At 57.3% G+C, this 50,092-nt stretch carries 38 protein-coding genes and 2 tRNA genes; 13 read left to right on the top strand and 27 right to left on the bottom strand.

Translation table 11 applies throughout. The features are described 5' to 3' along the window. Window positions 1-51: 51 nt before the first annotated feature. Window positions 52-1,050 carry a homoserine kinase gene (thrB, locus tag D2E25_RS09755; RefSeq protein ID WP_125982309.1) on the bottom strand — a complete coding sequence of 333 codons (999 nt, stop codon included), beginning with the start codon at window positions 1,048-1,050 and terminating at the stop codon, window positions 52-54. 125 nt (window positions 1,051-1,175) lie between these two features. Beyond that, entirely contained in the window at window positions 1,176-2,489 is a 1,314-nt protein-coding gene (locus D2E25_RS09750) for a homoserine dehydrogenase (RefSeq protein WP_125982306.1), read from the bottom strand. A gap of 442 nt (window positions 2,490-2,931) precedes the next feature. On the opposite strand from D2E25_RS09750, the gene nagE reads away from it, so the two are divergent. After that, window positions 2,932-4,449, top strand: coding sequence for an N-acetylglucosamine-specific PTS transporter subunit IIBC (gene nagE, locus D2E25_RS09745; RefSeq protein ID WP_125982304.1), 1,518 nt, complete (start codon window positions 2,932-2,934; stop codon window positions 4,447-4,449). A gap of 32 nt (window positions 4,450-4,481) precedes the next feature. After that, window positions 4,482-4,958: a PTS sugar transporter subunit IIA gene (locus tag D2E25_RS09740; protein WP_125982301.1), complete on the top strand. Its 477-nt coding sequence runs from the start codon at window positions 4,482-4,484 to the stop codon at window positions 4,956-4,958. A gap of 115 nt (window positions 4,959-5,073) precedes the next feature. On the opposite strand, the gene D2E25_RS09735 is transcribed toward D2E25_RS09740, so the two are convergent. From D2E25_RS09735 to D2E25_RS09715, 5 genes are all read right to left on the bottom strand, one after another. After that, window positions 5,074-6,684 carry a diaminopimelate decarboxylase family protein gene (locus D2E25_RS09735; RefSeq protein ID WP_125982299.1) on the bottom strand — a complete coding sequence of 537 codons (1,611 nt, stop codon included), beginning with the start codon at window positions 6,682-6,684 and terminating at the stop codon, window positions 5,074-5,076. 5 nt (window positions 6,685-6,689) lie between these two features. Continuing rightward, window positions 6,690-8,480: an arginine--tRNA ligase gene (gene argS / locus D2E25_RS09730; RefSeq protein ID WP_125982297.1), complete on the bottom strand. Its 1,791-nt coding sequence runs from the start codon at window positions 8,478-8,480 to the stop codon at window positions 6,690-6,692. A gap of 109 nt (window positions 8,481-8,589) precedes the next feature. Then, complete coding sequence (locus D2E25_RS09725; RefSeq protein ID WP_164514805.1) at window positions 8,590-9,570, bottom strand: glycerophosphodiester phosphodiesterase family protein; 981 nt, start codon at window positions 9,568-9,570, stop codon at window positions 8,590-8,592. A gap of 372 nt (window positions 9,571-9,942) precedes the next feature. Beyond that, window positions 9,943-10,332, bottom strand: a complete 390-nt coding sequence (locus tag D2E25_RS09720) for a Rid family detoxifying hydrolase (RefSeq protein ID WP_125982292.1) — start codon at window positions 10,330-10,332, stop codon at window positions 9,943-9,945. A gap of 227 nt (window positions 10,333-10,559) precedes the next feature. Then, window positions 10,560-10,632, bottom strand: a tRNA-Arg gene (locus tag D2E25_RS09715). Between the two features lie 132 nt (window positions 10,633-10,764). Here D2E25_RS09715 and D2E25_RS09710 point away from each other — a divergent pair. Next, on the top strand, window positions 10,765-11,394 hold the full coding sequence (locus tag D2E25_RS09710; protein WP_125982290.1) for a CYTH domain-containing protein: 630 nt from the start codon (window positions 10,765-10,767) through the stop codon (window positions 11,392-11,394). Window positions 11,395-11,498: 104 nt separating this feature from the next. Here the strand turns inward: D2E25_RS09710 and D2E25_RS09705 are convergent, their stop codons facing one another. The 3 genes from D2E25_RS09705 to D2E25_RS09695 all read right to left on the bottom strand — a co-directional run bounded on the left by D2E25_RS09705 (window position 11,499) and on the right by D2E25_RS09695 (window position 14,843). Next, window positions 11,499-12,458: a tetratricopeptide repeat protein gene (locus tag D2E25_RS09705; protein ID WP_125982288.1), complete on the bottom strand. Its 960-nt coding sequence runs from the start codon at window positions 12,456-12,458 to the stop codon at window positions 11,499-11,501. Between the two features lie 148 nt (window positions 12,459-12,606). Beyond that, on the bottom strand, window positions 12,607-13,614 hold the full coding sequence (locus D2E25_RS09700; RefSeq protein ID WP_125982315.1) for a DUF8094 domain-containing protein: 1,008 nt from the start codon (window positions 13,612-13,614) through the stop codon (window positions 12,607-12,609). An 11-nt stretch (window positions 13,615-13,625) separates the two neighbouring features. Beyond that, complete coding sequence (locus D2E25_RS09695; protein ID WP_125982286.1) at window positions 13,626-14,843, bottom strand: hypothetical protein; 1,218 nt, start codon at window positions 14,841-14,843, stop codon at window positions 13,626-13,628. Between the two features lie 151 nt (window positions 14,844-14,994). Here D2E25_RS09695 and D2E25_RS09690 point away from each other — a divergent pair, with 151 nt between their 5' ends. Next, window positions 14,995-15,981 carry an FKBP-type peptidyl-prolyl cis-trans isomerase gene (locus D2E25_RS09690; protein ID WP_125982284.1) on the top strand — a complete coding sequence of 329 codons (987 nt, stop codon included), beginning with the start codon at window positions 14,995-14,997 and terminating at the stop codon, window positions 15,979-15,981. A gap of 84 nt (window positions 15,982-16,065) precedes the next feature. On the opposite strand, the gene nucS is transcribed toward D2E25_RS09690, so the two are convergent. From nucS to D2E25_RS09640, 10 genes are all read right to left on the bottom strand, one after another. After that, window positions 16,066-16,782, bottom strand: a complete 717-nt coding sequence (nucS, locus tag D2E25_RS09685; protein ID WP_125982282.1) for an endonuclease NucS — start codon at window positions 16,780-16,782, stop codon at window positions 16,066-16,068. A gap of 205 nt (window positions 16,783-16,987) precedes the next feature. Continuing rightward, a complete protein-coding gene (locus D2E25_RS09680; protein ID WP_164514804.1) occupies window positions 16,988-17,296 on the bottom strand; it encodes a F0F1 ATP synthase subunit epsilon in 309 nt (102 codons plus the stop codon). Then, a complete protein-coding gene (gene atpD / locus D2E25_RS09675) occupies window positions 17,296-18,780 on the bottom strand; it encodes a F0F1 ATP synthase subunit beta (protein WP_125982278.1) in 1,485 nt (494 codons plus the stop codon). The genes D2E25_RS09680 and atpD overlap by 1 nt, the downstream gene beginning before the upstream one ends. 5 nt (window positions 18,781-18,785) lie before the next feature. Further along, window positions 18,786-19,709 carry a F0F1 ATP synthase subunit gamma gene (locus D2E25_RS09670; RefSeq protein ID WP_125982276.1) on the bottom strand — a complete coding sequence of 308 codons (924 nt, stop codon included), beginning with the start codon at window positions 19,707-19,709 and terminating at the stop codon, window positions 18,786-18,788. A 3-nt stretch (window positions 19,710-19,712) separates the two neighbouring features. Further along, the gene (gene atpA, locus D2E25_RS09665; RefSeq protein ID WP_125982273.1) at window positions 19,713-21,395 is read right to left on the bottom strand and encodes a F0F1 ATP synthase subunit alpha; all 1,683 of its coding nucleotides are present in this window, start codon (window positions 21,393-21,395) and stop codon (window positions 19,713-19,715) included. A 56-nt stretch (window positions 21,396-21,451) separates the two neighbouring features. Then, on the bottom strand, window positions 21,452-22,279 hold the full coding sequence (locus D2E25_RS09660; RefSeq protein ID WP_125982271.1) for a F0F1 ATP synthase subunit delta: 828 nt from the start codon (window positions 22,277-22,279) through the stop codon (window positions 21,452-21,454). A 29-nt stretch (window positions 22,280-22,308) separates the two neighbouring features. Beyond that, window positions 22,309-22,833 carry a F0F1 ATP synthase subunit B gene (locus tag D2E25_RS09655; protein ID WP_125982269.1) on the bottom strand — a complete coding sequence of 175 codons (525 nt, stop codon included), beginning with the start codon at window positions 22,831-22,833 and terminating at the stop codon, window positions 22,309-22,311. A 53-nt stretch (window positions 22,834-22,886) separates the two neighbouring features. Further along, window positions 22,887-23,117: an ATP synthase F0 subunit C gene (gene atpE / locus D2E25_RS09650; protein ID WP_125982266.1), complete on the bottom strand. Its 231-nt coding sequence runs from the start codon at window positions 23,115-23,117 to the stop codon at window positions 22,887-22,889. 287 nt (window positions 23,118-23,404) lie between these two features. Continuing rightward, window positions 23,405-24,208, bottom strand: coding sequence for a F0F1 ATP synthase subunit A (gene atpB / locus D2E25_RS09645; RefSeq protein ID WP_125982264.1), 804 nt, complete (start codon window positions 24,206-24,208; stop codon window positions 23,405-23,407). A gap of 460 nt (window positions 24,209-24,668) precedes the next feature. Then, entirely contained in the window at window positions 24,669-25,706 is a 1,038-nt protein-coding gene (locus tag D2E25_RS09640) for a homoserine O-succinyltransferase (protein WP_125982262.1), read from the bottom strand. Window positions 25,707-25,873: 167 nt separating this feature from the next. Here D2E25_RS09640 and D2E25_RS09635 point away from each other — a divergent pair. Further along, window positions 25,874-25,950 (top strand) — tRNA-Met (locus D2E25_RS09635). A gap of 52 nt (window positions 25,951-26,002) precedes the next feature. Here the strand turns inward: D2E25_RS09635 and D2E25_RS09630 are convergent. Then, entirely contained in the window at window positions 26,003-28,489 is a 2,487-nt protein-coding gene (locus D2E25_RS09630) for a peptidase (RefSeq protein ID WP_125982260.1), read from the bottom strand. A gap of 250 nt (window positions 28,490-28,739) precedes the next feature. Here D2E25_RS09630 and D2E25_RS09625 point away from each other — a divergent pair, with 250 nt between their 5' ends. From D2E25_RS09625 to D2E25_RS09615, 3 genes are all read left to right on the top strand, one after another. Then, entirely contained in the window at window positions 28,740-30,974 is a 2,235-nt protein-coding gene (locus D2E25_RS09625) for an alpha-1,4-glucan--maltose-1-phosphate maltosyltransferase (RefSeq protein ID WP_164514803.1), read from the top strand. Window positions 30,975-31,112: 138 nt separating this feature from the next. Further along, window positions 31,113-31,607, top strand: coding sequence for an inorganic diphosphatase (locus tag D2E25_RS09620; RefSeq protein ID WP_100496479.1), 495 nt, complete (start codon window positions 31,113-31,115; stop codon window positions 31,605-31,607). A 397-nt stretch (window positions 31,608-32,004) separates the two neighbouring features. Continuing rightward, window positions 32,005-32,568, top strand: coding sequence for a manganese efflux pump MntP (locus D2E25_RS09615; RefSeq protein ID WP_125982255.1), 564 nt, complete (start codon window positions 32,005-32,007; stop codon window positions 32,566-32,568). Window positions 32,569-32,691: 123 nt separating this feature from the next. Here the strand turns inward: D2E25_RS09615 and D2E25_RS09610 are convergent, their stop codons facing one another. Beyond that, complete coding sequence (locus D2E25_RS09610) at window positions 32,692-33,462, bottom strand: hypothetical protein (RefSeq protein ID WP_164514802.1); 771 nt, start codon at window positions 33,460-33,462, stop codon at window positions 32,692-32,694. Between the two features lie 132 nt (window positions 33,463-33,594). Between D2E25_RS09610 and D2E25_RS09605 the strand changes: the two genes are divergently transcribed. From D2E25_RS09605 to D2E25_RS09585, 5 genes are all read left to right on the top strand, one after another. Continuing rightward, window positions 33,595-34,353 (top strand): winged helix-turn-helix transcriptional regulator, encoded by a 759-nt coding sequence (locus tag D2E25_RS09605; protein WP_125982253.1) that lies wholly within the window; start codon window positions 33,595-33,597, stop codon window positions 34,351-34,353. A gap of 12 nt (window positions 34,354-34,365) precedes the next feature. Next, window positions 34,366-35,031, top strand: a complete 666-nt coding sequence (gene nth / locus D2E25_RS09600; RefSeq protein ID WP_164514801.1) for an endonuclease III — start codon at window positions 34,366-34,368, stop codon at window positions 35,029-35,031. Between the two features lie 129 nt (window positions 35,032-35,160). Beyond that, window positions 35,161-36,717, top strand: coding sequence for an ABC transporter substrate-binding protein (locus D2E25_RS09595; RefSeq protein WP_125982251.1), 1,557 nt, complete (start codon window positions 35,161-35,163; stop codon window positions 36,715-36,717). A gap of 65 nt (window positions 36,718-36,782) precedes the next feature. Further along, complete coding sequence (gene valS, locus D2E25_RS09590) at window positions 36,783-39,518, top strand: valine--tRNA ligase (protein ID WP_125982248.1); 2,736 nt, start codon at window positions 36,783-36,785, stop codon at window positions 39,516-39,518. Between the two features lie 318 nt (window positions 39,519-39,836). Then, window positions 39,837-41,747 carry an alpha-amylase family protein gene (locus D2E25_RS09585; RefSeq protein ID WP_125982246.1) on the top strand — a complete coding sequence of 637 codons (1,911 nt, stop codon included), beginning with the start codon at window positions 39,837-39,839 and terminating at the stop codon, window positions 41,745-41,747. Window positions 41,748-41,848: 101 nt separating this feature from the next. Here D2E25_RS09585 and D2E25_RS09580 read toward each other — a convergent pair whose 3' ends face one another. The 5 genes from D2E25_RS09580 to D2E25_RS09560 form a co-directional block, all read right to left on the bottom strand. Beyond that, a complete protein-coding gene (locus tag D2E25_RS09580; RefSeq protein ID WP_125982244.1) occupies window positions 41,849-44,056 on the bottom strand; it encodes a hypothetical protein in 2,208 nt (735 codons plus the stop codon). A gap of 48 nt (window positions 44,057-44,104) precedes the next feature. Continuing rightward, window positions 44,105-44,497 (bottom strand): chorismate mutase, encoded by a 393-nt coding sequence (locus D2E25_RS09575; RefSeq protein WP_125982242.1) that lies wholly within the window; start codon window positions 44,495-44,497, stop codon window positions 44,105-44,107. 147 nt (window positions 44,498-44,644) lie between these two features. Continuing rightward, on the bottom strand, window positions 44,645-45,598 hold the full coding sequence (locus D2E25_RS09570) for an aminodeoxychorismate lyase (RefSeq protein WP_125982240.1): 954 nt from the start codon (window positions 45,596-45,598) through the stop codon (window positions 44,645-44,647). A 175-nt stretch (window positions 45,599-45,773) separates the two neighbouring features. Next, window positions 45,774-47,927 carry a transcription termination factor Rho gene (rho, locus tag D2E25_RS09565; RefSeq protein ID WP_125982238.1) on the bottom strand — a complete coding sequence of 718 codons (2,154 nt, stop codon included), beginning with the start codon at window positions 47,925-47,927 and terminating at the stop codon, window positions 45,774-45,776. Window positions 47,928-48,304: 377 nt separating this feature from the next. Beyond that, window positions 48,305-49,918 (bottom strand): NAD(P)/FAD-dependent oxidoreductase, encoded by a 1,614-nt coding sequence (locus tag D2E25_RS09560; protein ID WP_125982236.1) that lies wholly within the window; start codon window positions 49,916-49,918, stop codon window positions 48,305-48,307. Window positions 49,919-50,092: the final 174 nt, after the last annotated feature.

Raw genomic sequence — 50,092 nt, 5'->3', positions numbered from 1 at the left:
CCGCTCCCGGTCACGCTCCGCGTCACTGGTGATGATGGTTGACTCAGTCGATTAGCGTCGTTCGATTTCGACGCCGGCGGTGTTAATCGGCAGGTGCAGCACCTTCCAATGCCCAGATGCGAGCGCATTCGCGGCGATCTCGTCGATTGCGGTAGAAGCGTCACCATAATGCAACACCAGCACGCACGGGCCAGCGCCGGAAACCATTGCCGCGAATCCGCGAGTGCGGAACATGCGAATCAGTTCCCATGAGGGGGCCATAAGATCCTTGCGGTACGGCTGGTGCAGCTTGTCTTGCGTGGCGGCGAATAGCAGCGCGTTCGCATCAGACGGCGCAGCCAGTGCAGCCGGATTCATTGCGGCAGCCATCAGCGCTACGCGCGACACGTTAAACACTGCGTCGCGGTAGGGCAATTCGCTCGGCAGTGCTTCACGTGCTTTCTCAGTTGAAAGCTCATAATCCGGTACGAACACGGATGCGGTGATCTTCGGGTCGACCGCGTACTTGACGGTATGGAAACCGCCGTGCAGCGGCTCGCCACCAGGAATCGGCACCGAGCCGACACCTTCGGCAGTGTCGAAGTTCCACGAGACGGTCATGCCACCGTACACAGCCGGCGCCACATTGTCCGGGTGGCCTTCGATTGCAGCAGCGAGTTCGAACACGGAATCGCGGTTGAGACGATCATCCTGTGCAAAAGCGGCGGCTGCAGCAATACCGGCCACGATCGCCTCGGCTGACGATCCCATACCGCGTGCTTGCGGAATATTGTTGTGCGCTTCAAGAATGAAACCCACTTTGCCCAGGCCAAAAGTCTGGCATGCTTTGCGGAAGGTTGAGACGACCAGATGCGTCTCATCACGGGGCAGCGTGTCCTCGCCTTCGCCGTAGATCAGTACTTGCGCAGCACGATTTGACGGGTCAGCGGACAGCGTGAACGTGAGCTCGTCGTGATAATCGAGCGCGAGTCCGACGGTGTCGAATCCTGAGCCGAGATTAGCGCTTGTCGCAGGCACGCGTACCTTGACCTGTTTACAGATCGGTTCCATATGTTCTCTCCGAATCTCTTCCGCCCTCGTAACTCACCGGTCGAGGGCTATAAGCCTCATGCACGGGCGAGCCCCGGCTCTCTCCCTCACCGGGAAAAGCCGGGGCCCGTCACACGTGACGTCGTTCAGTCCAGCACGCGCAGGATTGACGGCTCGCCAGTCACGCAATCAAGCTTGCAGACGGCGGCAACGGTTTCGCGCAGTGTCACTTCGTCAGTTTGGTGAGTGACGATGCGCAGCTGCTGGATTTCACCGTCGTAGCCTGGGTCGTTGAGCGTGGGCTTGAGATCCTGGTTCACGCCGTTGATGGAGACGCCATGATCAGCGAATTCCTTAGCGATAGCAGCCAGCACACCTGGCTTGTCGTGAATCAGGAAGCGCACGGCGAACGCAGCCTTAGTAGCGTTGATCGGCGCCTTGGGCAGATTGTTGTACATCGGGATGGTCGGGCCAGTGCAACCGCGTGCAATGTGGCGAGCTTCAGCCACCACATCGCCGACAACAGCGGAAGCGGTCGGCGCACCGCCAGCGCCGCGACCGTAGAACATGAGATCGTCAGCAGCCTCAGCCTTGACGAAAATCGCGTTGAATGAGCCGTGCACGGAGGCCAGCGGATGCGTATCAGGCAGCAATGCCGGGTAGACGCGCGCGGAAACGCCGGCGTCGCCGTTCTCGACGACTGCGAGCAGCTTGATGACCTTGTGCTCAGCAGTTGCAGCGGCAATATCGTCGGCGGTGATCTTGGTGATGCCTTCAACAGAGACATCGTCGATGGTCACGTTGGTGTGGAAACCGAGCGTTGCCATGATCGCAGCCTTGTTCGCTGCATCGTAACCTTCGATGTCACCGGTCGGGTCAGCTTCGGCGTAACCCTTGGCTTGCGCGTCTTTGAGCACATCGTCGAACTGCAGACCCTTGGTGGTCATTTCGTCGAGAATGTAATTGGTGGTGCCATTGACGATGCCCAGCATGCTGATTACCTTGTCGCCGGCGAGCGATTCGCGCAACGGCAGCAGGAATGGGATTGCGCCGCCGACTGCAGCTTCGAAGTACACGTCAACGCCCTTGGCTTCGGCAGCCTGGTAGATTTCAGGGCCGTACTTAGCCAGCAGTGCCTTGTTGGCGGTGACCACAGATGCGCCGGATTCGATGGCAGCGAGCACGAAGGTGCGGGCCACGCCAGTACCGCCGATAAGTTCGATCACGATGTCTGCGCTGGTGGCAACCTTCATCGTGTCGGTTGTCAGCAGCGACTTGTCAATCCACGGGTAGTTCACTTCGTCCGGGTCCAGGCAGGCAACGCCAACCAGTTCGATCGGTCGGCCGATGCGTGCAGCGAGCTCGTCCTTCTGCTCTACAAGCAGACGCGCAGTCTGCGATCCAACAGTTCCCGCGCCCAAAAGTCCTACGCGAATGGGGGTTTCGTTCAGCTGTGCCACGAGCTTCCTTCCTTATGCGCTGTTGCGTATTGTGCGCATCACGCGATGGTTCACTATCCGTGCCGGCGTTGCGTGCGTGCAGATATGCAGTGCATCGCGGTTGTATCACCGTCACGGCGGATGTCATCCTCCACCATCCTACGGAATGAATCCGACACGCCGCCTAAAACGTTTAACACAAAAATATTTGTCAGGATTATTAACAATACAAAGTCGTTTCACGAGTAGCCCTCACACGGATTTTTTACCCCCATAAGGCCACAATTTACGTAAACCTTCTTAACAAAAATGACGTTGTCAGGGGTAAACGTCCCTTACTATTAGATACGAAGCGGCGTTGCTCCGATTACTTGTAAAGAAGGTTTCCAACGGCGGGAACCGCGAATTATGGGCATGAAGACACTGGTGTTGTTGCCGCTCCGTTCCTCAGAGGGAGGTTGGAATGAAAGCATATGTTCAGCGACTTGGTCGTGCGCTTATGCTGCCCGTTGCGTGCTTGCCTGCTGCAGCACTGTTCCTGGGCATTGGTTACTGGATCGACCCGAGCGGCTGGGGTGGAAACAACGTAGTTTCCGCTTACCTGTGCAAGACTGGCTCGGCGATTCTCGACAATCTGGGCCTGCTGTTCGCCGTCGGCGTTGCTATCGGCATGGCTCGCGATAAGGATGGTGCTTCCGCACTGTCTGGTTTGGTTGGCTTCCTGACCGTTACCACGATCATGGGATCCGCTTCGATGTTCCTCGGCTACGATGCCGAGACCATCGCCACCGAGCACCCGGCATTCGCCGCTGGCGCTATCGGCAACAAGAACGTGTTCTTCGGCATCATGGTCGGCTGCGTGGCAGGTGCACTGTACAACAAGTTTGGCAAGACTAAGCTGCCTGACTTCCTGGCGTTCTTCTCCGGCCGCCGTTGTGTGCCGATTCTGACCGCCGCAATTATGTCCGTCATCTCGCTGATCCTGCTGTTCGTGTGGCCTGCAGTCTATGGCGTTCTGGTTGCCTTCGGTGAGGCCATCATGGGCATGGGCGCTGTCGGCGCTGGCATTTACGCCTTCTTCAACCGTCTGCTCATCCCGACCGGTCTGCACCACGCACTGAACAACGTGTTCTGGTTCAACCTGGCTGGCATCGACGACATCACCAAGTTCTGGTCCGGCGAGGGCGCAACCGTCGCCACCGGCGGCTTCCACCCGTACGGCGTGTACGTCACCGGTATTTACCAGGCTGGCTTCTTCCCGATCATGATGTTCGGCCTGCCGGCAGGCGCGTTCGCTATCTACCGTTGCGCTAAGCCTGAGAACAAGAAGCAGGTCGGCTCCCTGATGCTGGCCGGTGCAATCGCCGCCTTCCTGACCGGCGTGACCGAACCGCTCGAGTTCTCCTTCATGTTCGCTGCCTTCCCGCTGTACGTGGTGCACGCACTGCTCACCGCTCTGTCGGTGTTCATCGCCGCATCCTTCCAGTGGATCGCTGGCTTCAACTTCTCCGCAGGCTTCATCGATTGGTTCCTGTCGCTGCGCGTACCGCAGGCACATATGCCATGGATGCTGATCATTCAGGGCCTGGTCTTCGCGGTGATCTACTACTTCGTGTTCACCTTCATGATCAAGAAGTTCAACCTGAAGACCCCGGGCCGCGGTGATGATGACGATGACGCTACCGAATCCTCCGCTATCGAAGCTCCTGCTGGTGGCGACAAGTACGCTCAGCTCGCTGCCAAGCTGTACGCACTGCTCGGCGGCAAGGAGAACGTGGTTGATATTGAGAACTGCGTGACTCGTCTGCGCATGGGTGTGCGTGACACGTCCAAGGTTGATGTTGATGCCATTCGCAAGATTGTGCCGGGCGTGAAGGTGCTCGACGCGAAGAATGTGCAGGTCATCGTCGGCACGCAGGTGCAGGCAGTGGCAGACGCAATGGAAGAAATCCACGGCGGTGGTGCGCTCCCAAAAGCGTAACGGCAGCTCCTGCTGCCGCCCACACGCCCGTCATTCCCGAGATTCCAGTAACCGATGACACAGTGCTGGCTCCCGTGGATGGTGCAATCAAGCCGATCACTGAAGTACCCGACGACACCTTCGCTGCCAAAATCCTCGGTGATGGATTCGCAGTAACGCCTGCAACCGGCCGCATTGTTGCCCCGGTTTCCGGCAAGGTGACCACGGTGGCACAGGCCAAGCACGCGGTGGGTATCACCACCAAGGGCGGGTTGGAAGTGCTGGTGCACATCGGCGTCGATACCGTGCAGTTGGGCGGCGCACCGTTCACGATGCACGTCAAGGAAGGCGATCAGGTGAGCGCTGGCGATCCGATCGTCGACGTGGACTGGGCTACGGTAAAAGCCGCAGGCAAGCCCACTGACGTGATCGTGGTGTTCACTAATCCGGCGATTATCGGCGACCTGTCGATTACGGCTACCGGCGCAGTAGCAACCGGTTCGCCAATCGGCAGCGTCACTACCAAGTGATCGAACCTACGGGAACGGTTACGAATAACTCAATATAAGCGAAGGGCTTGCATCTGTGATGTGATGCAAGCCCTTCGTGCGTTTACGCATACAACTGATGGGTAACGCTTACTCGTCAGCCCAGATCAAGCCCCAGCAAATCATCAATCGTCTGACGGCGCATCAACAAATGCGCACCCGACTCGCATACTGCAGCCACTGCAGGAATCAGCGCCTGATTGTAATTGCTAGCCATCGTACGACCGTAAGCACCTGTTACCGGCACAGCGAGAATATCGCCGCGCTTCAAATCAGCAGGCAGCTGGCATTCATGCACGACAATATCGCCAGATTCGCAGTGCATACCCACCACGCGCGCAAGCATCGTCTCAGTCGAACCGCTCCGGTTTGCGAGCTTCGCCGTATAGTCGGCGCCATACAAAGCCGGGCGAATGTTGTCACTCATACCGCCGTCAACCGAAACGTATACGCGTTCGCTGATGGGATTGCCAGCCTTGTCAGTCGGCTGATGACCATGACCATCACCGCTGAGCAATACATGCTTAATCGTGCCAACGCGGTATAGGGTCACGCCAGCGGGAGCAACAATCCAACGACCTGGCTCGAAAGAGATCGCCGGAGCGGGCATGCCAAGTGCGCGGTTGATTTCGCCAACCGCATCAGCCAAGCGGCCCAGCTCGACATCAATATCCATCGAGTCCTCGCCGTCCGTGTATGCCACGGAGTAGCCGCCGCCCAAATCAACCTCAGGCAGCGTGTAAGCGTCGGTCGCGTAGAAGGTCTTACGCAGCAGCATCATGCGCTTAGCCGCCTGGATGAACGCGTCCGCATCATGGATGTTCGAGCCGATATGCGAATGAATACCAACAAGCTCGAGCACATCCTGATGACGCAGAATCTCCTTAAGCACTGCGAGCGCCGGGCCGTTCGCAACAACGGTCATCGCTTCAGCAAGACGACGGTCCGATTCGGACAGTTCTTCACCGTGCAAGTCGTACGGGTACTTGATGTCGTAGCGCAGTTCGCGCGCTGGCTTGTCGGCCTGTGCACTGTCAGCAGCTCCGCCGTTTGCTTCGCCCACGCGAGCATTGGTGGCAGCCGGGGTCACATCGGCTAGATCGTCAAGAATCGACAGTACCGAGGTGTCTGCGCCGGCTGGCAGCAGCGGCACACCGAACTTTTGATCTTCGTGCGCAGTAGAAATGTATTCGTGACCGCCCGCGTGAATGCCGGCGGTGACGCGCAGCATGACGCGAGCGCGCTTACCCAAACGGCGAGCAATGTCGGCGATGCGCGCTGGCTCGTTGGGCTCGTCGACAACGATCTTTGCGAAGCCCTGTTCGATAGCCAGCTCGATTTCCTCGTCGGACTTGTTGTTGCCATGCAGCACCAGCCTGCGACCGGGAGCGCCCGCAGCGAGTGCGATCTTCATTTCGCCCATCGTGCAAGTGTCAACGTACATGCCGGCTGCGAGCACGATGCGCACGATCTCCTTGGACAGGAACGCCTTACCGGCGAAGCTCACATGCGTGGTGGAGTTGTTGAACGCTTTCGCCGCGGCGTGCACGAAATGCTTGGCGCGCTGGTCAACTTCGTCGGTGTCGATCAGGTACAGCGGCGAGCCGAACTCGTCAAGCAGCGATTCGGCCGTTCGCCCGTGGAATGTGACCGCTTCGGTCGCAGGGTCGATGGCCGTGGCGGCCGGCCAGATCGGGGTGATTGCCATATTGATCACATCTTTTCTGGAGCGGTGACGCCGAGCAGGTCAAGGCCTTCGGCGATCACGGTGCGCACAGCGTCGTTGAGCTTCAAACGAGCAGCAGCACGTGCCGGTTCCGGAGCCTTAGCAATGCGCACGGCCTCAGCATCAGCACCACGCGCCTCCGGGTCAGTCAGTTCCATCGGCACTACGCGCTCGACGTTGTACCACTTGTGGTACGTGCCAGCCAAATCCTCAAGATAGTGTGCAATCTTGTGCGGGGCGCGACCATCGCCGGCAGCGGTCAGAGTTGCTGGCCACTGGGCGAGTGCGGCGAGCACTTCGCCGTCCGCTGTCGTATCCAGCAAGCTCAGGTCAGCGCCGTCAACGGTAATGCCAGCGTCGGCCGCGTTGCGATCCACATTGCAGGAGCGGGCGTGCGCGTACTGCACGTAGTACACCGGGTTTTCATTGCTGTGCGAGGCGAGCAGGTTGAGATCGATGTCAACGCTGGTGTTGTAGTCGGTGCGAGCCAGCGAGTAGCGTGAAGCGTCCACGCCGATTGCTTCAACCAAATCGTCGATGGTGACAACGTTGCCGGCGCGCTTTGACATGCGTACAGCCTTGCCGTCCTTCATCACGTTGACCATCTGGCCGATGAGAATCTGCATGTTTTCGCCCGGCTTATCACCGAAGGCAGCGCACATGGCCATCATGCGGCCGATATAACCGTGATGGTCGGCGCCGAGCATGTAGATTGCCACGTCAGCCGGGTCGGTGGCGCGGTGACGCTTGTTCCAGTAGTACGCAATGTCGGCCGCGAAGTAAGCAAATTCGCCGTTCGATTTGATGATGACGCGGTCCTTGTCGTCGCCGTGCTTGGTGGAGGCGAACCAGGTGGCGCCATCCTTTTCGAAGATATCGCCGCGATCGCGCAGCTCCTTGATCGCCTTGTCAACCTCGCCGTCAGCGTACAGGCTGTTCTCGTGGAACCACACGTCGAAGTTCACGCGGAATTCCTTCATCGACTTGCGAATCTCAGCGAACATCATTGGCACTGCGCGCTTGCGGAACTCTTCGCGCTGCTCGGAATCGCCTTCGCCCAGCGGGTTGCCATCCTTGTCAACACCGCCGTCAATGCGCGGCAGGGCGAGCACATCCACGCCGTCCGCCTTGGCTTCCTCGATCACTCGAGCTGCGATCTCGTCAATATACGCGCCCTTGTAACCGTCGATCGGGGTTTCCTCGCCGTGCGCGGCGGCGACGAGCGACTTGGCAAAACGGTTGATCTGCTCGCCGTGATCGTTGAAGTAGTATTCGCGCACGACTTTAGCGCCGTTTGCTTCGAGCACGCGAGCCATCGAATCACCGACGGCTGCCCAACGCGTGCCACCAATGTGAATCGGGCCAGTCGGGTTTGCAGAAACGAACTCGAGGTTCAGAGTTTTGCCAGTGAGGTGCCCGTTCTTGCCGTAATTCGTGCCCTCGGCGAGCACCTTGTCGACTACGGCTGCGGCGGAAGCAGAATCGAGGGTGATGTTAATAAAGCCAGGGCCGGCCACTTCCACGGACTTCACGCCGTCAGCGTGCTCCAGTTCAGCAGCAAACAGTTCAGCCAAATCGTGGGGCTTCATGCCAGCCTTCTTGGCCAGCTGCATGGCCGCGTTGGAAGCCCAATCACCGTGTGCGCGATCCTTCGGGCGCATTACGGCCAGTTTGGCAACGTCGGGGATGAGATCGTCGGTCAGGTTGCCAGCCTTTCCGTCGGCAACCAGAGCATGGGCAATGTTAGAAATCAGTTCACTAAGCGCTTCAGGACTCATTCTTCCCAGTGTACCGGCGTGGCTGACAGCGCACCCTCTCACCTCATAGTGTGCATATCCGGCCTGCGTGCACACGATGTTCGCCTCTCCATGCGCCGCTTATGCACACTTACGCTAGAGCATAACGGTCGGAGGCTCGACGCAGATTAGCTACATCTTCGCCAAGGAAGCCGCTCGCTCCACGGCGGATCCACGTGCGCGCTTCTCGATAATCGTTCACCGCACCAACAAACATAGGCATATGCTGACGTCTCGCCGCACGCCATAGATTGGCAGTAATGTCATGCGAGCGCATCACCACAAAATCTGCTGGCAGTGTTGTACTGCCTACCACTCCATAACGGTGTACTACGCCCATGTCACCGCGTATTGTGCCGCTCATACCCGTATCGTCACCGCGCTTGCCACCGCGTTTGTTGCCTCGGCGTTCGAACATGCCACGTTCCGCGCGCGCTACGGGCGCCGGCACCCACCCCGTGAGCATCGGATTGCCGCTCGCGCACAGGCCGATCTTCCACTGCGGGCGCAAGCGTTTAAACGTGACTACTGCTTCACGGCTCACAGACATCACCATTAGTTTGGCCGGCATACGATTGCGATCGCGCTCGATTTCGTTGATGACCGCGCGTGCCACGTGATGAGCGTGACGATCGTCAGTTTTAATATCAAGCAGCAAACCGAGTTTGCTAGGCGCATCATGCGCTTCATTCAACGCTTGCCTGAGCGTTGGCACGCGGTAATCAATCCCCTTCTGCCGCATACGCATGCGCTGCAGTTTGCTCAATGGTGTGCGCGATACCAGCAGGTTACGGCCGCCGGCGTCGAGTCTGCCAGTCTGTCGATCGTGGAACACTACGGGCACCCCGTCGGAAGTGAGGCGCACGTCGATTTCCGCGTAGTCTGCACCGATCTCACCAGCATCGTGGATTGCGCGCAGCGAATTCTCAGGGTCGCGCGAATCTCCGCGATGCGCAATAACTAATGGCGTTTCATGTGGAACAGCGGCTTGTACCGCGCCGATAAGACGATGAGCGCCTGCCACGATATCGCACACGAGTACGGCGGCAGCTACGACGGCAGCCAACGTCACGATTACGATTCGACCCGCATCAGACCTGCCAAATCCACGCATCGCAACACCCCCGATTTGTATGACTTCGGATGGCGAAGCACACGGCCGAACTGCCCTGCAACAGCTCTTTTGACCGCCGACTGGTAAACCTCTGCACATCCAAAACCTGTCGTACGTTCACTATGGCACGCATAATCGCGCAAATCTCTCGCCCACAGGGATGATTCAGGGGTTCCTCAGGGAAAAATCAGTATTGAGAATGATCGTGCAACAACACGGTCACATCGGGTATGCAAAAGCGGCCGTCGGAAAGCCCGACGACCGCTCATGATTGCAAGTCAACAGCGCGCAGTATGCGACATGCAGCGCGGCTGCAACGTCAGCGTACAGTTACAGTGCCGCGATGGCATCAATCTCAACAAGCGCACCCTTAGGAATATCGTTACCGCCAAAGGCTACGCGCGCAGGCTTGACGGAGCCGATGAACACCTCAGCATAGCGAGCGTCAATCTCATGGAAGTCTTCAACGTTCTTCATGTAAATCGTGGCGCGTACCACGTGCTCAATGCCCGTGCCAGCCGCATCGAGAATGCACTTGATGTTCTTCAGCGCCTGGGCAGCCTGCTCGCCAGCAGTCTCACCAGCCAGTTCACCAGTGGCCGGGTCAATGCCCAGCTGACCGGAGACGAACACAAAACCGTTAGCCTTCACCGCCTGGCTGTATGCACCCAGTGCAGTGGGCGCCTCGGAGGTAGCAACGCCTTCCATCTTTTCGCTCATATGATCCTTCTTTCCAACCGGTTCGGCCGAACCGACCGGTCACAGGTATCGAATTAGGCGCCCATATTGGCACTTACTGAGCGAATATACCCGAAGTTGCTCGCGCGCGATGCTCGACGAACACACGATGGACAACGCCCGCAACCCCAGCCGTTGCTGCCAGGCGCTGAAAAACACGAAATCCCGCTTCCCAAGCGTGTATCTAAGGAAAGCGGGATTGCTGAAAGTGGGCCCAAAGGGGATCGAACCCTCGACCTTCTGTTCCGGAGACAGACGCTCTATCCACTGAGCTACGGACCCGAACTGTACCCACTAACGCGTATATAACGCGCACTACGGGCAACTGTGCCATTCTATGCCATCCCCGCGGCAAACAACGAACACATAACAAAAAATGGCCGAATATCAACGAGACTCGCCTACAATGGCCGTATGAACATCGCCATGAACGATTTCGAATTCGAGCGTCGATTCTACTGCCGCGCACTGCCGCCGGAGCTGGATGATGGTGACGCTCCGACGCTGATCGTGCAAAGCTACTACGTGCATGATGGCAACTATGCGCTGCGCGTACGGTTGCAAGCGCACGGTATTCGTATTGCGATGGAGTCCAACACCGAGCCGATCGACGTGCTTGACCAGTATCGTGACAAGTTCACGGAAGCGTTTGTGACCGTCAAAGGACCTTCCGTAGGAGGCACGCGCTACGAAGCGGAGCGAGAGATTGATGCGCGTATTGCCGCCGAACTGGTAAAGCGCGGCGGATGCCCGATTATTAAAAACCGTTTCAGTGCGTGGATTGGCGAAGACGGTTGGAGTATTGACGTGTTCGGCGGAGCGAACGCGCCGCTGGTTGTTGCCGAAGCGGAGCGCAGCGGGCCGGTGACTAATTTGCAGATTCCTGCGTTCTGCGTCACTGAGATTACTGATCAGCCGCGCTTTTCGAACGATGGACTTGCCGCGCGCCCCTTCTCGCTGTGGGCTGACGATTTTGCACGCGAGCTAGCGACCGATGGGCCGCAGTTTGAAACTGCGTTTGGGCGCAATCGCAGAGCGGAATAAAGAGACAAGATACAAGTAAGCAATATGAGTAAGGCGCAATACCGCATGTGCGATATTGCGCCTTACTCATATCAGCTTGTATCAGCGGCTCATCGTCTTCCGCATCAGTACATCAGCGTCGCCAAGCGCCGACGTGCACGCTTCACGCGCTCATCGGTCGCATCCGGAATCAGGAAGTACTCCAGCAGACGCTTGCGCACCGTATCCAGCTCATCGCTGTGACCGGCAGCCAAATAATCCAGCAGACGGTCGAACGCATCGGCAATCTGCCCGCCGATCATATCCACATCAGCAACAGCCAACTGCGCTTCCACATCATCCGGATGATCAGCCGCAGCCTGGCGCACTTCGCGCACATCAGCTTTGCCAGAACGAGCAAGCAGCAATGCCTTCGCGCGTTCGCGAGCAGCCAGCGTATCCGACGGATCAGCCTGCAACACCTGCTCATACGCAGCCGCAGCCCCAGCATAATCGCCCTGCTGAGCGAGCTGGTAGGCTTCCTGATGTTCCGGCGGCACTACATTCTTGGACTGCTGATCAGCCTGATCTGCCGCATCAGGGTCGCCCGAATACGGAGCAGTACCGGTCACGCCAGCCTGCTGAGCTGCAGCAATCAGCTTAGGAATCACCTGGTCAACAATCTGATCAAGCTCATCATCGCCCGGCAGTCCCTGCAAAATCGGCATCGGGCGGCCACCAATCAGCGCAAACAGTGCCGGCGCACCCTGCACTTGGAACGCCTGCGCAATCGTCGGATAGCTCGCAATATCAATTCGAGACAACTGAATCTGACCGTTCAGCTTATTCACTGCTTCACCAAGACGGCGAGCCATCGGGAACAAGCGATCGTCAGTCGGTACCCACAGCAGCAACAGAATCGGGAACGTAGCCGACGTGGTCACCATCGCCTGGAAGGTGCTTTCCGTCGTATCAATCACGTATCCGCCGGCCGCTGGCGCGCCACCAGCTTGGCCAGGTTCCGCCTTCACCTGATGCTTCAGCGCCTCCAAATCCACGGCTCCCGCGAGCGACACCCCAGGATGAAACTGCTGATCTGCCATCATGCCTCCGTCTTCATATTCAAGCAATCGTCAACAAAAAAATCGTTGCCGCAACCAACTATAGTTGCGACAACGATTTCGCTAGCCGCCCGCCGCGATCGGCGAACATCATCGTGCATCGTGATCAATCTGATATCGGGCTATTATCAGCTCACTGCGGAATAACCTGAATCACCTGACGTTCGGCAGCTACTGCGGCAGCCTGCTCACCAGAGTCCTTCAACGGCACATAAATCGCCACAACATTCACATACGTGGCTTTAATCGTGCTCGTAGCAGTCGCGTTGCCGAACAGCGCTTTCTCATCGTTTGATGCAGGCAACGATTCACGACCATCGCCAGCAGAACGAATCCACTCAGAATCAATCTGCGCCACCACGAGATCGCCGCCGTCACTGGAACGCATAACCGCAATCTGACCGTCTACCGGCGCGAATGTCTGCTGCTGCGAGCCGTTGTTACCGGCCACGCCTTGCTGCACATTCTGCGACTGCGTGGCCAAAGTCTGGCGCAGCTGATCGTCAGCAAAACTTGACGCATACTTGCTTTGCGAACCGTTCTGCAGCACGTCAGCATACCGCTCCACCGCCTGCTTTGGTGTCATCACCAAATTCGAATCGTTCACATCGCCCATTTCGCTGCCCAAATGCGCAACCGCAAACTTCGGCAATGACACGCCTTCGAACAGTCGAGTCAATCCCCACAGCTTGTAATTTTGCCGTGCGGAATCCTGACGGAACACCAGCAAACGCTTCGACTGCTGATCGTCAGTGGTGGTAGTAATCGAGAAAATAACGCGCGGCCACTCGTTGTCGGTCGGAATAATGACCTGCGCTACTTTGTCAGGGATGGTAGCGTGACCGTCAATCTCACCGCCGGTCGCGTGCGCAATATTCAGCTGGCTCGTGCGCACGGCCAGTTCAGGGCCAGACAGACGCGAACCGATGCCGTCAGCGCTTTTCGCCGCACTTGCCTGATCAAGCAGATCAAGCACCGTTTTGCGAATCTTTTTCTCCTGCGCGACAGTGACATTCGGTATCTCACTGTCTTTAGTAGTAGGCGCAACTGCTTGCGGTACTTGGCCTTCGCAGCCGGCGAGCGCAACGGTCAGGCCGCACGCCAGCACCGCTGCGATCAGTCGCGTTACGCGGTTGTTCATACGGTTACCGTTCATCGTCCCTCCCCCGGCTTGCTGTCATGCTCGTCGTGCTGATCGTCACCGTCAGCTGCGCTTTGCGCGTTCTCCTCATCGACTTCCTGCGATAAGCGCGCGAAGTACGCTTCCAACTCGCTCATGCTGATTACCGATGTGACGGAATCATCGTAGGCGGCTGGCTCCTGAGCACTGGACTGTGCAGCGTCGCTCGTGCTTTGCGATTGCTCAGAAGGCGCAGTGTGCGAACTTGACTGCCCGGATTGTTGATCGGCGACAAGATTGCGCGCAGCTGGGTCGACTACGATCGGCTCCTCGCTGGTCGCGCTCTCATTGCGGCTCATGCGTTCCAAACGCTCCGCATTCGCGGAACCAGTGCCGCCTGCGCGGTGTGCAGCGTGACGGCGGCGCTTCGACTTCGGCCGATAGCTGACTGCCGACTTCAAGCTCGCCATGCTACCGGTCAACGCTTCAGAAATCGTTACTTCTTCAGTTTCGCGCTGTGCTGTGCTGCTCACCACGCGCTTGCGACGCTTATGCGGCGGCATCGCGAACACAGAAGCAGAGAAGACTGCGAGCACTGCGAGCAAACCGCCAGCGAAATAGAATGGCATCGCAAAATCAGGCAGCTTGTGACGCACCCAATGCAAGCGCACGGTCGCCTTGGATGTTCCACCCAAATCGATAATCGCTACCGTACTGGCATTCTCGGAAACCGTAGTCGTCACGGTTGCTTTGCTCGCGCCGCACGTTACTTTAGTCCACATGTCGGAGTTTTTGAACGCTACATCATCGAGGCTTTCTGCTTTCGTACCTCGCGGATTATTTCTCGATGTTGCGAGCGTCTTCCAATCGTTCATACCGGTCACGCGCGTGTACGCGTGCCCCGCCAACCAGCCGTTGGCGTCTTTACTTGATCCGAGTGCAATGCATGTGCCGTCGGAGCTGTTCGCCCCGCCTTCAACCGTGAGCGTTACACGATGATCGACCAGCGGCAGCACACCTGGATCAGTGATGATATATCGCGTTCCACTCACCTGTGCTTGAGCGGTGATCTGCGAACTTGGCTTCCACGTAGTGGCATTCAATACACCCAAGAAAATGCAGGCTACAGCCAGCAGACCGAAGATAGGCGTCACAATACCGCGCATAATGCGGGCATGACGCGTTGGGCCGGCGGCTTTCTTACGTCCGCGGCTTTTGTGTTCCGTTTGTTTCGGTTCTTCAACAGTCATAACGGATACTATTCTACATTGCACGCTGGCTCCTGCCCAGGGCAGCAACAGTGGTACAGCGCACACGTCAACTGCTGACAGTGTGCTGAATGCTTGCAATCATGCAGCAAAACATGCGGGAAAATCAGGGTTTACCGCTACTGTGGTGCGTATGCGTAAGTTGACAATTGCCTCCATGGCATCCCGCGTGCTAGCCGCCGCGGCTGCGATTGGACTGTGCGCAGCACTCACTGCCTGCGGATCTTCCAACACGTCCTCTGATACCAACTCTTCCGATTCATCGTCGAAGTCTTCCTCCTCGTCTTCTAGCTCATCGAGCTCGCTGAAGAATATGAAGCAGATTCCCGGCATCACTGCTTCTGGCGAACTTGGTAAGAAGCCAACGATTTCATTCGCAACGCCGAAAACTGTTGATGATAATAGCTACGCCATTTTGCAGAAGGGCGATGGCGAGACCATTGGCGCGAAGGATCGCGTGTGCGCGCAAGGCATTTACGTCAGTGCGAAGGACGGTTCTGAAATGGGCAGCACGTGGGAGAAGAACACTCCTGACTGCTCACTGGATATGAGCACGCTTGATGACACGAACGTGTACAAGGAGCTGATCGTCGGCCAGAAGATCAATACGACGATTGCTATTGGTATTAACGATTCGAACTCTTCGGGCACGTCGTACATTATGGTGCTTACGCTCGTCTCGAAGACGACGGATGGCACGCATGCTACTGGCGATAAGGTTGCCGATGTGCCTGCTGATCTGCCGAAGGTGACGCTGGCTAAGAACGGTAAGCCGTCGATTGATATGAACGGCTATAAGGGTAGCGATTCGCTGGTTGCGCAGCCATTGATTAAGGGCAAGGGCGCTGAAGTGCAGGAAAGCAACACGGTGAAGGTGCAGTACACCGGCTGGCTGCTTGATGGCACGCAGTTTGATTCGTCGTGGGATAAGGGCACCCCGATTTCCTTCTCCTTAAGCCAAGTGGTGAAGGGTTGGACGCAGGGTCTGACTGGCCAGACGGTCGGCTCGCAGGTGCTGCTGGTTGTGCCGCCGGATCTTGGATATGGCGATAAGGCGACCGGCTCGATTCCCGCGAATTCTACGCTGGTATTCGTGGTAGATATTCTCGCCGCATACTGATCGACAATCGGATTCGTTAACTACAGAAGGGCTCCTACGGGAGCCCTTCGTTGTATTAATTCATATTTCTATGCCCCACTCTGTTCAGAAGAGGCGCAGACTGTCGTCTTCCGCCCCCCTCATCTCGTCATAGTCGAGAATCAAGCATTCAAAACCGCGGTCTTGAGCGAGAACGCGCGCCTGCGGGGTGATGGTTTGCGCGGCAAAAATGCCATGAACGGGAGCGAGTAGCGGGTCACGATTGAGCAGCTCGCAGTAGCGCGTGAGCTGTTCGACGCCGTCAATACCGCCGTGGCGTTTGATTTCAATGGCAACGTGTTCACCATCGGCGTTAATCGCCATAATGTCAACAGGGCCGATGGCAGTAGGGTATTCGCGGCGCACCAGCTTGGCACCTTCACCAATGCGTTCGATTTGCGCGGCGAGATAACGCTGCAGGTGATCTTCGACACCGTCCTTGACGAGGCCAGGATCTTCGCCCAAATCGTATGTCTCATCAGAGTAGATGTGCTGCAACGTGACTTCGAGAATGTCGCTGGACTTGTCGGCACTCACGCGTAGCACTTTCTGCGGCGTATCGTCCACGCTATCCGAGCCGGTTGCGCTGCCCGCGCGTTCAGCGGTCACGTCTTTGAGCGTGCAGGGAGCCGCCATCCAGTTCAGCGGCTTGTATGAGCCAAGTTCGGAAAAAATCAACAAGCTGTTATCAGCTTTGATGAGCAATACGCGCTTGGCCATCGGCAGAGAAGCAGTCAAACGGCCGGAATACTCGGCGGAACAGTCAGCAACAATAATTCGCACGTCGCAACACTGTAGCAACCCGCAACGGACAATCTTCTCCGGGCATACGGCCGTTTGAAGCCGCTAAACCGGCCGTATGCCCGGGAAGGTCTGCGGAAAGGGACCGTATGCCCGGGATGCGACGGGAAAAACAGGAGCAGTGCAATACGCAAAAAGCCTCCCCGCACCAGAAGTGCGGAGAGGCTTAACTGTGGAAGTACGCCTATTATTCGGCGTCGGCGTCAACGCCCTCGGTGCGAACTACATCGCGACCGCGTTCAACAGCGACCGTGAGCTTGTTCGAATCGAAGGAGATGAATCCGTCAGTGACCTCGAACGCGTGGCGTTCGCCTTCGGGATCCACGACCGAAACCGTACCTCCCTCAATCACCGTGAGCACAGGCTCATGGTTCGGCAGAATGCCCATTCCGCCTTCGGAAGCCGGAATGGTGACCGACTTCGCCGTACCGTGCCACACGGGATGGTCGGCGGCGACGATGTTCACCTCGATGGAGGTCTTTGACGATTCAGCCATCACTCACCCAGTTCCTTCTGCATGTCGTGCCACTTCTTCTCGAGGTCATCGATACCACCGATGCCGGAGAATGCCTGCTCCGGGACGTCGTCATACACGCCGTCGCAGATGCGGGTGAAGGCTTCGATAGTCTCGTCGGCCGGCACATAGGAGCCCGGGCGACCAGTGAACTTCTCAGCCACGTAGAAGTTCTGACCGAGGAACTGCTCGATACGGCGGGCGCGGTTGACGATAGTCTTATCTTCTTCCGAAAGCTCGTCGATACCGATCAGGGCGATGATGTCCTGCAGCTCCTTGTTACGCTGCAGAATCGCCTTCACGCGGTTCGCGCACTCGTAGTGAGCCTGGCCAACGTAACGCGGGTCAAGAATACGAGACGTCGACGAAAGCGGGTCCACAGCCGGGTAAATACCCTTCGAAGCAATATCACGAGACAGCTCAGTGGTTGCGTCGAGGTGAGCGAAGGTCGTAGCCGGAGCCGGGTCAGTGTAATCATCAGCCGGCACGTAGATGGCCTGCAGCGAGGTGATCGAGTGGCCACGGGTCGAGGTGATGCGCTCCTGCAGGGAGCCCATCTCATCGGCCAAGTTCGGCTGGTAACCCACAGCGGAAGGCATACGGCCCAGCAGCGTGGACACCTCAGAACCGGCCTGCGTGAAGCGGAAGATGTTATCGATGAACAGCAGCACGTCCTGGTTCTGCACATCACGGAAGTACTCAGCCATCGTCAGTGCAGTCAGCGGCACGCGCAGACGGGTACCCGGCTGCTCATCCATCTGACCGAAGACCAGTGCGGTCTTCTTCAACACGCCAGCTTCACCCATTTCGCCGATCAGATCGTTACCCTCACGGGTACGCTCACCAACGCCAGCGAACACAGACACACCACCGTGGTTCTGTGCCACACGCTGGATCATTTCCTGGATCAGCACGGTCTTGCCAACGCCTGCACCACCAAACAGACCGATCTTGCCGCCCTGCACGTACGGGGTCAGCAAATCGATAACCTTGATGCCGGTTTCGAACATCTGGGTCTTGGATTCCAGCTGGTCGAATGCCGGTGGCTTGCGGTGGATAGGCCAACGCTCAGTCACGGTGATCTGCTCACCCGGCTGCTTGTTGAGCACGTGGCCGGTCACATCGAACACGTGGCCCAAGGTCACGTCGCCGACAGGCACGGAAATGGAGCTGCCGGTGTCATGAACCGTCGCGCCACGCACGAGGCCATCGGTCGGCTTCAGAGCCACGGCGCGCACAGTGGAATCACCAAGGTGCTGTTCGACCTCAAGCGTGATTGTGTGCGCAGTTTCGCCTTCCTCGTGGGCACCGGTGTTGGTCAGGTCCACGGTCAGCGCGTTGTAAATGTCGGGCAGGTGGCCCACCGGGAATTCGACGTCGATAACCGAACCCTGGATACGCGTCACACGTCCATTGATCGGCTCCGCAGCCGTCTCGGGAGCCGCTGTGGTCTGATTCTCAGACATGGTTCCTACTCTTCCTTTGTGTTCAGCGCGTCGGCGCTGCCGATGATTTCGGTAAGTTCCTGGGTGATCGAAGCCTGACGCGAAGCGTTGAGCTTACGCGTGAGCGAGTCGATCAGGTTGCGCGCGTTCTCCGTGGCCGTGTGCATAGCGTTCTGCCGGCACGCGGTTTCAGAGGCCGCTGCCTCCAGCAAGCATTCGTGAATGCGCGACTGGATGTACTTCGGCAGGATCGTGTCCAGCACCTTCTCCAGGCTCGGCTCGAACGTGTAGAGCGGGCGAACTTCGTCGCTGTCGGGCTGATCGGGGATGTCGGGACCGAAATCACGCGGAGCTTCAACGATCTCCACCGGCAGCATGCGCAGCACGCGTACCTTCTGCACCACCATGTTGATGAACTCGGTGTACACGATGTAGAGCTCAGAAACTCCACCTTCGGCAGCCGACTTCATGTAGGCGCTCATCAGCGCGTTGGAGATCGCCTCGGCGACTTCGACGCCAGGCTTGTCGGTATCACCCTCCCACGTATCGGCAATGTCGCGGTTGCGGTACTTGTAGTACGTCACGCCACGACGGCCATACACGTAGAGTTGCGGCTGCTTGCCGTCCGCATCAAGGCGGGCGAGCAGATCCTCGGTCTCACGGATGATCGACGAGGTATATGCGCCCGCCATACCACGATCCGACGTGAGGGCGAGCACGGCAACCTTCGGGTTGTCTTCCTCTTTCCTCACGATCGGATGCGTAATGTGCGAGTGAGCTACCACGGCCTGTACGGCATCGAAAATCGCATCAGCATAGGGCTTCGCGTTCAGCGCCACGGAACGAGCCTTGGCGATATGCGAAGACGCGATCATCTCCTGGGCGTTGAAGATCTTCTCCAACGAACCCGTAGAGGCGATCCTGCTCTTCAATGCGAGTTGCGATCCCATGGGCTACTTCTTTTCTCCTGCCATCGGGTGCTTGTTCGGATCATGCTCAGGCTTGTCAGCCTTGGACACGATCTGTTCCTGCTCCACCGGCGTCGGGTTCTTGCTCGGGGCCTTCTTGTGCTCGACCAGCGGCTTGCCAGCCTTCGTCACGTAGGTCTCACGGAACGCGTCCACAGCCTTATCAAGAGCTGCTTCGGTATCAGCAGTGAAGTTCTCCGTATCGCGGATGGTCTTGAGGATGTCGGTGTTGTGGTCGAGGTAGTCGAGCATAGCGTGCTCGAACGGCAGCACGTCGCCCAGCGGCAGATCATCCATCTTGCCGTGGGTACCGGCCCACACAGAAACGACTTCCTGCTCCATCGAATACGGCGAGAACTGCGGCTGCTTCAAGAGCTCGGTCAGGTGAGAACCGCGGTTGAGCTGAGCCTTGGATGCTGCATCCAGATCGGATGCGAACATCGCGAAGGATTCCAGCGAGCGGTACTGCGCCAGCGAAATCTTCAGCGTACCGGAGACCTTCTTCAAAGCCTTGGTCTGCGCCGCACCACCGACTCGGGACACGGAGATACCCACGTCCACAGCCGGGCGCTGGTTGGCGTTGAACAGATCGGACTGGAGGAAGATCTGGCCGTCGGTGATGGAGATCACGTTCGTCGGAATGTAGGCAGACACATCGTTTGCCTTCGTCTCGACGATTGGCAGACCAGTCATCGAACCACCGCCAAGGTCATCGGAAACCTTTGCGCAGCGTTCGAGCAGACGGGAGTGCAGGTAGAACACATCACCCGGGTACGCTTCACGCCCCGGCGGACGACGCAGCAGCAGCGAGATCGAACGATACGCTTCAGCCTGCTTCGACAGATCATCGAAGACGATGAGCACGTGCTTGCCGTGGTACATCCAGTGCTGTCCGATGGCGGAACCGGTGTACGGTGCGATGTACTTAAAACCAGCGGAATCAGAAGCCGGGGAAGCAACGATGGTGGTGTATTCCATCGCGCCGGATTCCTCAAGGCTCTGACGCACGGAGGCAATGGTGGAACCTTTCTGACCAACGGCCACGTAGATGCAGCGCACCTGCTTCTTCGGGTCTCCAGATTCCCAGTTTGCCTTCTGATTGATGATCGTATCGATTGCGATAGCGGTCTTACCGGTCTGGCGGTCGCCGATGATGAGCTGGCGCTGGCCACGGCCGATCGGCGTCATTGCGTCGATAGCCTTCAGGCCGGTGGACATTGGCTCGTCGACGGGGTGGCGGTGCATCACGTCGGGGGCCTGAGCCTCCAGGATTCGACGGCCTTCGATGCCCTTGATCTCGCCAAGGCCATCGATGGGGTTGCCCAGCGGGTCCACGGTACGGCCGAGATAGCCGTCGCCGACAGGCACGGAGAGCACTTCGCCGGTGCGTCGGACCTCCTGGCCTTCCTCGATGCCGGTGAAATCGCCGAGGATAACCACACCGATCTCACGGGCGTCAAGGTTAAACGCCAGGCCGAGTGTGCCGTCCTCGAAGGTCAGCAGCTCGTTGGCCATGCAACCAGGCAGTCCCGTCACGTGCGCAATGCCGTCGCCAGCCGTAGCCACGTAGCCCACTTCCTGGGTGGGGGTGTCCGACGGCTTGTACGACTCGACGAAATCATCGAGCGCCTTGCGTATCGTGGCGGGATCAATGGTAAGTTCTGCCATGATCACTCCTTATTGTTGTTCAAAATTCTCTTGGGCCGCGGCCGTCAAGCCGTGCCTCAGGCACTTGCCTGCACCGAGCGGTGCAGCTTCTGCAGCTGCGCGATCACCGTGTTGTCGGTAACCTCGTCGCCAACCTGGATGCGCATGCCGCCGATCACTGTCGGATCGACAACAGAGTTGATGTGCACCGGGTGGTTCAGCTTGGCCGTGTACACGGCGGTCAGCTTCTTGATCTGCTCGATGTTCAATGGCGCCGCCGTAGTGACGGTGATCATCGATTCACCCATATGACGGGAGAACTTGTTGATCAGCCATTGGATGGTCTCAAGATAGCGGCGGTTGCGCGGATTGCAGGTGGCGTGCTCAGCCAGACGCATCGTGACCTTGTTGAAGCCCGTGTTGCCGAGCACATTGTGCAGCAGCTGAATGCGGGCCTGGGCAGGGGCGGATTCGTCGTGCAGCTTCGAGCGAACGACTGGCAGGTTGAGCAGCGCCGAATGCAATTCAGCGAGTTCGATGGAGACCTGCAAGGTCGTACCAGTAGCGTCTGCGTAGTACATCATTGCGTCAACGCCGAAATCTTCGACAGCATTGGCGATGTGTTGCGCGCGGCTCCACTTGCGACCGGCCAGATCAGTCATGATCTCCATGGTCATCGGGTGAGCCGTGGAGCCGATCAGCTCCTTGAGCACAGCGACCTTGTCTTCCACGGGGCGCGACGGATCGGTGAGTGCGCGCTCAAGCTGGACGTGATGGTCGAGCACGTTGGTGATCGTGAACAGTTCGTTGCCGATGCGCCAAGCGTCCTCACCAGTGGCACGCAGCTTGGGAGCCAGCGAGTCACGTGAGACGCGGTCCGCTATACGCGATGCTTCTCCTCGCATTGGTCACCTCCCTTTCTTGGAATACGTCGTCACTTCTTGTCGCTGCCGGCCATGTCGTCGATCATCTTGTCGATCATCGAGGACTGGACGTCATCGTTCTCCAGCTTGGAGCCGAGGATCTTGCCTGCCAATGCCGTAGCCAGCACGCCAACTTCGCCCTTCAAGCTGACCAGCGCCTGCTGATGCTGCGACTCGATAGAGCGCTGCGCATTGGCGGTGATCTGAGCGGCGTCGGATTCGGCGCGGGAACGGGCGTCGGCGATGATGTGCGAGGCTTCTGCACGTGCATCGTCGCGGATCTTGGATGCCTCGACGCGAGCAGTGCTCAGCTGCGCCTCGTACTTCTCCTTGGCGGCGTCAGCTTCAGCCTTAGCGGCTTCAGCTTTGGCGATATTGCCTTCGATCTTCGCCGCACGCTCATCAAGGATGGCGTTGAATTTCGGCATGAAGAACTTGTAGAAGAACAACGCAACGATGACAAGGATAATCAGGGACCACACAATGTCATAGGTGTGCGGCAGGAACAGATCGATGCCACCTTCAGCCAACGTCATTATGAAGCCCTCCTTTCAGTGTTGTGTGCGAATCGTTGCTTGTCGATGTGGACTCAGGCGACGACCAGGGCGGCCACGAAGCCGAGCAGGCCGAGCACCTCGACCAGAGCGAGGCCGATGAACATGATCATCTGGATCTTGCCGGAAACCTCAGGCTGACGGGCGGTGGACTCCATCGCCTTGCCGAACAGGATGCCCAGACCGAGGCCAGGGCCGAGGGTCGCGATGCCGTAGCCGATGACGGAGAGGCTGCCGGAGACCTGCGCGAGAGTAATGATGTCCATTTCTTTTCCTTTCTAACGTGACCGTTAAAAAAATTTGAAAATCTGCTGTTGGTTCTGTTCCTCAAGTACCGCGGCTGTTTGCTGTATGTGCACGTATTGTGCGCGGCAGGCAGGATTGCGGATTGTTTTTGCGGAACAGATTTCAGTTGTACGTTTGGTGCGTTACACGCGTTGTGCGGGCGGATTATCGAGCATTACTGCCGGTCCGCGTGGGGAGGATACTGTTTGTCAACTGTGCGATCGTGGGTAATTTGTAGATAACTACGACCGCGGCGTTAAGGCAGGCGTCAGTCCTCCGGGTAGCTCATGCTGATGTACACGGTCGAAAGGATCGCGAACACGTAGGCCTGTAGGAAGGCAACGAATGCCTCAAACAGGGTCAGCACGAAACCGAAAACGAACCACAGTGCTCCGATCGGGATGCCTGCCAGTTTGTTGGTGGCATCAATAACCCAGTACTGTGCGAATGCCAGCGCGGTGGCGACCAGCAAGTGGCCGGAGACCATGTTGGCGAAGAGTCGAATGGTCAGCGATGCAGGGCGGATAAGAATCAGCTCGCACAGCTGAATAGGGGCCAGCAGGATGTATACCGGCCACGGCACGCCCTTCGGGAAGCATTCATCACGAACGAAGCCCCACAGGCCCTTCTCGCGCACGGCGGTCACCCAGTACTGGATGAGCACCCATACGGCGAAGACGAGCGGCATGACCACAGTGGCGTTTGCTGCCATGTTCATGCCCGGGATGATGCCGCACAGATTGAACACGAAGATCGTGAAGAACAGGGTCGAGATCATTGGCACGTAGCGCTTGCCGCGAGTCTCACCCATGACTTGGTACACAACGCTTTCGCGTACGAAGTCGATGCCCGTCTCGACGATGCTCTGCCAACGCCCAGGAATGAGCTTGGCACGCGAGGCGGTAATACCGAGCACGATCAGCAAAATGATCGTAGCCACGATACGGATGAGGATGATGCGGTTGAGCGCGAACGGCGTTCCCTGGAAGAGGATCTCGGGAGGAAGAAAATCGTTGACTGTAGGCAGGTCAGGGCTTTCTGCCGCAAAAAGCATGCCCATAGCTTCTACCATATTGCGCCTCCTGCTCGCGTTTCTCTGCTGTCAGTCTAGTCTAACGGTTGAGGCGAATGTGACGGTTGGGTTACCTTCGTCCAGCCGCTTTCGAAGCATGCCCGAGCTCCTCGAAGTTGGACGAGGTTTTATGCCCTGACATTCAACTCCGAATGGCTGACTGAGTATTTTTATGGCCAGTTTGGACAACACTTGAAACCCTTTGTTTTCCAATGGTCTTACGGCGTTTCTTGACGCCTTTTCCAGTGAAAAACTATATGACCATAATCTCACTATATGAACAGTTTTATAGAATAATGGCCACGCCCCGTGGACATTTTGGCAAATAACTGTAAGCGCTTTCCACAATGCGGACAGTCCAAACAATAAGAATGCTCACCATTCGACTAGCCGATGTCCACCAACCACCCAACGGATGGTTGGTGTTTGTCTGGTTTACCAGTTCATCGCACTACGAATTTCACTTACCGTGAATAACGCCATACCCATCGTTCAAGAAAGGCGCGAAATCATCCTTACGCGGGCTACCTGGCTCGTGACGAATCGAACGATCCGTACCCAGGCGCTTCTCCGCACGCAATTGCGGCACTTCCGTTAAGTCATATGGCGTGGTCTGATACACCCAATTCAACCAGTTGCGCCACAGCAGATTCGCATGTGCACGCCACGCAAACAGCGGCTCAAGTGACGGATCGTCATGCGGGAAGTAATTGATCGGGAATGGAACATTCGTCAAACCCTTGGCCATATCACGCTCATATTCTTCAGCGAGCGTGTATTTGCCATACTCCCAGTGCCCCAGCGCAAACACTTCAGAAAAGTCACGCGTAGCAATCAAGCCCGGACCTGACTGCGGGCCCCAAGTAAGTACCTGCAAATCGGAGTGTGCACGCACATCATCCTCGTTGACGCCAGCGAGACGCGAATGAGGCTGCAATGCAATCTCATCGAAGCCGTTGGTCAGGAAGCAGTATTCATCTTGCAAATACTGCGGAAACACGCCAAAGACTTTCTGCGCGTAGTCGACCTTGCGCACACCATAGCGGTAGTTCAGCGCCCCCATTGCTCCCCAGCACAAATACATGGTGGAGAACACGTGCGTCGATGCCCAGTCAAGAATGGTTTTGAACTCATCCCAGTAGTCAACCTGCTCAAATGGCATGTGCTCAACAGGCGCACCCGTGACTACAAAACCGTCGTAATAGTTGTCTTTGAACGCATCAAGCGTCTCATAGAACTTCACGAGGTGATCAGCGCTGACATGCGTAGCCTCGTGCGTGGAGGTTTTCATGAAGTCAATCTCCACCTGCAACGGGCTTTTCGAGATCAGGCGCAGCAATTGCGTCTCCGTCTCGATTTTCTTCGGCATCAAATTCAAGATCACTAACTTCAGCGGGCGGACGCGCTGACGCTCCGCTTCAGGCTTCTCAAGCGCAAAAATGCGCTCTGAATCGAGGATGGCACGGGCCGGTAGGCCGCTGGGGATCTTGATAGGCATGCTTCTTATTATTGCAACAGTACGGATATTGAACGCCGCCAGCGATATCGGAAACTTTTATAGCGCGCGATCGACATGCGACATCGCGCGGCAATCACGCCGCGACACGCCGATTTGACATATGACAATCGCACTGTATCTTTGATTGAGCTGTTTGAAACAGCCGTCGCGGGGTGGAGCAGCTCGGTAGCTCGCTGGGCTCATAACCCAGAGGTCCATGGTTCAAATCCATGCCCCGCTACCAATCAGAAGGCTTGGAATCGTAGGAATTCCAAGCCTTCTTGCGTTTCCAACACTTACGCTCTGCGAGCGCGCGCGATCAGCAGCGCTGCGATAGCGAACACGCTGATTGCCAGTATCGACTCTACGATCGTGATGATGTCGGCGCCTGTCGGCGGCAGTGCCGGCGGCTCTTCTTCACCAGGCTCATCGATTTCTTCAATAGTGACGATTTCACCTTCCACGCCCAGCTCATGCGAGGCAAGTACGTCGCCGTCCGCACTCATCAGTGAAGCTCTCCAGTACACTAACCCAGCAATGGGCGAGCTCACCTGTGGGCTATATACGGTCTGATCTTGCAGTGTTACGTCGATTTCCACACGAACCTCGTCGAGCAGCGTGCCACTGAAGCCAGGTTCCTCACCTTCTGCGATTGCCTGATACGCGGTAAATGTTACGTAGGCACCTTCGGGCACTGCACCAATAATGCGCGCACTATCGCGGAATACTTCACCGACATTCACCTGTTCAGGATCTACCTGTGTGTTCAACGTTGGTATCGCAGGTTCTTCTTGCTCCTCGGGTGGCTCAGGAGGTTCCGGAGGCCCTGGCGGCTCTTCAGGCTGTTGGATTCTTACGCGTTCCCACGGATCGTCATACGCGCTTGATGCGGCTTGAACTCGATCATCGCCGCGGAAACTCCACACAAATACGTACCATCCATGCGTTCGGGCAGTAATGGTCACCGGATTACCGTGCGCATCAGGAGCCTCACCCCCAACATGGTGCACGCCATTCGTGGCTGGAAAATCCCATGTGCCAATCAGCTGATGATTCGCATCTTCTTGTGGCACTGTTGCACCTTGCGGGCGATATTGATCATCATTCGCTGGATTATCGGGATCGCCCGCCCACCAAACACTCACTTGCGCGTATGGTTCATCAGCCGCGAATCCGAATGTTTCATCACCGGCAAATGAGCCGTGATCGTCAGGAAAACCCGTCACCGTGATCGTGTCGCTCATGCTCAACCCCGGTACGCCAACGTGCTCAGCAACGCTCGAAGCTACTTGTACGCGCGACCGATTCGCATTGGTTTCTTCTGGATCTAAAAAACCAGTTACCACATCTGCTTCAAGCCGATCACGCACCCACGTATCTTGCCGATCGCGTTCAAAAGCCCATACCCATGTGCCAAAACCGCCATCAGATGGCACCCGATACGCGGTGTCTCCTCCCGGCTCGGTCATAGCCGTGGCGCTCACTGTTTGGTCAGGCGCAGTAAACAATGCCGTAGCGTACGCAACCGGCTCAAACCCACTCACTGCAAGCCGTGCGAGAAAATCTTTGGCACGTTCACCATCCGAGGGTGTAATCATTGCTGACTCATGTACTTGTTCAGCGGTAATACCGTCAAAATACCAACCGGTTGCCTCCATTGGCTTGCCGTCAGGCCAGAACCCGTCGGCAGCCACTCCAGAGATCACATCGTCAATAACAACTTCGCCAGCATCCACACTCTTTGCAGTAGTACGCGTGCGAAGCGTCACCCCGGGATCTTGGTCAACAGTGAGCGTAATCGCCTTGCCAGAAGAGCGAACCATACGCTCATGATGATGAATGAGATCCTGCCTACTTCCATTGTCAAGTCGCTCAATAGCGTCGTGATCATACTGCACATCGATCTCAACGGCTCCCTTACCCGTTGCCGTCCACGAATGCGTAACCGGCTCCGTGGCAGAAACCCCATCAATAGTCGCTTCCCCGTTATCAAACACTGCAGGACCATCAATGACTGCGGTATATGGAACACCTGCCACCGCTTGACCTTCAGCATTCGTTACCGCAACTTCAATCTCGCCAGCACCAAGCCCATACGCTTCAGTGCGCACTACTTTGGCGCCAACAGGTGCTTCGCGCCCTGCCTCTTGCCACAACTGTTCTGCACGTTCAATCACACGCGGATACGACCTTGCAATAGACACCCGATCTAATTGCCATACATCGGGCAGCAGATCAAAATACTCATGCACGAGGAACGCAATTGCTGCATGCGTGTACGTTTTGTCGTCATCGTAATCATATTGGGCGTCAACATCGTAACGTTTCATCAGCCACGCTAATCGTCGCGCCGTCTCATCATGCTCGATAACTGAGGTCGAACCAACCCAATAATGCATAGGAACCCGTGATTCAATGCAGTAATAGTAGCTGCGTGCATCACGCGCTAACGCTCCGATCGGCTGATTGCCACGACTGTCCTTATATATAAGTTTCACATCCCCACCAGTCGAGGAGAGATATTCTGGCGTTGCGTGAGCTCGCGGGGTTGCAGCAAACACAGTCGCACCGATCATCATGCACATTGCGCACAATGCAATGCACACCCCCAACCATGCACGCAATCGGGCATACCCAACAATCCCACGCCACGCGCAATGCGCGCCACCACATGGTCCGCGCACGCCGCCACTGCGATGTGACATGCCGCCGCCAGTGTGCCGCTCGCTACTCGTGTGCCGATCGCCGTTATGCCCGGCCCCCATACCGTTCATAGTGCTCATCTGGTTCCCCTTCACCATATTCGCCGCCCCGTTGCGACGGTTTTGCCAAGGATCGCACAGATCCGCCTTCCACCGGGCGAAAACCAAGCAATGTGGTCGAAGCCTCGCCTTTTCGGCGTGTTGTGGATAACTTTGCAGGCGAGTTATCCACATTCAGCCCAATACCACCTCATAAACGCTGCAAAACAGCGAAAGTATGCACAATGAGATGTTCCCTTCAAGAAAACATTCAGGTTATACAATGAGCGGTATGGCAGAAGAAAAGAAAGGCGCTTCAGCGCTTACCAGTAGTACCAAGTCCGCCACCACCCGCCGGTCCACATCCGGCGCACAGTCTGCAACTCGTCGTAAATCTACGCGATCGCAGAAAGCAACGAAGCAGACCGCCGATTTCACACACGGCGAAGTCCCAGCTCCCAGCATCCCCGTCACCGATCCTGCGCAGTTCGGCCGTATCGCCGTTATGGACATCACACCACACGAGGAATTCGGCCGTTACCCCGCTCGCGTCGAGCTGGGTGAGCCGTTCAAGGTGACCGCACAAGTCTTTATCGAAGGCCGCACCAAGGTTGGCGCCACTGCTGTAGTGCGCAATCACCGCGGCAAGGAAATGCAGCGTCTGCCAATGACGTGCACGAACCCCGGTTTGGACCGTTGGGAAGTTATGCTCACCTGCGGCGAGCGCAGCGATGTCAAACCGTGGGAAGATGATTTTGCCGCCGTTAAGCGCCAGCTCGGCGAGTGGACTGTCACCATCGAAGGCTGGGAAGATACGTATAAGTCTTGGCTGCACGATGCTGATATCAAGGTGAAGGTCGGCGATAGCGATACTGATAATGCGCTCAAGTCTGGCGCACAGCTGCTCGCTCGCTGGGCAAAGACCACCGATTCGCATTTGAACGCAGCCCAGCGCAAGACGCTGAATGATGCGGCTAAGACCATGGATGATGAGTCGCTCACGCCTAAGGAGCGCTTGGCTGCTGCCACGTCTGACGCTATCACTGAACTGCATGTCACTAACCCGCTGCGCGATGGCATCTCCCCCAGCCAGCCGCAGCGTTTCCTGGTGCAGCGCCCTGAATCCAGCTTCGCCGCATGGTATCAGTTCTTCCCGCGTTCGGAAGGCGCGTATGTTGATCCGACTACGGGCAAGATTGTGCAGGGTACGCTCAAGACGTCCGTCACTGGTCTTGAGCGCGCAAAGGCGGAAGGCTTTGACATTGTGTACTTGCCGCCGATTTTCCCGATTGGCGTAACGAACCGTAAGGGCAAGAACAATACGCTGGTTGCCGGCCCTGACGACCCGGGCTCTCCGTTCGGTATTGGTTCTGAGCTGGGCGGTCACGACACTGTTGACCCGCTGTTGGGCACTATGGACGACTTTAAGGCGCTGGTTGCCAAGGCTCACGAGCTGGGTCTTGAGATCGCACTCGACTTTGCGCTGCAGTGCTCGCCTGATCACCCGTGGGTCAAGGCGCATCCGGAATGGTTCCGCCACAAGCCGGACGGCACGATCGCGTTCGCGGAGAACCCGCCGAAGAAGTATCAGGACATTTATCCGATTGACTTCAACGCTGACATGCCTGGCATTGAGAAGGAAGTCGAACGCATTCTCGAACTGTGGATTGCCGCTGGCGTGACGATCTTCCGCGTTGACAACCCGCACACGAAGCCGGTTCGCTTCTGGCAGGATGTGATCGCCGCGGTTACCAAGCGTCACCCGGAAGTCCTGTTCCTCGCCGAGGCGTTCACCCGCCCGGGCATGATGCGCGCGCTCAGCTACGTGGGCTTCACGCAGTCGCACTGCTACTTCCCGTGGCGTAACACCAAGGAGGAGCTGGCCGAGTACTTCGCGGAGACGAACGGCGACGACGGCTACTACCAGCACAACACGTTCTGGCCGACCACGCCGGATATTCTTACCGCTTACGTACGCGACAACGGCATCGCTGGCCACTGCGTGCGCGCAGTGCTGGCCGCGATGGGCTCGCCGTCGTGGGGTATTTACAACGGTTTCGAACTGGTTGAGAACCGTCAGCGCCCCGGCTTTGAGGAGCAGATCGACAACGAGAAGTACGAGATCAAGGTGCGCGACTGGGCCGACGCCAACAAGTACGGCATCGCTGCGATGCTGACTTCGCTCAACCGCATCCGCCGCGAGCACAAGGCTGCGTTCAGCTACCACAACCTGACCGTGCTGGAGACCTCGGATCCGTCGATTCTTGCGTTCGCACGTCACACGCCGGCCGAGCTGACTGGTACTGGCAAGCCGGAGACGCTGATCGTGGTGGTTAACCTCGACGGCCACAACGCGCATCAGTCCACCGTGCATCTCGAGCTGCCGGACTTCGACATCGACCCGGCCAAGGGCGCGCACGTGCGTGACGAGCTGACCGGTCGCGAGTTCGACTGGAGCTGGGACAACTTCGTCTCGCTGGCCCCGTGGGCCGACGTGGCGCACATCTTCACTGTCGTGCGCGACTAGTCTTCGCTAGACGTACATTATTGGCCGCAACCGAGTCCGTGCTTCGCCATCACGACTCGGTTGCGGCCATTTTTTGCAATACACACAACGCGGTATTGTGGTGCATGTCAATTACTGTCGATTTCAAGGAGAAATGACATGGCAGAAACCTTCAACGTCGTGGTCGAGATCCCGCGCGGTTCCAAGAACAAGTACGAAGTGGACCAGGAGACCGGCCGCGTGTTCCTGGATCGTGAGCTGTTCACCGCGATGGGCTACCCGGATGACTACGGCTACATCGAGGGCACGCTGGGCGAGGATGGCGATCCGCTGGATGCGCTCGTGATGGTCAAGAACTCCGTGTTCCCGGGCTGCGTCATCGAGTGCCGCGCCGTGGGCCTGTACCACATGGAGGACGAAGAGGGCGGCGACGACAAGGTGCTGTGCGTGCCGGCCGATGTCCGCTACGACGGCATCAAGGACGTCAAGGACGTCAACGAGTACCACCTCGCTGAGATCAAGCACTTCTTCGAGCAGTACAAGGCCCTCGAGCCCGGCAAGGAAGTCAAGCCCGGCGACTACTGGACTGGCGCGGACGTCGCCGAAAAGGAAATCGTCGAAGCGCGTGAGCGTCTCGCGAACAGCGCGAAGTGATTTCCGTCAGCGAAGCCCAGTGGGCTTCGCGCGGCGACGTGCGAGCCGACAGGCGAGCCAACACTGAGCCGGCCGCAGGCCGTCCATAATTGCAGGACCGTGGCCGAAAATCATCGCAGCCCGCGAGCGCCTGACCGCTTCGCAGAAGTGATTTCCCTACGCGGATAATCTGTCCGTTTACACAAGGGCCATTTACACAAGGGCCGTTCCCACTATGGGAGCGGCCCTTGCTATACTTGGCCTCTGTAATTTCTCGACATGCGAACAGCATTCGCTTTCGGAATTCAAAGCCGGCCAGCTGCCGGCAGTTCTATGTCGGCGCTCCTAGGCGTAGGCGGGTAGGCCCCGTCGAGGCCCATCCCGTGGGAGACCGATGGGATGAACCTGTTATTTCAGCATGATTCAAATACTGCTTATTTCCGTTTCTGTCGCCATGGATGCCTTCGCTGTTTCAATCGGCAAGGGTCTAACTGTGAAGAAGGCTCGTTTCATTGATGCGTTGAAATGTGGCTTGTGGTTTGGCGGCTTTCAGGCGCTGTTCCCACTGTTGGGCATTTTTGCAGCTTCCGCGTTGGCTTCGTATGTGACTGCTGTTGATCATTGGATTATTTTTGGCTTGCTGCTCGTTATTGGCGGCAATATGATTCGCGAAGCGTTTGAAGAGGAAGAGGAGAACGCGAAGGAGAACCCTGAGTTTGATTGGAAGCATATGCTTCCTCTTGCCGTTGCATGCAGTATTGATGCGTTTGCGGTGGGCGTGAGCTTAGGCCTGATGAAGTTGAATATCGCGTTTACTGTGGCGTCGATGGGTGTGGTAACTGGCCTGTTTTCGATTGCGGGTATTTATATTGGCCGCGTGTTTGGATCGCGTTGGCAGAAGCCCGCACAGATTGCCGGCGGTGTGGTGTTGATTGTGATCGGCTTGAAGGTGCTGTTGGAACACTTGGGCGTGCTGGCCTAACTAGAAACAGCCAAAACAGCTACATGAACAAAAAATAATGTGCCCTATGACCATCGTCATAGGGCACATTTCATATCATCAATATCGTCACCGTCACCAATGCATGCAACGCAATCGCAACCCTCACGCTCCGAGCAGTTGCATCACAAAGCATGCTGCAAACACCATTAAGCCGCTGAACATCACGGGCAGCAGTCCAATGCCCACCCACGGTGCTGGCAATGCGGGATCCGGGTCAGCTTCGCGCCACCACGGAACAGAGCAAATGGCAAACAGCACCGCTATCACAGCAAACACCGCCATAACTGCAATGAACGCGCCAAGAAGTCCCTCGTCTGGAGCTGCAGCGCCTATTGTTACCAGATCAGGCAGGAAGCACCAGCCGGCTACGCTTACGGAGGCGGCGCCACCGGTTACACAGTGCGATAGCGCACGAATAAGATGACTACGCTCCTCGCGAGCCATTTGACGGCCAAATGCGACAATCGTCAGTACGATCAGCAGCACCGCAAAGCATACTGCCCAACGCACGAGACGATACATGAGATGCTTGCCGTCGAGCGCGAGCGGTCCAGCTGCGGGGAAGAAACTATCGCTTGCTAATGGCGTTACTGCGCACGTTACGGACAGTACGCCAGCTACCAAACCAATCAGTCGATCTGGCAATCCTGCGCGGAACGGCCAGCACACGTGGAATACCACAAGAATCACTGCAACGAGCAGGATTGCCGCACCCAACGCTGCCACGGAATCCATGCCAAACGCGAATCCCAGCACAACAGCTAAGCCAAACAGCACCGCGTAAGACACCACTTGCACTGTGAGTACACGTGCTGGCGTCCGTTCCTCTCCGTCACGCAGCTCGCCATCGGCCATCGTTACCCTCCCGTACATATACGTAGCGGCTCCTATGAGTCGCCTGTCTCATTACAGCTTAGATTATCGTTTACTGTCCACATAATGCGCCTACAATGAGGCAAATAAATTTTCCGTTTACATTGGTAAGTACATGGAAAGGGGAGCAACGTGACAGATCTGACGCTGATGACCTTTGCGACTGATCCCGCAACCGTGCTTCCCTCGCTAACACTGCTCTCTCACCGTGTGCGAGTGTTGCCGATGGACGCGGCAAGCTTAGTGAAAATGCCCGAAAACACAGTGCTGTTTTTGGATGCGCGTGACGATCTGGCTACTGCTAAAACATTGTGCCGTCTGATTCACGCTTCTGGTTTGTCTACGCCGATTGTGCTAGTGCTCACTGAGGGCGGTTTTACTGTCGTAAATTCCCAGTGGGGCATTGCTGACGTGGTGGTGTCTACAGCGTCTCCTGCTGAGGTAGAGGGCCGTCTGCGTTTGGTATCTGAACGCGGTAATGCTCCGGTTACGGGCACGTCTGGCGTGAGCGATGATACGGTGCAGAATGAGGATGGTCAGATTCGTTCCGGCGATTTGATCGTGGATACGAACGGCTACACCGCATCGTTGCATGGCCGCCCGATCGACCTTGCGTATAAGGAGTTTGAGCTGCTCAAGTATTTGGTGCAGCATCCTGGCCGCGTGTTCACTCGCGCACAGCTGTTGCAAGAGGTGTGGGGGTACGACTACTACGGTGGCACTCGCACTGTTGACGTGCATATTCGTCGTTTGCGCGCCAAGCTCGGTGGCGAATATGAGCATCTCATTGGCACGGTGCGCAATGTTGGCTATCGTTTCGACCCGCCAGAAGATGAGCATGACGATGCGCCAGGGCACCCGCATACGATGCACGCCGGTACCGTGAACTAAGTAGGCGTAATTATGCCGCGCGAGTCCAAACGGGCACGCTTGGAACGAATGCATGCCGAGTATGCGCTGCTGGTTGAGGAAATTCCCGAGCCGAAGTGCGCGTTGAATTTTTCTACACCACTGCAATTGTTGATTGCCACGGTGTTGAGCGCGCAAACTACTGATAAGCGTGTCAATACGGTTACCCCTGAACTGTTTGACCGCTACCCTACTGCTGCTGACTTGGCGAATGCGCGCCCCGCAGATCTTGAAGCAATTATTCGCCCTTTGGGGTTTTACCGTTCGAAATCGCAGCATTTACTCGGGTTGGCAGCGGCTCTTGAAGAACGGTTCAATGGTGAAGTGCCGCGCACCATGGATGAATTGGTTACGCTGCCTGGTGTTGGCCGCAAAACCGCGAATGTGGTGTTGGGAAACGCGTTTCATGTGCCTGGTTTCCCGGTAGATACGCATGTCATGCGCGTGACGGGCCGCTTGCGTTGGCGTGACGATTGGAATAGTGCGCATCCTGATCCGGTGCGTATTGAACGTGAGATTTGCGCGTGCTTTGACCCAAGTGAGTGGACGGACTTGTCGCATCGGCTTATTGTGCATGGCCGCGCAGTGTGCCATGCACGCAAGCCGGATTGTGCACACTGCCCGTTGCAAGCAACGTGCCCGTTCGTCGCTGTAGCGTAAGCGACGCGGAGTCGAAGCGAGCGACGCCAAACAACGCAAACAACGCGACTTGTGCGAGCTGTGTGAACAGCGATTCCGCCCGCGGACATACCACCTTGTGCGTTCACCCCGCGCATTAGACTCAAACCCATGCACAGGGAGAAGCTCAGCACCACCGTAAAACCCATCATCGTATTCGTTATTGTTGCGGCCGTGCTCGGCTCTCTAGTGTGGTTGGGCTGGTCGCTGCTACATCGTCAGTATTCGCTGCCAGTGGTTGATGATCTGCAGTCCAATGTCAAAGTGAATGTTGGCGTTGTCGGCGCCCCGCAGTCGCTTGATATTCGTACGAATGCTGATACTGCGCTTGATCAAGCACTCATTGGCAACGTGTATGAGACGCTTATCGCTACTGACTCGCAGAACAAGCTGACGGCCGGATTGGCTTCGAAATGGTCTGTGTCGGATGATGGGTTGACGTACACGTTCTCTATGCGCCGCGCGCAGTTTGCGAACGGCGATACCTTGGATGCTTCCGATGCCGCATGGTCATTGAAGAAGATTATCGAAAAACAGTATCAGGGCGCTGATCGACTGACTGCAATCTCTGGCGTTGCTGCAAACGGCACGAAGTTGACGATCACACTGCGCGAACCTGATCCGCGTCTGTTGCGCACGCTGAGCGGCCGCGCAGGCATCGTATACGATTCGCAGCAGGCTGGCCTTGATTTTGCTACTCAAACCGCCGGTTCTGGCCCGTTTATTGTCGAACATTTCCAGCCTGGCCAGCGTATTGTGTTGGAGCGCAATGCTGATTATTGGGGTGTGAAAGCGAAAGCGGCAAGCATTACGCTGATGTACCGCTCCTCTACTGCTGACTTGGCGGCAGCGCTGAATAATAAGGAAATTGACGCTGCTGTAGCGCTCGATCAGTCGGCTGTCAGCACCATTACCGTGCCGGATATGGTGGTGAAGCAAGGCCGTAGTACGCGCAAAATCATCCTCGGCATGAGTAATAACACTGCGTCGATTCTGTCCGATAAGCGGTACCGTCAGGCAGTACGTTATTTAGTAGACCGTCAGGCGATGACGGACGCGCTGGGCGGCGGTGAGACGCTGAACGGCCCGTTTGCCCCGCTTGACGAGCATGGCAGTGATGGCAGCGCTGATATTTTCCCGCATGATACGGCTAAAGGCACTGAGCTTATTTCGTATTTCCGGTATCGCAGCGGCGCACGCCGACCGCTGACGTTCGTGTGCCCGCAACGCTATGGGGACGCGGGCGCGAAGATTGGTGAACTGTTGCAGCAGACGCTGGGTAGCGACCCGGCGAACGTTGATCTGACAGTGAACATGGTGGATGACGCCACATGGCAGCAGACGGTAGTGCAGGATCGTAACTTTGATTTCACGCTCTACGAGGTCGATGGCGAGGATGATCTCGATGCGCTGATGGGCGATGAGTCGTTTATTGCTTTTGTGAGCGCCGACTCTCAGCAAGCGTGGGATACCGCGTTGCATAGCGCTACTGCTGACGAGTATGCGAAGAACTTTAAGACATTCGCCACGATGCTTAACGATGATTCTCCAGTGGATTGGATTTGCGCACGCAAGCCGATTACCGTGTACGCGAACGATTTGACAGGGCTGCCTTCGAATATGACGTATACGCGCATTCCGCTGGTCAATGTGACGAGCGCGAACTAACGCATAGGGTAAACGCATAGGGTGCCCGTCGGCCCTTGTCACCATTGCTTTCTAGACTGTCGCTTATGACCGAGAAGCATGATGACAGCATTATCAAGGCCAATCTCACGCCGCTGCCCGACAAGGTCGGCGTGGATGGGCTCGAAGACAAGTGGCGCTCTGAATGGGACGAGGACGGCGTTTACAAGTTCCAGGGCACCCGCGACCGCAAGGCCGTCTATTCCATCGATACCCCACCGCCCACCGTCTCCGGCCACCTGCACGTCGGCCACGTGTTCTCTTACACGCATACCGATGTGATCGCGCGTTTCAAGCGCATGCAGGGCTATGACGTGTTCTACCCGATGGGTTGGGACGATAACGGCCTGCCTACTGAGCGCCGCGTGCAGAACTACTACGGCGTGCGCGTGGACACTTCCCTCAAGTACGATCCCGATTTCAAGCCGCCGTTTGAAGGCACGGATGGCAAGAAGATCGACGCGAAGGACCAGGTGCCTGTCTCCCGTAAGAACTTTATCGAGCTGTGCGAGAAGTTGACCGCTCAGGACGAGAAGCAGTTCGAGGCATTGTGGCGCTCCCTGGGCCTGTCGATCGACTGGTCGCAGACCTACCACACTATTGGCGAGCACCCGCAGCGCGTGGCACAGAAGGCGTTCCTGCGCAACCTCGCCCGCGGCGAAGCGTATCAGAAGGATGCTCCGGGCCTGTGGGATGTGACGTTCCAGACTGCTGTGGCCCAGGCTGAGCTTGAGTCCCGCGAATACCCGGGCTTCTACCACAAGCTCGCGTTCCGTTTTGAGGACGGTACGCCGATTTACATTGAAACGACTCGTCCGGAACTGCTTGCAGCCTGCACTTCGCTGATTGCAAACCCGGATGATGACCGTTACAAGCAGTACTTCGGCCAGTACGTGTACTCCCCGCTGTTCAAGGTGAAGGTGCCGATTCTCGCGCACCCGGCTGCTGAAATGGACAAGGGCGCTGGTATCGCGATGTGCTGTACGTTCGGTGACGTGACCGATGTGCAGTGGTGGCGCGATCTGAACCTGCCGACCCGCTCGATCATCCAGCGCAACGGCCGTATCGTGATGGATACGCCGGATTGGATTGAGGATGAGAACGGTCGCGCGATCTTCGCAGAGACTGCTGGTAAGACCACGTTCTCTGCTCGTAAGATCATCGTCGATAAGCTGCGCGAATCCGGCGATATGGACGGCGAGCCGACGCCGACGAAGCGTATGACGAACTTCTACGAGAAGGGTGATAAGCCGCTCGAAATCGTCACTTCTCGCCAGTGGTACCTGAAGAACGGCGGCACTGACGCCAAGCTGAACGCTGAGCTCATCGAGCGCGGCAAGGAACTCAACTTCCACCCTGACTTCATGCGCGTGCGCTACGAGAACTGGGTGCACGGCCTGAACGGCGACTGGCTGATCTCCCGCCAGCGCTTCTTCGGCGTGCCGTTCCCGCTGTGGTACCCGGTGAAGGAAGATGGTTCCGCGGATTACGATCATCCGATCACTCCGCGCGAGGATCAGCTGCCGATCGACCCGACCAACGATGTGCCGGAAGGCTACACCGAGGATCAGCGTGATGTGCCCGGCGGCTTCACTGCCGAGCCGGACATCATGGACACGTGGGCGACCTCCTCGCTCACCCCGCAGATCGTGACCCACTGGGAGGAGCCGGACGAGGCTTCCAAGGCGCTGTTCAAGGCCACGTTCCCGATGGATCTGCGTCCGCAGGGTCAGGACATCATCCGTACTTGGCTGTTCTCGACCGTGGATCGTGCGCACTTGGAGAACAAGTGCCTACCGTGGGCGAACGCCACGCTGTCTGGTTGGATTCTCGACCCGGATCACAAGAAGATGTCGAAGTCCCAGGGCAACGTCGTCGTGCCGGACAAGCCGATCAAGCAGTTCGGCGCCGACGCGGTGCGCTACTGGGCCGCCGCCGCGCGCCTCGGCCTTGACGCCACGTATGACGAGGGCCAGATGAAGATCGGCCGCCGCCTAGCGATCAAGCTGCTCAACGCGACCAAGTTCGCGCTGGCGATCGGCCGCGAGGACGAGAACCACCACGTGGCCGACTCTGCTGTTGCCGAGTGGAACCCGGCCGATGTGACCGAGCCGCTGGATCGCGCCGTCATGGCGAAGCTGGCGCTGGTGATCACGCAGGCCACCGACGCGCTGAACGCTTACGAGCATTCCAAGGCGCTGGAGGTTATCGAGAGCTTCTTCTGGCAGTTCTGCGATGACTACATTGAGCTGGTGAAGAACCGCGCTTACGGTACTGCTGACGCGCACGGCAATACGCCGAGCGAGAAGGCTGTAAAGTCTGCTCGCACCGCGCTGGGCTTGGGTCTGGATGCGTTCGCACGCTTGCTGGCTCCGTACCTGCCGTTTGCGACTGAAGAAGTGTGGAGCTGGATGCACGCTGGCTCTGGCTCGGTGCATCGTGCTGCTTGGCCGAAGGCTGAGACGTACGCGGCAGCGGCCACTGGCGCTTCTCCGGAGACGCTCGCATGGGCTGGCAAGGCTGTGGAGCAGCTGCGCAAGATCAAGTCTGAGGCTAAGGTCTCGATGAAGACGCCGATTCTCTCTGTGGCGCTGAGCGCTGCCAAGGAAGGCGTTGAGGCCATCAAGTCCGCACTGGACGATGTTGCTCAGGCTGGTCGCGTGATCGGTAAGTTTGATCTGGTTGAGAAGCACGCGGAGGAAGAGGCTGCTGAAGACGAAGCCGACACCGCTGTGAGCATCGACGCCAGCGAGCTTGGTGAGCCGCCTGTTAAGAAGAAGTAGAACTTCTTCTTAACAGGCGGCCTTCGCGGCCGCTTGTAGTGCGGCCGCTCACCTCGCCTACGGGAAGTCCACCGGACTTCCCGCTTAACGGCTCGGCCGGTCAAACAAAAGAAGTAACGAGATTAGTTTCTTGACTTGGGGAGATCCTATGGGGGTCTCCCCTTTTTCGTGTTTCGGGCGTATTCCGGTGTATCTCGGACGCGTTCCAGTACAAGAAAAACCACGCGCGCCGATTGGTTTTCTGTCTCATGTTTTGATATGCTTTATCCCAGCGTCAAACGATTGACGTGAGCGAGATCGAGACACGAAGGAGTTCCGATGGCTCAGAGCAACCAGTCGGCGAACAATAACGATATCGACACCGCAAAGGCTTCCAAGCCGGCAAAGCGCACGCGATCGACACGAACCGCAAAACCCACGCGCACGGCCGTAAGCCCTGTATTCAAAGCACGTCTTGAATCCCACCGCGAAGAGCTCGAACGTCTCTTCATGAGCTTGTACAACGATTCTGCCGCCTTTGATTCCCTGCTCGAAGCAATGAGCACGGCATACGCCGAACGTCCAACCGATCTGAAGCGTCTCGACAAGGCGCGCGAAGCTGATCCTGAATGGTACAAGCGCGGCGACATGTTCGGCATGACCATGTACACCGACCTGTTCGCCGGCGATCTGAAAAAGCTTGCTGATAAGATCCCGTACCTCAAAGAACAGAAGCTCACCTATCTGCATTTGATGCCGCTGCTGCAAATGCCGCACCCGAATAACGACGGCGGCTATGCAGTTGAAGACTTCGACAACGTCGACCCGTCGCTCGGCACCAACGAGGACCTTGCAAACCTCACTAAGAAGCTGCGCCGCGCCGGCATCAGCCTATGCCTCGACTTCGTGATGAACCACACCGCTTCCAGCCACCGCTGGGCCAAGGCTGCCATCGCCGGCGACCCGGAGTACCAGGATTACTACTTCTGCTACGACGACCGTACCATCCCAGACCAGTATGATGCTGTCGTGCCGCAGGTCTTCCCCGGCTCCGCGCCTGGCAATTTCACGTGGAACGAAGAAATGCACAAGTGGGTCATGACCCAGTTCTACCCGTTCCAGTGGGATTTGAATTACCGCAACCCGAAGGTGCTCGTCGCCATGATGTCGTCCGTCATGCACTTGGCGAACCTTGGCGTTGAAGTGTTCCGCATCGACGCAGTGCCGTACATCTGGAAGGAGCTCGGCACTAACTGCCGCAACCTGCCCACCGTGCACACGATCGTGCGTATTCTGCGTATCATCCTCGAATGCGTGTGCCCAGCCGTGGTCTTGAAGGGCGAGGTCGTTATGGCTCCCAAGGAGCTGGCCGCCTACTTTGGCACCCCGGAGGCGCCCGAATGCCACATGCTGTACAACGTGTCGATCATGGTGAACCTGTGGAGCGCACTGGCTAGCCGCGATGTGCGTCTGCTTAAGACGCAGATCGACAAGCTCAACGCGCTGCCGGAGAACTGCTGGTTCGTGAACTATCTGCGTTGCCATGATGATATCGGCTGGGGTCTCGACGAGGACGTGGAGCGCGAAATCGGCATCGACCCGCTCAAGCACAAGGAGTTCCTGTACCACTTCTACGAGGGCGCGGTGCTCGGCAGCTGGTCGATGGGCGAGCTGTACAACTACGATGCAGCCACGCGCGACGCTCGCAGCTGCGGCACTACCGCATCGCTGTGCGGCATCGAGCGCGCAATCATCACGCATGACAAGCCGCTGCTGGAAACCTCCGTCAAGCGCGATCTGCTGATGCATCAGACGATGGCGTTCCTGCGCGGCTTCCCGATGCTCAACTGCGGTGACGAGATCGGCCAGCTCAACGGTTGGGATTACAAGGAAGATCCCGACCGCGTGGCAGATAGCCGTAACCTGCACCGTTCCAAGTTCGATTGGGACAAGGCTGCACTGCGCAAGAAGGCTGGCACACTGCAGCATGAGCTGTGGGAGGGCATGGCTGGTTTGCGCGAAGAGCGCCACGACCCGTGCTTTGCGCCGGATGCGTGGGTGTCCACGTGGGATACGTTCAATGACGCAGTGCTCGCCGTGGTACGCAAGGTGGAGGGTGAGACGCTGGTTGGCTTGTTCAACTTCTCCGAGAACCCGCAGCACGCGCACCTCAACACCAGCGATGACATTATCAATGATCCAGTGGATGCTGATCTTGAACCGTACGAGGCTCGTTTCATTCATCTGTGACGCTGTAAGCGGTGACGCCGCACGGTAATCATCGTCGGCATATGACTGTGGCTCCCCCTGCTATACAGAGGGAGCCACAGTCATATCTATGCACATTGCGGTCATTGCTCAATCGCCGGGTACACAATAAGCATGCGCAGCCGTGTAGTGTACCGATTGAGATCGGAGAGTACATCGTAACTAGTGTCAGCAGTATCACCTGCGGTATTGTTCGCGTTAGTAACCGCTGCAAATGCTGTATTAAGCTGTTGCGACAATGCGCTGTCTGCCGTTGCACTATTCGCGAGCGCGGTCGCGGCTTGGGTAAGCACATCAGACACGGATCCGATCTCCACAGCCTCATCCACTAATACTGAGGTATCTGGCTGTAATGCAGGCTGCGCGTCCATGCCGGCAATGCCGTATACCGCGGATACTTGATTTGCTAACGCAGCTGTAGCGGCTGATGCAGCGTTCTGCGCAGACTTGTTGGCATTGTCATTACTATTGCTCTCCTTGCCTTTTGCGTTGCTGTTATCGTTCGCACCGCCTTTGGCAGCGTTTCCTAACATGCCCAGTCCGCTCGCATTGCCCATTACTTGGCTTAAATCCATTTGTGACGACGAATCATCAGTAGTGCCATTGGCTAATGCTTCAGCCTTGCGCTGGGCTTCCTTACGTTTCGCCTCATTCACACGCTTCAACCGTTTGGTTTCGAATCGGCCCGCCATCGTGTGCGAAGCTCCACCAAATAAGCCATATCGCAGCGATACAACGTTGTCAGTGTTGCTAGCGTTGTCACCACTGCTAGCGTTGTCATCAGTATTGCTTCCAGTATTGTCGCTCTCCCCTGCGCTCAGCTGGTCAGCAAACTGTACGCTGATCTGCTGAAGCGCGTTCGCCGCACCCGTATGCTCGGATGCGGCAGCGAGCGCGCTCATCGCAGCATCAACTTTCTGCGTATCGCTTTTAAGATCATCAGACGTTTTGAATTCTGCATTCGTAGCGTCGATCGCCTGCTGCTCATACGCGGCCGCTCCCGCAGAGGTACCGCCGGTGAGCTGGCTTAAATGTTTGGTGTACGTGTCGGTATACGCCATGGAATACGGGATCATCGCGTTCGACAATTGACTTTGCCCCGCCTTATACCCCTTGGTACCCGCGGCTGCTTCCTCACCCATAGTGGTGGTGAGCTCATTGATGAGCCCGCTAGTGCCGCGCTGTTGGATACGGCGAATAACGTCGTCGATCGCGCGTACAGCACCAGTGTGCTCGTGTGCTGCGGATACGGCGTTGACTGCGTTTGCTAAATCGACGACAGCCTGTGCCATGGGCGTATTGCCAGTGAGCTCGCCAGCTGTGCCGATAAGCGCCTGCATTTGCGTACTACTACCGATCGAACCGGAAAGATGCGTGGTATATGAGCCAACATAATGGACCATATACGAGTCGAACGCTGCTTGATGGGCGGCGGTTTTTTCAGCGATTTCGCGTTGTGCTGCTTCAGCTTCGCGATCGCGCATCGCGGTGAGCTGGTCGATCAGCGTTTTATCTGCTGTGGAATCCGTTACGACGAGCGTATCCACCACATTGTCAGCACTGCTAGCAACTGCGTTTGTTTCAGCGCTCAGTGAGGCCATATCCGTAGCTTGCACAGCGGTGAATGCGAGATGTCCCATGGTGAACTTGGTGGCGTTCATATAGCAGTCGAGCACGGTTTGCTTGCCGGGCATGCCGATGCCGGTTACGAGCAGATCAGAGCCATTTTGTGTAACGGTCATGCCGGAGCCAACGGTAATGTCGTCGGTAACTGTGTCGGGTACTGTGAACGCGATGACCGGAATGCTGCGTTGCGCGTAATCGCCTGATGCGACCGGGTTGGGTTCGAGGGTAATGCGAATATCAACCAGTCCACTAGCGCCTGCGATTGCTGCAGCGTCGGTTTCAGGGCCGTTCAAACCGTAGACTACGCGCACGTTCCATGGCAGTGCGCGCTGGCCGGCAGTTACGCGAGTATGCGCGTTCACGGTCGTGTTGCCATCGGTAGCATAACGCGCAACGGAAGCGCCAGAAGCACCGTCTATTACGCCATAATCGACGATGCTGCCCTGCTGTGTGATGTTGAAATCGTCGTCAACATACAGGCGACCGGGTTCGCCTTCAGCGTCGGCAACGGTGAACACGCTTTGTGTTTTCGTATACGTTGCACTGCCAGCATCTGCGGCATGTTCAACGATGGTAGTAATGCCGGATGCTGTTGGCGCTAGAGTGAGCGCCGCGCATGCGAGGCATGCACAACCGCGCACGACGATATTCGCATACCGACTCATACGCCCCCATATAATGCTCTATTGCTTGCGATCGTGTGATATTACCGCTCAGGCGAATACGTCGAGTACGCCAGGATCGCCGCCGGCTTGCGCGATACGCTGATGACGCTTTTTTGCTTCGGTGACTACGAATTCGCGGTACATTTCGGCGATATCCGTGTCGAGCCCAGCATCGATCGCGATGCGATGCAACCGTTCAATTTGATAATCTTCGCGCTTCATATCTTCCGGCGCGAAGCCTGCTGATGCTTTGAGCACGCCTACACGCGAGGTAGCTTTAAACCGTTCGGCCAGCAGCGAGATGATTGCCGAATCGATGTTATCGATGCTTTGACGCAGTTCTTTGATTTTTGCCACGGCTTGCGCGGTTTCTGGGTGCGCCGCCGCCTGCGCGGAGTCGATAGTGGTCCTCTGCCAGTCGCTGTCTGTGGTGTCGCTCATACCCTTAACCTTAGCGCGACCCTTGGCGCACGTCAGGAATCTTGACGTGAAATGTTCGCGCGAATTCGCACTCCCCGTGCTGCCGCTTATCGCAATAGCTGCTCTCAATGGTTGTTTCCGTGCGATAAGCGGCAGGCGTGCTCGTTGTTAGAATTCGTAATCGCCGGTAGGCGCAATGCTGAGCGCATCATCATGGGTGCGGCCGGAGTGAATCGCGTCGTTAATGTCTTGCGCTTGCGCGGCATCAACTTCGTACTGTTCGCCGTCGAGTTCTTTCACCGGAATTACCCAACCGCCGTGCGCCATGTAGAGGCGGTCTGCTTCGCGCAGTTCTTCAACCGGCAGCTTCTCATACGCAACGCGCTTGCCTTCTTGCAAGGCCCATGCGAACAGTTCGCGCTGGCTGGTGCCGTGCAGAATGCCAATGCGCGGATCTGGCGTGACGAACAGGTCATCATACTGGGCGATAATCGTCGCGTTCGGGCATTCGAGCGTGTAATCATCTTCCGTGATCATGACGGCGTCGCCGATACCGCGGCGCGCGCATTCGCGGTGGATGGCGCAGTTCATCGCGTAGCTCAGTGTTTTTGCGCCGTTGAGCAGCCAGGGGGCGCGAGACGCAATATCAGACGGGTAGCCGCGCGTAACTGACATCATGCTCAACGGGGTGAGGTTATGCAGTGGCGCTTTACCGTCCAAGAAAATAAATACGGTGGGGGTAGCGGGCGCGTCCATGCCGATGCCGGTGGACGAATCGAGCCCACGGGAGACGATGATGCGCATGGTTTGGCCGGATTCATGATCGGGGTAGGCTTCGATCACAAGGTTTACTGCGCGCGTGAACGCGGCAATATTGGGCGCGGGCATGTCCATCAGTTTGGCGGAATGGGCGAGTCGCTTGAGATGGTTTTCGAGGGAGATGGGGAATCCGCCCCATACCATGGTTGCTTCGAAAATACCGTCGCCGCGCAGCACGCTCAGGTCGAAAGCGTTAATTGCTGCCTCAGTTGGCTCTACAAAGCGAATCAAATCGTTGTCTGACACTACGGCATTGCCAAACAGCGCTTTGCCATTGCCCATGCCTAATATCACTGAACTCATGCGTGTCCTCTCATTCCAACGTCGTTCTCGCTCGCCGCTTGCAGCTGGCTGCCTGTCACAATACGTCATCACGATACGCCGATGCCGCGATACGCGAAAGGCGACACTGACCGTAGTCGTCAGTGTCGCCTTTCTGTAGCGTTTTGGCCGCGTGCTTAGCGCGTATTGGTCACTATCAGTTGCCGTTTACAGCGTTTGCGTTGCTCTGCTGAATGATGGCCGCGAGGAAATCGCGGTTGGTAGCAGTCTTCTTCAAACGCGGTACGAGCGTCTGGTAGGCCTGCTCGGGTTCCATACCGCCGAGCAGTCGACGTAGACGGTAGATGATCGGCAGTTCCTGCGGCGAGGTGATGAGCTCTTCGCGGCGGGTGCCGGACGCGTTCACGTCGATGGCTGGGAACAGGCGCTTGTCGGCCAGTTCGCGGCTCAAACGCAGTTCCATGTTGCCGGTGCCCTTGAACTCTTCGAAGATCACCTCGTCCATCTTGGAGCCGGTTTCTACCAATGCGGAGGAGATGATGGTCAGCGAGCCACCGTTTTCGATGTTGCGGGCCGCGCCGAAGAACTTCTTCGGCGGGTAGAGGGCTTGCGCGTCAACACCACCGGACAGGATACGGCCGGAGGCGGGCGCCGCAATATTGTAGGCGCGTGCGAGGCGGGTCATCGAGTCGAGCAATACGACGACATCCTGGCCGAGCTCTACGAGTCGTTTCGCACGCTCAATGGCGAGTTCAGCGACGGTAGTGTGGTCGGATGCGGGGCGGTCGAAGGTTGAAGAAATGACTTCGCCCTGCACGGTACGCTCCATGTCGGTGACTTCTTCGGGGCGTTCGTCAACAAGCACCACCATCAGATGCACTTCAGGATTGTTGGTAGCGATCGCGTTGGCGATGTTCTGCAGGGTGATCGTCTTACCAGCCTTTGGCGGGGAGACGATGAGGCCACGCTGGCCCTTACCGATTGGCGCAACAATGTCCATGATGCGGCCAGTGAGCTTGTTGGGCGCGGTTTCCTGCTTGAGGCGCTCCTGCGGGTAAAGCGGGGTGAGCTTGGCGAACTGCGGGCGGTTTGCTGCTTCTTCAACGCTCATGCCGTTGATCGTGTCAACGGACTGCAGCGGTACGAACTTTTGACGCTGGTTGCGACGGTCGCCTTCACGCGGTGCGCGAATAGAACCGGTGACTGCATCGCCCTTGCGCAAGCCATATTTTTTGACTTGGCCCATGGAAATGTATACGTCGTTCGGACCGGGCAGGTAGCCGGAGGTGCGTACGAATGCGTAGGATTCGAGCACGTCTACGATGCCGGCGACGGGCACGAGATCGTCTACGGGTTCTTCACGGCGTACATCGCGCGTATCGCGAGTATCGCGCACGTCGCGAGTGTCGCGAGTGTCACGGGTGTCGCGCACGTCGCGATCGTCGTACTCGTGGTCGCGGCCGCGCATGCGACGCTGGCGGCGATCGTCGCGAGTGTTGCGGTCGTCGCGCGTATTGCGATCGTTACGGTTGCGGTTGCGGCGCGTGAATTCGCGGTCATCATTGTTGTCGCGATCATCGCGATCGTCACGTGACAGATCGTTGTTCTGCGTGGGCAGGGTGGCGAGAATATCGTCGAGGTCGCGCACGGTGTCCTCGGACGGCTGTTCGCGAGTGTCGTTTGCACGGCGACGGCGGCGCGGCTGGTCGTCGTCGAAATCGTTGTTCTTGTGGCGGCGCGGCTGGTCGCTCTTTGGCTCTTGGATGTTGAGCTCTTCGAACAGGTCGGCGGCAACGACTTCTGCTGCAGCCTTGTCGTCGTCGCGGCGACGGCGGCGCATGGACTTGGGCGCGTCTACTGGCGGCAGGGTAACGTCGGCGACGGCATCCTGTACTGCAGATTGGCGGTTTGGCTTGGTGTTGCGGCGATCGTCATCTGCAGTGGCAGTCTCGGATTGGTTGGTAGCTTTGGGCGCGCGGGTGCGACGCTCTGCACGCTTGGGAGCGTTGTGCTCGGCGGCAGGCTCAGTGTGATCAGTGTGATCAGCGTGATCTGGCTGGATGGCTGGCTGTTCGATGGTGGTTTCAGCGGCCGGCTGTGCATTGTCGGCGACCGTGTTCGTGTCGTTAACGGGGGCAGCCGCGGGAGTTTCAGCCTTTGCAGTATGCGTTGTTTTGGCTGCGGGGCGCACCGTCACGCCTTTGGGTGCTTCGCCGCCGGATCGGGCTGCCTGCAGGGTGGCGATCAGTTCCGGCTTGCGCATGGTGGAAGTTCCACGAAGTCCCATTTGCTTAGCGAGCTCTTTGAGCTCGGCGAGCTTCATATCCTCAAGATTCTGGCTTGTTGCCACTCGTTTTGCCTTTCCTTAGCAGGCCGGCATAGCCGAGCCTCAGCACTAAGAATGATTTGCGGTTCTAGCCGCACTGAATATCTCGGCGCAATCCATGCGCCGCAGACTTTCCCATACTCTATACCGCATCCCCGACCAACGCAAAAACGCCCGCCACCAATCGAAATCAGTAGCGGGCGCCATGCACATTATTCAATTATCCGGGAGAAAAAATAGTTAGCGCGTGCGGCAACGGCCGTCCGAAGCCGAAGGACTATCTAACCTCGTCCCGGGGTAAAACGAATGACGCGTGCGGAGACCGCCGTCTGAGACCGAAGGCGTGCGAAGGCACGTCGAGCGTCGAAGAAAGGCGGTATACGCTCCGTCATTCGTTTTACCTACTTTTTCTCGTGGTAGGACTTCTCAGTATTGACGGACCATACGTTTTTCTTCGAAGTCTTACCGGTCTTGATGTTGTCGACGGCTTCGATGGCGGTGGCCATGGAGTGATCCATGTTGTTGTAGTGGTGTTGACCGTTGCGGCCGACGCAGTAGAGGTTGCCGAAGGAGTCGAGGTATTCGACGAGCTCGTCCATTTGGGAATAGGTGTCGAAGTAAGCGGGGTAGGCTTTCTTGACCTTTTCGCGGTGGGTGTCGAGGACGTCGGAGGGGCTGGAGATGACTTTCATGCGAACCATTTCGTTGATGGCGAATTTGATGCAGTCTTCTTCGCTCATGTTCCAGAAGGAGTCGCCTTCGTCGCAGAAGTATTCGAGACCGATCCAAACGGTGTCGTCGACGTCCTTGACGAGGTAGGGGCTCCAGTTGTTGAAGACCTGAATACGACCGACGGTGTAGCCGGGGTCTTGCACGTAGATCCAGCAGTCGGGGACGATCGGCGGGTTGCCGAGGGTGGGGATGGTGGTGGTGTTCTTCAAGCGCAGGCGCTTGACGAGCAGACCGACGGTGACGAAGTCACGGTAGGGAAGGCCGTTAGCAATGCGGCTCATATCCTTCGGGACTGGGACCGGAGTTGGTTCTGCTTCGGTGTCAGTGGAGGCAGCGTCAATTGCGTTGACGAGGTCCTTGATGGGCATCGAAGAGATGAACTGATCAGCGGTAAGACGAACACGCTGGCCGTCGGCGATCTGGTAGACGACGGAGGAGATGCGCCCTTGTTCCTGGCATACTTCAACAACTTTGGCGCCGGTGATGACGTTGACGCCAGCTTCAACGCAGTTGTGTTCGACGGTTTCCCACAGCTGGCCTGGGCCGTACTTGGGGTACCAGAATTCTTCGATAAGGGAGGTTTCGACTTCCTTGTTGGAGCGCTTCTTGGGAAGGAGCTTGGCGAATGCGTTCTTGAGAACGCCGAGTACGCTCAGGCCCTTCACGCGCTGTGCACCCCAGTCGGCGGAAATCTGGGAGGGGTGACGACCCCACAGCTTTTCCGTGTAGCCTTCGAAGAACATGGAGTACAGCTTGCGACCGAAACGGTTGATGTAGAAGTTCTCGAGGTTGTCTTCGGGAAGCTTGTGGAACATCGACTTGAGGTAGCTGAAGCCGGCCTGCATGGTCATAACGAAGCCCATAGCTTTGAAAGTGGCGGGCTTCAGGGAGATCGGATAGTCGAAGAAGCGTCCGCCGTAGAAGATGCGGGAGACACGGTGGCGCTTGAGCATTACCTGATCGTCGACTTCGGGGTCTGGGCCGCCGGGTTCGAGATCGTGGTGACGTCCGAGCTTCTTATCGTCATAGCTGGGAGCGCCCTGCAGCGGCAGGACGGTCTTCCACCAGTCCATGATGCGATCGTCTTTAGAGAAGAAACGGTGACCGCCGATATCCATACGGTTGCCGTTGTGCTTAACGGTGCGAGAAATGCCACCGAACTCGTGAGTTTCTTCGAGTACGGTTACGTCATAGTCGTTGGAGCCGTTTTTCACAAACTCCCATGCTGCGGTTAGGCCTGCGGGGCCGCCGCCGATAATCACCACAGATTGTTTCTGCGCCACTCAGGGCCTCCTTCTAACAAAATCAGCGATAGTCTACCCTACCCACAGGAATCGCACTTTCACTTTGTGCATTTCCTTACATTACATCCGTGGTTTGATCGCACGTATAGTCCGCAGCTTACGTATAACACGCTGCTTTGCGTTTTGCGGGGCGGTGGGAGGTGGGACATGCAA

Source organism: Bifidobacterium goeldii (genome assembly GCF_003951095.1).
GTDB classification, from domain to species: domain Bacteria; phylum Actinomycetota; class Actinomycetes; order Actinomycetales; family Bifidobacteriaceae; genus Bifidobacterium; species Bifidobacterium goeldii.
Note: the sequence above shows the minus strand (reverse complement) of the source record. Positions and strands in the feature narration are given on the sequence as shown.

Excerpts from the sequence above, each read along its gene's own strand:
- nagE (WP_125982304.1), top strand. The coding sequence starts at position 2,932 with ATGAAAGCATATGTTCAGCGACTTGGTCGTGCGCTTATGCTGCCCGTT.
- valS (WP_125982248.1), top strand. The coding sequence starts at position 36,783 with ATGACCGAGAAGCATGATGACAGCATTATCAAGGCCAATCTCACGCCG.
- thrB (WP_125982309.1), bottom strand. The coding sequence starts at position 1,050 with ATGGAACCGATCTGTAAACAGGTCAAGGTACGCGTGCCTGCGACAAGC.
- atpA (WP_125982273.1), bottom strand. The coding sequence starts at position 21,395 with ATGGCAGAACTTACCATTGATCCCGCCACGATACGCAAGGCGCTCGAT.
- argS (WP_125982297.1), bottom strand. The coding sequence starts at position 8,480 with ATGAGTCCTGAAGCGCTTAGTGAACTGATTTCTAACATTGCCCATGCT.
- D2E25_RS09700 (WP_125982315.1), bottom strand. The coding sequence starts at position 13,614 with ATGAACAACCGCGTAACGCGACTGATCGCAGCGGTGCTGGCGTGCGGC.
- D2E25_RS09690 (WP_125982284.1), top strand. The coding sequence starts at position 14,995 with ATGCGTAAGTTGACAATTGCCTCCATGGCATCCCGCGTGCTAGCCGCC.
- D2E25_RS09660 (WP_125982271.1), bottom strand. The coding sequence starts at position 22,279 with ATGCGAGGAGAAGCATCGCGTATAGCGGACCGCGTCTCACGTGACTCG.
- D2E25_RS09680 (WP_164514804.1), bottom strand. The coding sequence starts at position 17,296 with ATGGCTGAATCGTCAAAGACCTCCATCGAGGTGAACATCGTCGCCGCC.
- D2E25_RS09695 (WP_125982286.1), bottom strand. The coding sequence starts at position 14,843 with ATGACTGTTGAAGAACCGAAACAAACGGAACACAAAAGCCGCGGACGT.
- D2E25_RS09610 (WP_164514802.1), bottom strand. The coding sequence starts at position 33,462 with ATGTACGGGAGGGTAACGATGGCCGATGGCGAGCTGCGTGACGGAGAG.
- atpE (WP_125982266.1), bottom strand. The coding sequence starts at position 23,117 with ATGGACATCATTACTCTCGCGCAGGTCTCCGGCAGCCTCTCCGTCATC.
- D2E25_RS09705 (WP_125982288.1), bottom strand. The coding sequence starts at position 12,458 with ATGATGGCAGATCAGCAGTTTCATCCTGGGGTGTCGCTCGCGGGAGCC.
- atpD (WP_125982278.1), bottom strand. The coding sequence starts at position 18,780 with ATGTCTGAGAATCAGACCACAGCGGCTCCCGAGACGGCTGCGGAGCCG.
- D2E25_RS09710 (WP_125982290.1), top strand. The coding sequence starts at position 10,765 with ATGAACATCGCCATGAACGATTTCGAATTCGAGCGTCGATTCTACTGC.
- D2E25_RS09625 (WP_164514803.1), top strand. The coding sequence starts at position 28,740 with ATGGCAGAAGAAAAGAAAGGCGCTTCAGCGCTTACCAGTAGTACCAAG.
- atpB (WP_125982264.1), bottom strand. The coding sequence starts at position 24,208 with ATGGTAGAAGCTATGGGCATGCTTTTTGCGGCAGAAAGCCCTGACCTG.
- D2E25_RS09585 (WP_125982246.1), top strand. The coding sequence starts at position 39,837 with ATGGCTCAGAGCAACCAGTCGGCGAACAATAACGATATCGACACCGCA.
- D2E25_RS09630 (WP_125982260.1), bottom strand. The coding sequence starts at position 28,489 with ATGAGCACTATGAACGGTATGGGGGCCGGGCATAACGGCGATCGGCAC.
- D2E25_RS09580 (WP_125982244.1), bottom strand. The coding sequence starts at position 44,056 with ATGAGTCGGTATGCGAATATCGTCGTGCGCGGTTGTGCATGCCTCGCA.
- D2E25_RS09655 (WP_125982269.1), bottom strand. The coding sequence starts at position 22,833 with ATGACGTTGGCTGAAGGTGGCATCGATCTGTTCCTGCCGCACACCTAT.
- D2E25_RS09640 (WP_125982262.1), bottom strand. The coding sequence starts at position 25,706 with ATGCCTATCAAGATCCCCAGCGGCCTACCGGCCCGTGCCATCCTCGAT.
- D2E25_RS09570 (WP_125982240.1), bottom strand. The coding sequence starts at position 45,598 with ATGAGTTCAGTGATATTAGGCATGGGCAATGGCAAAGCGCTGTTTGGC.
- D2E25_RS09720 (WP_125982292.1), bottom strand. The coding sequence starts at position 10,332 with ATGAGCGAAAAGATGGAAGGCGTTGCTACCTCCGAGGCGCCCACTGCA.
- D2E25_RS09735 (WP_125982299.1), bottom strand. The coding sequence starts at position 6,684 with ATGGCAATCACCCCGATCTGGCCGGCCGCCACGGCCATCGACCCTGCG.
- D2E25_RS09595 (WP_125982251.1), top strand. The coding sequence starts at position 35,161 with ATGCACAGGGAGAAGCTCAGCACCACCGTAAAACCCATCATCGTATTC.
- D2E25_RS09615 (WP_125982255.1), top strand. The coding sequence starts at position 32,005 with ATGATTCAAATACTGCTTATTTCCGTTTCTGTCGCCATGGATGCCTTC.
- D2E25_RS09575 (WP_125982242.1), bottom strand. The coding sequence starts at position 44,497 with ATGAGCGACACCACAGACAGCGACTGGCAGAGGACCACTATCGACTCC.
- nth (WP_164514801.1), top strand. The coding sequence starts at position 34,366 with ATGCCGCGCGAGTCCAAACGGGCACGCTTGGAACGAATGCATGCCGAG.
- D2E25_RS09620 (WP_100496479.1), top strand. The coding sequence starts at position 31,113 with ATGGCAGAAACCTTCAACGTCGTGGTCGAGATCCCGCGCGGTTCCAAG.
- D2E25_RS09670 (WP_125982276.1), bottom strand. The coding sequence starts at position 19,709 with ATGGGATCGCAACTCGCATTGAAGAGCAGGATCGCCTCTACGGGTTCG.